Below are 57,671 nucleotides of genomic sequence, written 5' to 3' on the forward strand. Positions count from 1 at the left end.
CCGTTTTCGGATCGCTGATGATGATATGGTCACGTCCCGCCGCCTGAATCACACCGCGGAAAATCTTTGAATTCCATTCTTTGCTGTTTTCAAATGTCATATAAATCGTCGCCGTTTTGCCCCGGTTCAACCGCAGAATATTTTCAATGTATGACTCTTCAATCGGCAGCATGCCGGGAACGTTTTGTGACGATGATGGACCTGACGGAATCTGAAAGCTGCCGCCGCCCTGCTGCTGCGGCTGGCCGGGGAACCCCCCGCCGAAGCTCTGCTGGCCTTGCTGCATCGGCATTTGCTGCTGCATCGGCATCATTTGTGATCCTTGGCCCTGAGGCTGCGGATAAGGATTAGGCCCGAGCTGCGGCTGGTATCCTTGCATATCCATTCCCATTCCCATCCCCATCCCCTGCATTTGCTGATATTGATTCTTTTTCGGTTTCATATTGTTCCTCCTTTGATGAAAACCTCTTGATGCTGAAACCTCCTGACAAGTATCAGACAGCCGACAGAGCGGCTGCTGTTTTTATCTATTCCACCATATGAGCCCAAAGAAAGATTTATGCGAAAAAAGAAAATACGCTCCAATGAGTCCGGGCATCAGAGCCGGCTTTTTTTGTGCGCGCAATGCTGACTTTTCACATAATAGTCTGTATTCCTAGCGCATCTTCCGCATAAGGAACATATGATAGCGGTAGTTTCAGGTGCGAAAAGGGGGTGACGAGTTGCCTAAAGTGTCAGTGATCATGACGAGCTATAACAAAAGTGACTATGTGGCCCGCTCTATTAAAAGTATTCTGTCTCAGACGTTTACGGACTTTGAGCTGTTCATTATGGATGACAACTCAAATGAAGCGACATTGGCGGAAATACGTCCTTTTCTCACGGATGACCGCATCCGGTTTTATCAAAGCGATGTATCGGGCATCAAAGAAAGAACGGAAAAAACACGCTACGCCGCCTTGATTAATCAGGCAATAGAAATGGCGGAGGGCGAGTACGTGACGTATGCGACCGACGACAACACGTATGTGCCGGAACGGCTTGAGAAAATGGTGAAAGAGCTTGATGAAGACCCGGAAAAAGCCGTCGTGTATTCAAGTTCCAAAACCTATCATTTGAATCAGCGGAAAGAGACGGTGAAGGAGACGGCCAGGCCCGCCGAACGGATCGTGTGGAACGCGCCGTGCGCCATTGACCATTGTTCGGTCATGCACCGGTTTTCCGTGCTGGAACAGGTCAAATCGGCATTCGGTTCCTATTGGGATGAAAGCCCGGCGTTTTACCGGATCGGTGACGCCCGTTTCTTCTGGAGAGTGAATCATTTTTATCCGTTTTACCCGATTTCTGAGGAGCTTGATATCAATTATATTACCGATCAATCCATCCATTATCAGCTTTTCGCGGCGGAGAAAAACGAGTTTGTGAACAGCCTTCCGCAGCAGACCACGTGCCGGGAGCTGAGGGAATCATTAAAAAAGCTTGGAAAGGGGTGAGGGCTTGTCGGCATACTTAGCGAACTATTGGGTGCTGTACCGGCAGTATATTGACCTTTTTCAGTCACTTCGCTACAAAGACATCCCGCTCGCATTGATCAGTAATTTTTATCAATATATCAGTCCGGCGCTTCGGGAGAGCATGGAGCAGAACCCAGAGCTTTTCGGTCCGGCTGATCAGCATATTCCTGAAGCCGGTATACAGCCATATTATGATCAAAAAAGGCAAAACATTAAGAAAACAGATGAGAAACCGGTAAACGGAAAAGTCATTCTGCATTTCGATCATCTTCGGTTCACCGAGGGAAACTACCGGCAGTTTGACCCGGCAAAAACAGCGGTACTGGCCAGATGGAGTCTGCCTGACCATTACGGGCTGCCCGTTATCTGCAAATTGGAGCTGACGGGAATGGGGCAAAAAGGGAACCCCGTCCCTTATATTGAAAAAGCCCATTCCATTTTGAAAGAGCTTCACAGCCATCCCGCTTTCGGAAACAGAGAATTTCAGGAACGTTTGTATAAAGACATTCCATTATTTATTGAAGCGATTGACGCCATTGATATTTTGTTTACGGCCGAAAAGATTTCCGCCGTTGTAGTCGGCACGACGGAGGATATTTACAGCCGTGTGCTGGCGCTGATGTCCGCGAAAAAAAACGCCGTCAGCATCTGTCTTCAGCACGGAGCGCTCATGGGAGATGAAGCGTTTCTGCCCGTGTTTACGGACTATCAGGCCGTATTCGGGGCTTATGAAGCGGAGTGGTATAAAGCAAAAGGCTGCAGGGATGAACAAATCATCATCACGGGGCATCCCCGTTTCGACGAGATTTTCTCAAGAGAGCCGATAGATCAGGACACGTTTTACCGCAAACTTTCTTTTCTCCCGTCACAGCGGACGGTGCTGATCGCCACGCAGCCGTTTTCTGATGAATTTTATACGGGCGTGCTTGAAGAGCTTGCCGGCCAAAAGAACATGCAGCTCATTATTAAACCGCATCCATGGGAAATCGGCAAAAACAAGCTGGATGCTTACAATCAGGTGCTGCGGAAATATAAAGCAGGCAAAATCATCAAAAAAGAGATGGAGCTGTATGATATTCTCCCGTATGTTGACGCTGCGGTGACACAGACATCAACGGTCGGTCTTGAAGCGATGCTGTTTCAAAAGCCCGTGCTGATCGGAAAATCAGCGGGAACCCGCAGATACCCTTATTATCACTCACTTGGAGAATTTGCCTTTGAGGACCCGCAGGCACTTGCTCAGGAATTGATCCGGATATGCGAAAGCCCCGCAGGATATCAAAAAGCGGAACAGGCGCGCCGTGCTTTTGTCGCCGCGAACTACCCGGTTCAGGATTCGCTTGCCGCTTTATGCCAAGTGCTTCAGGAAAAAACCGGAGTCAGCTTTAGACGGGTTGACCCTTCATAAAAAAGATAGGAGCGCAAAGAAAATGGTGCAAAAAAGATCAGCTTTTCTTCCCTATTCATTGCCCATGATCGGGAAGGACGAAATTCAGGAGGTTATTGATACGCTTGAATCGGGCTGGCTTTCAAAGGGACCGAAAGTAGAGGCGTTTGAAAAAGCTTTTGCCGCCTGGACGGGGGCAAAGCACGCGATCGCGCTGAACTCATGTACCGCCGCTTTGTTTTTGGCCCTGAAGGCGAAAGGGATCGGTCCCGGCGACGAGGTCATCACGTCTGCCGTGACGTTCAGTTCAACAGCCAATACAATCGTGCACACAGGCGCCGTTCCGGTGTTTGTTGACATCGATCCGCTTACGCTGAATGCAGACCCTGAAAAAATTGAGGCGGCCGTCACCCCGCGGACAAAAGCGATTGTACCCGTTCATTTCGCCGGCCAGTCGTGTGATATGGATCAGATTCTGGCCATTGCCGAAAAGCATCAGTTATTTGTCTTAGAGGATGCCGCACATGCCGTGTATACCACTTACAAACAGAAAATGATCGGATCAATCGGCGATGCGACGGCATTCAGCTTCTACGCGACAAAAAACCTGGCAACCGGTGAAGGCGGCATGCTGACGACGGACGATGACGGGCTTGCCGATCAGATCAGGGTGCTCAGCCTTCACGGCATGAGCAAAGGCGCGTGGAACCGCTATTCTTCAAACGGAAGCTGGTACTACGAGGTCGAAACGCCCGGCTATAAAATGAATATGTTTGATCTTCAGGCAGCGCTTGGGCTTCATCAGCTGAAACGGATTGACAGCATGCAGCAAAGAAGAGCCGACATTGCGAGCCGCTACCAGGACGCCTTCAGACACATGAAAGGGCTGACCATCCCGCATGTCAGTGATGACGGGCGGCATGCATGGCATCTGTATGTTCTTCAAATAGAGGAGCAGGAGGCCGGGGTCAGCCGGAACGATCTGATTTCCGCTTTAAAAGACCAATATAATATCGGCACAAGTGTTCATTTTATTCCGGTTCCGTTCCATCCGTATTATCAAAAAACGTACGGGTATAAGGAAACTGACTTTCCGGCCGCGGCCGCGTATTATCACCGCACCGTGTCACTCCCTCTTTATCCGTCAATGACAGATGACGACGTTGAATACGTCATTGCAGCCGTTACGGATATCGTCAAAGGGGCTGATTAGGTGTACAGACTGAGGGAAAATCTTGCGCAGGACATGATTCATACCTTCCTGCATCAGAAGGGCATCCAGCCGGAAGCCTATGAATCGTCGCTCTGTTTATTGGAAGAAAACAGCCTTCAAGGCGTGATTTTATATGAAAACTCTTCGTGGGAAAGTCAATTGTTCCGAAAAAATATCATCAATGTGAAGCTTGCAGCCGCAAACAGCGCCGGACAGCTCAAAAGGCTGTTTCAGGAATTTTACGCGGCAAGGCGGGCGGCAGGCACTGATTTTATATTTATTAAAATACCGGCTGAAGATATCGGCGCGATGCAGGTCGTTCAGCAGCTTCCGAACGCTTATTTTGTAGGGAGTCTGCTCAAGCTCGTCAGTCCGGTGCGTGTATATAACAGCACGCCGCCGTTTGAGATTACAGAAGCCGGACCCGGCGACACGGAAGCGATCAGCCGGCTGGCCCGCGACGCATTTACAAAAAGCAGGTATTACCAAGACCCCCATCTCAGCTATGAAAGTGCAAACCGCCTGTTTGAAGAGTGGGCGCGGAATAATGCGGAAGGCAGAGCTTCGTTACAATTCGCCGCCACATATAAGGGAGAGACTGTGGGCTTTGTTCAGGGGCTGTCTAAAGGCGATGAATTCGTCCTTGATCTGATGGCGGTAAAGCCGGGATTTGAAGGAAAGGGAGCGGGATTCCATTTAGCGGCGCACGTGATTGAACAATCATTGCGCTTTCAGCATAAGACTGTATCAGCGGGAACGCAGCTCCACAATGTAAGAGCCATCCGCCTGTATGAAAGAATGGGATTTAAAGCGGATGCGTCCTATTACTACTATCATGTGTGGCCCGGGAAGGAGGCGGACTGATGGCATCATGCCAAATCGGAACGAAGTCAATCGGCGAAGGTTCGCCCGTATTCATCATCGCCGAAGCCGGAATTAATCATGACGGAAAACTGAGCCAGGCGTTTGAATTGATAGATGCGGCCAGTGAGGCCGGCGCGGACGCGGTCAAGTTCCAAATGTTTCAGGCTGACAAAATGTATCAGAAAGACCCCGGCTTGTACAAAACCGCTGCGGGAAAAAACGTCTCTATTTTTTCTTTGGTGCAATCAATGGAAATGCCCGCCGAGTGGATCGAACCGCTGCTTGAATATTGTAAGAAAAAAGGCGTGCTGTTTTTAAGCACGGTATGTGACGAAGGCTCTGCCGACTTACTGTATGCGACTTCCCCTTCAGCCTTTAAAATCGCCTCCTACGAGCTGAACCATCTGCCGTTATTGAAATATGTCGCGGGGCTGAAGACACCGATTATTTTTTCCACCGCTGGCGCTGATATTTCAGATATTCAGGAGGCTTATCAAACCATTACCGGCGAGGGGAACACAGAAATTGCGATCATGCATTGTGTGGCGAAATATCCCGCGCCGCCTGAATACAGCAATCTGAGCGTCATTCCCATGCTTGCCGCCGCATTCCCGGATGCTGTGATCGGTTTCTCCGATCACAGCGCCCATCCGTATGATGTGCCGTGCGCGGCTGTCAGGCTCGGAGCGAAACTGATTGAAAAGCATTTTACGATCGATAAAAACCTGCCCGGTGCTGATCACTCCTTCGCCCTCAATCCGGATGAATTAAAAGAAATGGTTGCGGCGATCCGCTCAGTTGAAGCGGAGCTGCGGCAGGGGCATCACGCTCCGGTGCCGGAAGTGCTGTCGGGAAGTTCCCATAAAACGACGACACCGATTGAAGGGGATATCAGAAGGTTCGCTTACAGAGGCATTTTTTCAACAGCGCCGATTCAAAAAGGCGAATGTTTTACGGCGGAAAACCTTGCCGTCCTTCGTCCCGGCCAAAAACCGCAGGGGCTCCACCCGAGATATTTTGAGCTTTTAACTGACGGCGCGCGTGCGGTCAGGGATATCCCCGCCGACACGGGCATCACTTGGGATGACCTTTTGACGAAAGGCAGCCCATATGATGACTGACATTTTGTTTATCATTCAGGCGCGGATGGGAAGCGGGCGTCTTCCCGGTAAAGTGCTGAAACCGATCGGCGGGTATACGATCCTCGATATGATTGTCAAAAGGGTTCGGCAAAGCGCGTATTATGATCAATCGCGGGATAATCTGATCGTCGCCTCGTCTGACAGCAAGACCGACGACATTCTGTCTGCGCACTGCATCAGCAAGAACTACCGTGTGCACCGCGGCAGCGAGCAGCGCGTGCTTGACCGGTTTGCACAAGTCATCGAACAAGTTAAACCGGACATCGCAGTCAGACTGACGGGGGATAACCCGTTTGTCGACCCTTCGCTGCTTGATTTTCTGATTCAATCGCATTTAGATCAGCACGCAGACTACACGTATATTTGCGGTACACCGCTCGGCATCGGCGGCGAGGCGGTAAACGCGCGACTTTTAACGGAGATCAATGCCGACAAAACGCTGGCGGACAAATACCAGGAGCATGTCACGCTTTTAATAAGAGAATCTCCTGAGAAGTACCGGCTTCTCTTTCCTGAGCCTCCGCAGGAACTCCGGGCTCCTCACTTGCGGATGACCGTCGATACCGAAGAGGACTACAGGCTGGCCCGCGAGCTGTACGTAAAAGCGGGCTCGCGTCCTGATATTCCGGCAAAAGAATTGATCCATCTGCTGAATCGTGATCCGGAGCTCAGGGCCATTAATCAAATGATCCGGCAAAAAGAGGCTGATTAGCATGCGGATTTTGATTTTCGCGGACGGGGGCCGTGACATCGGCATGGGGCACGCGGTGCGGATGAAGCTGCTTGCCGGTGCCATTAAGAACAATTGCTCAATAACGTTTTACGCAAATAAAGAGGCTTCTTCTTATCTGTCATCTGATCAATGGGAAGTGATCATCAAGCCTGACAAGGGACAGAAGGAATTTATTGTCCGGGAAATAAACAGGCAGGCTCCTGACCTTCTCATATTCGATCTGCTCGATATGCCGTGTGACTGGTTAGAGGAAGTCAAAAAGCATTCATCGGCACGCATCGTCTTATTTGAAGAAAAACGGGAACATGTCATTCATTTATGCGATGCCGTTATAAACGGCATTTACGGCGGGCTGAAAAGCCGGACGGTTCAAATGGGCAGCGCCGCTGTGTATGAAGGCCCGGAATATATGATTCTTCATCCGGGTTTTGAAAAAGCCAAACAGCTCTATCAGCTGAGAAAAGAATGCCGGACCATATTGGTTTCATTAGGAGGAAGCGACCCGAAGAAGCTTGTCTTTAAAGTGATGGAAGCATGCCGCCGCATCCCCGACATTCATCGAAAACGAGTGATCATCGTCATGGGCGGCGCCACGGCTCATGCTGATGACGTGCGCGCGCATCTTACACAAATGCCTTATGCCGAGATGGTAAGGCAGACAAATGACATGGCCGCGCTTCTCACGAGGGCTGATATGGCCGTCGTGTCCGGCGGGATCACTTTATATGAAACCATTTGTACAGGTGTGCCCTGCATCGTACTTTCTCAAGTGGAGCATCAAACTGAGACGGCGGAAAAATTCGCCGCACGGGGGGCCGCCGTTCATCTCGGCCTTGGTGAATGCATATCACCGGACGTTCTCGCTCGGCATATGTCTGACATGGCCGCTGATTATCCGATGCGGACCGGACTTCATCAAAACGGAAAGCCGCTGGTTGACGGCAGGGGCATCAAACGGGCGGCGGCGATTCTTTATGATTTGTGATAAAACCACACGTAAGGAAGTGTTCATGTGAAAGGTGTTATCTTAGCCGGAGGCACCGGCTCACGCCTTATGCCGCTGACAAAAGCGGTCAATAAGCATTTACTCCCTGTCGGTCCATATCCGATGATTTACTGGTCGGTCATGAAGCTGGAAGAAGCGGGGATTACAGATATCTTGCTGATTACGCAAAAAGAATATATTCCGCAATTTCATAAACTTCTCGAAACCGGAGAAGAGCTCGGCGTCTCAATCACATATCAGGTTCAGCCCGCCGCATCCGGCATATCCGACGGTTTATCATACGCAAAGCGGTTTACCGGGCGCGATCCGTTCGTTCTGCTTTTGGGAGATAATATTTTTGAAGATTCATTAAAACCTTATACGGAGCGTTTCGCAAAGCAGGGAAAAGGAGCGAAAGTGCTGTTGAAAGAAGTGGACGATCCGGAGCGCTTCGGCATCGCCGAGATTGATGAGAAAAACAAACGGATCAAGTCGATCATTGAAAAGCCGGAGCAGCCGCCGACCAGACTATGCGTCACAGGGATCTACATGTACGACGCAGAAGTGTTTTCCTATATTGAACAAATTTCCCCTTCAAAACGCGGCGAACTGGAAATTACGGATGTCAATAATTTATACATTGAACACAGTGAGCTGACGTATGATGTGTTAACGGGCTGGTGGGTGGATGCGGGTACGCATGAATCGCTCTACCTCGCCGGAAGCCTGGCGCATCAGGCATTACAGAAAGGACAGGAGCATTAATCATGCCAAAATCATATTTAATTACAGGGGGCGCCGGATTTATCGGCCTTACCTTTACAAAGATGATGCTGAAAGAAACGGACGCGCAGATTACCGTCCTGGATAATCTCACGTATGCAAGCAGGCCGCTTGAAATAGAAGCCTTGAAAAAGAACGGCCGTTTCCGTTTTATCAAAGGTGACATTTCTGAAAAAGAGGACATTGACAAAGTCTTTTCCCAAATGTATGACGCTGTCATTCATTTTGCGGCTGAATCCCATGTGGACAGAAGCATAAATCAGGCAGAGCCGTTTATCACAACAAATGTGATGGGCACATACCGACTGGCGGACGCGGTGTTACAGGGAAAAGCCGGCAGGCTGATTCACATTTCCACAGATGAGGTGTACGGAGATTTGGCGCCGGATGATCCCGCTTTTACAGAGACGACGCCGCTTTCTCCGAACAATCCGTATTCGGCCAGCAAGGCAAGCTCAGACCTGCTCGTCATGTCTTATGTGAGAACCCATAAGCTTCCTGCCATCATTACAAGGTGCAGCAACAATTACGGGCCGTACCAGCATCACGAGAAAATGATTCCGACCATTATCAGGCATGCCGTAAACGGCACGCCGGTTCCGCTGTACGGCGACGGGATGCAGATCAGAGACTGGCTGTTTGCCGAAGATCATTGCCGCGCCATTAAGCTCGTGCTGGAAAAAGGAACACTCGGTGACATTTACAATATCGGCGGAGGAAATGAACGGACGAATAAAGAGCTTGCGTCATTTATCATGAAGGAGCTCGGTGTCGAGGAACGGTTTGCTCATGTCGAAGACAGAAAAGGGCATGACCGCCGTTACGCCATCAATGCTTCAAAGCTGAAAAATGAGCTGGGATGGCGGCAGGACGTCACATTTGAAGAAGGAATGAGAAGAACCATTCGCTGGTATACAGACAGCCAAGACTAATCGGAAAGAAGGGGATCCGATTGACGAAGGTATTAGTAACCGGAGCGGCCGGCCAGCTGGGGCGGGAGTTATGCCGTCAGCTGAAGCGGGAAGGGTATGAAGTGATCGCCTTGACAAAAGCGATGATGAACATATCCGACCAGCGTTCGGTGCGGCACTCGTTCAGCCATTACAAGCCGGATATCGTCGTCAATACGGCGGCATACACCTCCGTTGACAAATGTGAAACGGAGCTCGACAAAGCGTATTTAATAAACGGAATCGGCGCTTATTATGCCGCGCTTGAGGCTGAAAACACCGGCGCGAAATTCATTCACATCAGCACCGATTACGTCTTCAGCGGCAAAGGAACACGGCCATACCAGACCGATGATCCCGCAGATCCGGGCACGATTTATGGAAAAAGCAAAAAACTCGGCGAAGAACTGATCCGGTTAACGGGAAAAAACCACACCATTATCAGAACATCGTGGGTGTACGGCAGCGGCGGGCACAACTTTGTCAATACGATGCTGAAACTTGCGGATACACATGATCAGGTGCGTGTCGTTAACGATCAAGTCGGAGCGCCGACGTACACAAAAGATTTAGCCGAAACAGTGATCGGTCTGTTTGACAGGCCGCCGGGCTTATACCATGCCGCAAACAGCGGAGTGTGCAGCTGGTATGAATTTGCCAAGGCTATTTTTGAAGAAAGCGGCAGAACCGCCGCCGTGCTGCCCGTCACGACGGAGGAATACGGAAATGAGACGCCGCGCCCCGCTTACTCGGTGTTGAGTCTTGAGTCGATTGAACGGCAGGGGCTCGGGATGAGGCATTGGCGGGAAGCGCTGCATGATTATTTACAAAGGGAGGGACAGTGCAAGTGATCGAAGGCGTAAAAATCAAAAAGCTGATCAAACACAGCGATGACCGGGGTTTTTTCTCAGAACTCGTCCGTGACGATGAACATCTCTTAGAGCGTTTCGGGCAGGCTTCCTGGTCCAAAAGCTATCCCGGCGTCATTAAAGCATTTCACTATCATGAGAAACAGGATGACCTATGGTTTTTTCCGACGGGCCACGCCCAGGTCGTGCTGCATGACCTTCGCGAAGAGTCGGCAACCAAGGGAGAAACGGATGTCTACTACATGGGAGAAGACAATCCGATGCTCCTTCTCATTCCCAAAGGCGTCGCACACGGGTACAGAGTGCTGGGTGAAACCCCGCTGACCATTATTTATTTCACGACAATGTCCTACAATCCGGATCAGCCTGACGAAAAAAGAATTCCGTGGAATGATGACACCATCGGATTTGACTGGCAGACGGCTCACCGATAGCGCACAAGACGAAGACAGCGGATGTCTTCGTTTTTGTGTTTTTATTGACTTTGATATGAGTGGAGCCAGTGAATAAGATACGACCGCCCACTATATCATGATTGCTGGCCTGAAGAGCAATTTCATCAAAAATGTCTTGGAAGATGGCGGTCAGTTAGGGACCTGAAATTTAAGAGATCCTCCCTTTCTTCTCCTACGGACATCATGCATCCTAAAAAAATAAAAAATGATTTATAGAATGGGGATAGGATTTAATTAGAAAAATCTTAAGAAAAAAGTAATATTTGCTTAAGAGAAAAGAGAACTTTCCTTTATATAGTAGGAGTATATATGGAAAGGGGAAAGCGAATGACATACATCTTAAAAACGAGTCAGCTTACAAAAACATTTAAAGGAAAAGAAGTTGTTTCCGGGGTTAATATGCACGTGAAAAAAGGGGAGATTTATGGATTCTTGGGTCCCAATGGTGCAGGTAAAACAACCATTATGAAAATGATTACAAATTTAATCAAGCCAACAAGTGGGGAAATAGAAATTTTCGGTGAGAAATTAACAGATACGTCATTTGAAGTTTTAAAAAGAATGGGCACCATTATTGAATATCCCATTTTCTATGACAACCTCACTGCTAAAGAAAATTTAGATTTCCATTGTGAATATATGGGCTATTACGATAAAAAACCCATTGACCACGCCATCGAGCTTGTAAAGTTACATAATATTGATAATAAAAAAGTGAAAGAGTTTTCTTTAGGAATGAAACAAAGGTTAGGAATAGCCAGAGCTATTTCTACAAGACCAGAACTTCTCATTTTAGACGAGCCGATTAATGGCCTGGATCCAATAGGTATAAAAGAGTTGAGGGATCTCTTTAAATTACTTTGCAGAGAATATGGAATTACATTATTAGTCTCCAGTCACATTTTAGCCGAAATGGAACAAATGTCAGATACTGTTGGTATCATACAGAATGGCAAGTTAATAAAAGAAGTTTCTATGAAGAGTATAAACGGAAAACAAACAGAGTATATAGAGGTAAAAGTCCAAAATATAAAAAAAGCGTTATATATTTTAGAGCAAAATCTGGGGATAAGAAATTTTAAAATGATTGATCAACAATTAATTCGTATCTATGAAACAGCAGTTACACAACAAGAAATCTCTAAAGCACTTATTCTGAATGACATTGGTATAGAAAGTATAAATAAAAAACACAGTTCTTTAGAAGAATACTTCTTAAATTCTATGAATGGGGAGGGAATACACATTAGATAGATTGCCCGTCTGTGTTATGCACCTATTTGCATTGTCTTAAATTCTTCTGCTGGAGGCTATTAGCATGTTAAAACTTATGAAATTAGAGTACAAAAAACATCACTTATCACAGTATTTTAAATGGGTGGCACTTTGGATATTCATCATCTTTGCCTTAGCGGCTTTTATGGGATGGGAATCTAAAAATGAAAATGAACTTATGTTTCGTGATTATGCAGATTTTATATCTCTAACTAATATTTTAATTAGAATTGTGTTTATTAGTTTTTCTGCTGTGATTTTATCCCGTTTAGTTATTGATGAATATAAAAATAAAACAATACAATTGCTGTTTACTTATCCTTTACAAAGAAAAAAATTAATGCAAGCTAAACTATCTATTGTCTTCCTATTCTGCTTTGTAAGTATTGTTATTGCTACGTTTGTTATTAACTTGTTAATTCTCTTCGTGAGTCCGCACTTATATTTATTCGAGAAGCCTGTTGAAATGAGTGAAGTTATTTCCGCTATGCCATCGACTCTTCTCACCGCTTTTATGATGGGAGGAGTGAGTCTGATTCCTTTATTTTTCGGCATGAGAAAAAAATCAACTTCTGCTACAATCACTTGGGCTGTCATAATCGGGGTCCTTATCAATGCAACAGTTTCCGACGGAGGAGAAACAGTCAGTTTAAGCCAATTTATTATCATTCCAATTATACTTTGTTTATTTGGTTTTTTAGTGGGTTATCTTTCTTACCGTAAGGTGGATCAGAAAGATTTATTGTAGATAAAAGGAGAAATTCTACAATGAAGAAAATTATAGCATCTTGTGCAGTGTTAATCGTAATCGGCGGAATTGTTTTAAGCCTTTATAAGACAGATACAAAAAACTTTAAAAAGAACGTGTCCTACAATGTTGAAAAAATTGATACTTTAAAAGTATATACTGACTCATGGGATGTGAAGTTTAAAAAGAGTAATTCAAATAAGGCAACAATATCTGCTGAGGGGAAGAAGAAAGATAAGGCTCCAGTTACATTTCAAGAAAATGGGAGGGGTTTGGTCGTTACTCAAAAAGAACAAAAGAATGGCGGCTTTTTGGATGGATTTACTTTTGGGAAGCAGGGCGGCACAATCTATATTAATGTTCCCGAGTCAGGTATGAACAATATTGAAATAACCAATAAAGATGGGACTATACATTTAAGTGAAATTTCAGCTGAAAATATTGTCGTTGAAAATCATTCCGGTGAGGAAAAAATCAATAATGTTTCGGCTGATAATGGAAAATTTGCATCCAGGGATGGATCGTTAAGTATGGAAAATAGTTCTTTTGAGGAATTAAATATAACATCAGCAAGCGGCGATACCGAGATGAAGGAAATAGATAGTTCCAATGTAAAGATTACCTCTAAAGATGGGACGGTTTCAATCAAGGACATAACAGAGGGAAAATCTTTATCAGTAAATACGAAATCAGGAGATATAGGTGTATCTTATAAAAAAGCGCCAACTTCACTTGCTGTTTTTGCTCAGAGTAATTCTGATGTAACGTTTGATCTAGATGGGCTTAATAAGAGCCATGATGGCGTAAAACTGAAAAAAGGTGAAATTGGCGCGGGAAGTAATAAAGTAAGTCTATCTAGTGAAGATGGTTCGATAAAGGTGAGATAAAAAGAGAAAAACACAAGACAACAATTCCCCCTATTGAAGAATGGTTGTCTTATTTGTTTGTATTTAAAATGTTTTGGAATATTTATCTCCTTTTGTATAAAAAATAATTATAATGAGATTAATTATCTGTATAATGATTGAAATAAACAGTGAATTAAGAATATCAGTTTTATATTTAAGGAGCGGAAAGCTTGGGTTACAAAATATTAATTGTAGAAGACGACCAATTCATAAGCGATATGGTAAGCGAAAGCTTAACGAAAGAAGGGTTTGAAGTAACAGCAGCTTTTAATGGTGAAGAAGCTTTAGACATATTGAACACCCAAAAGTTTGAGGTTATATTGTTGGATTTAATGCTTCCGAAGATAGATGGGATGGAATGTTTAAGAATGATTCGTTCCAAAAGTATGGTTCCCGTTCTTATCATGTCTGCAAAAGATGAAGATGTAGATAAGGCACTTGGTCTCGGCCTCGGGGCTGATGATTATATTTCTAAACCTTTTTCTATGCTGGAGGTAATAGCCAGAATTAAAGCAACCATTAGAAGAGAAAGACACTATAAGAGCTCCCTGTCTTCAAAGGAAGAAAAAATCATTAAAATAGGTGATTTAAGTGTTGACCTGCATGGCTTTTCTGTTAAAAAATTCAATGAAAAGATTAATCTCACGGCAAAAGAATTTAATATTTTAAAACTCTTTATTTCTAATCCTTCACAAGTATATACTAAGTCTCAACTTTATAAATCCGTATGGGAAGATGAGTATCATGGAGATGAGAATGTAATTAATGTTCATATTAGACGGCTTAGAGAGAAAATTGAGGACGATCCATCTCATCCAATGTACATAAAAACTTTGTGGGGAATCGGTTATAAGTTGGGAGATTTTTAAATTGTTTTATATGTTGGTTATTTTATTCATATGCTCTGCAGCAGTAAATATATTTCTTTTCCGAAGCCGATTAAATCTAAGGACTGAGATTAAATATATAAGAAATAAACTTCGAAAAGTTGTTAATGAAGAGACAGGCGAAAGATTATTGCTTAACACGGAAGATAAATATATAAAATCCTTGTTAATTCAAATAAACCGTCTTTTAGACCATAATCAAAAGATCAAAGGGAACTGCAATAGTATTGAACTGTCCATGCGAAAAATGTTATCAAATATTTCACACGATTTAAAGACGCCTTTAACAGTTATACTAGGTTATATTGAAATTATAAATAACGATAAAAGTCTGACTTCGGAAAAGGTTATGAGTTTACTAAAAACAGTTAATTTAAAAACGGTCGAGGTATTAGCGTTAATAAACCGTTTTTTTGAACTTGTAAAATTAGAGTCAGGAGATAAAAAATTAAATTCTTCACGAATTGACATATGTGAAGTCAGCCGAAAAATAATTTTGGATTACTACGAAATTTTAATTAGCAAAGAATTTGAAGTAGTGATTGATATACCCGATGATTCTGTCTTTGTTAGCGGAGATGAAGATGCAATTGAGAGGGTTCTGAATAATTTAATTACGAATGCAATTCAATATGGTTCCGATGGTAAGATGGTGGGTTTAAAGATCAGAATAACTGATAATGATGTTTTTGTAGAAATATCAGATAAAGGAAAAGGAATAAAAGAAATGCATAAAGACCGTGTCTTTGAACGAATGTACACATTGGAGGACTCGAGAAATACCAATTATCAGGGAAGCGGATTGGGGCTGACGATTACTAAGAGATTAGTAGAGCAAATGGGAGGAGGTATATCTCTAAATAGTGTCCCCTTCAAAGAAACAACGTTTTCTGTACGTTTAAGACGTATTAAATTTTAATAAAAGCAGTAAGGTTTCTTCTGTATACGTCTTCAAATCCCCTTTCTCTTTAATCTGAGAGGCTGACAACAGTCTCTTTTTTTTTATAAGCAAAAACCTGGCATGAATCTTGCATATAAAAAGGGGCGTAACGACAATGTGAAAGGGATTGATGGGTTTTGGTGTAAAAGCGCTTACATTTTGTTCTGCCGGTAATTGAAGCTTACACGTAAAATACGATGAGGTGATAAAACATGTCAGCCAACCCGATTTCTAAAAGCAATCAGAAAGATGAAGAAAAAGAAGTTCTTAATTTGTTCTTGTCAACACAATCGATCATAAAAGAGGCCCTGCGAAAACTGGGATACCCTGACAATATGTATGAACTGATGAAAGAGCCGATGCGGCTTTTAACCGTCCGCATCCCTGTCAAAATGGACAATGGCTCAGTACAGGTTTTCACGGGCTACCGCTCACAGCATAATGACGCAGTCGGCCCGACAAAAGGGGGCGTGCGGTTTCATCCGGAAGTCAGTGAAGAAGAGGTTAAGGCGCTTTCCATCTGGATGACTTTAAAATGCGGCATCACAAATCTTCCTTACGGGGGCGGAAAAGGCGGCATCATCTGTGATCCGCGGACGATGTCATTCGGAGAGCTGGAACGGCTGAGCCGCGGATATGTGCGTGCGATCAGCCAGATCGTCGGTCCGACAAAGGATATTCCGGCTCCCGACGTATATACCAACTCGCAAATTATGGCATGGATGATGGACGAATACAGCCGCCTGAGAGAATTTGATTCACCGGGATTCATTACGGGCAAACCGATTGTTCTCGGCGGTTCACAGGGGCGGGAAACGGCGACCGCGCAAGGCGTCACGATTTGTATTGAGGAAGCCGTTAAGAAAAAAGGGATTCCATTGGAAAATGCGCGGATCATCATTCAGGGGTTCGGAAATGCGGGGAGCTTTCTCGCTAAATTTATGCATGACGCCGGCGCCAAGGTGATCGGCATCTCAGACGCCCACGGCGCTTTGTATGACCCTGACGGCCTTGACATTGATTACTTGCTGGATAAGCGGGACAGCTTCGGCACGGTGACGAATCTCTTCTCGGATGTCATAACGAACAGGGAGCTGCTGGAAAAGGACTGTGATATTCTCGTGCCCGCCGCAATCTCCAATCAGATTACGGCTGAAAACGCCCATCACATTAAAGCCTCAATCATTGTGGAGGCGGCAAACGGCCCGACAACGATAGATGCCACGAAAATTCTGAATGAAAGAGGCGTGCTTCTCGTGCCGGATATTTTGGCAAGCGCCGGCGGCGTGACGGTGTCTTATTTTGAATGGGTGCAAAATAATCAAGGCTTTTACTGGTCTGAGGAGGAAGTCGCCGGAAAACTGCGCAGCGTCATGGTGAATTCGTTTGAATCCATTTATCAGACAGCGCATACCCACAAAGTCGATATGCGTTTGGCCGCCTATATGACGGGCATCAGAAAATCGGCTGAAGCGGCCCGGTTCCGCGGCTGGGTATAAGTGTTATCCGCAAAGAGATTTTGCATCAGTTATATAGCAGATCGCAAAATTTCTTTGCATTTTCAGATTACAGCTGACAGATTCGGACAAGCTTCGTCCGCTTTTGGCAGAAGATTTTCTTATTTTTATCACAAATTGCTATGCTGGTATGCTTCTTGCATCATCATAAAGCGTGAGCACACATTACAAAATACGGGGAGGAATTCTAATGACAGTTTCATACGCACACGAACCATTTACAAATTTTCAGGAAGAGACAAATAAACAATCGTTTCAGGAAGCGCTGGCTTATGTGAATTCACAGCTCGGCAAGCATTATCCGCTTATCATCAACGGTGAAGCGATCGAAACGGATAAAAAGATCATTTCCGTCAATCCGGCAGATAAAAAAGAAGTGATCGGTTCTGTATCGGCCGCCGGAAAAGAACTTGCGGAAAAGGCCATGCAGGCTGCGCTGCAGGCATTTCAAACATGGAAAAAAGTACGGCCGGAACACCGCGCGAATGTGCTGTTTAAAGCGGCGGCGATCATCCGCAGAAGAAAGCACGAATTCTCCGCGTATCTAGTGAAAGAAGCGGGAAAACCGTGGAAGGAAGCGGATGCGGATACGGCGGAAGCGATCGACTTTTTAGAGTATTACGCCCGTCAGATGCTGAAACTGAAAGACGGTTCCCCTGTAAAGAGCCGTGACGGAGAATATAATCAGTATCACTATGAGCCGCTTGGGGTGGGAATCGTCATTTCTCCATTCAACTTCCCGCTTGCGATCATGGCGGGAACGGCGGCGGCAGCCATCGTAACAGGCAACACGATACTGCTGAAACCGGCGGATGCGGCGCCTGTCGTGGCGGCGAAATTCGTTGAAGTGATGAAAGAAGCGGGCCTGCCGGACGGCGTGCTTCAATTCATACCGGGCGACGGAGGAGAAATCGGCGACTATCTGGTTGAGCATCCGAAGACGAGATTTGTGTCGTTTACAGGTTCCCGCGCGGTTGGATGCCGTATTTATGAACGCGCCGCAAAAGTACAGCCGGGCCAAAAGTGGCTGAAACGGGTCATTGCCGAAATGGGAGGGAAAGATACGGTGCTTGTAGACAGAGATGCTGATCTTGACCTTGCCGCTTCCTCAATCGTGTATTCCGCCTTCGGATTCTCAGGCCAAAAATGTTCAGCCGGTTCCCGTGCGGTCATCCATCAGGACGTCTATGATGAAGTTGTTGAAAAAGCCGTCGCTTTAACAAAATCACTCACCGTCGGAAGTCCGGAAGATTTTGATACATACATGGGGCCAGTTATCCACGAAGCATCTTATAATAAAGTCATGAATTATATCGAAATCGGCAAAACAGAAGGAAAACTCCTGACGGGAGGCGAAGGTGATGATTCAAAAGGATACTTTATTCAGCCGACCATTTTTGCGGATGTTGATGAAAACGCCCGCCTGATGCAGGAGGAAATTTTCGGGCCGGTCGTCGCGATCTCAAAAGCCCGTGATTTCGACCATATGCTTGAGATTGCCAATAATACCGATTACGGACTGACGGGCGCTCTGTTATCGAAAACCCGTGCGCACATTGAACGCGCCCGCGAAGATTTTCACGTCGGGAATCTATACTTCAACCGCGGATGTACGGGAGCGATTGTCGGATACCAGCCGTTCGGCGGCTTCAATATGTCAGGAACCGATTCAAAAGCCGGAGGACCTGACTATCTGATTCTTCATATGCAGGCAAAAACAACGTCTGAAGCCTATTAATCTTTCGGAAATAGCGCGATGAAAAAGAGAGTCGCGCTATTTTCTCTATATGAGGGTAAGGAGGATGGAATATGTATCAGCAGCTCAGCAAAATGCTTCCGGAGGAGAAAATAGAAGCCATTACGAAATCACTGGTGGCGTTAAACAGCATCAACGGCACATTGGGAGAAGGAAAAAAAGCCGACTATATCAAAGATATGATCAAGAGCTTTCCCTACTTTCAGGAGAATCCGTCACATGTGTGGGAGCAGGCGATTCCTGAGGACCCTTACGGCCGCAAAAATATTTTCGCATTTATTGAGGGAAACGGCGAAAGCCTGAATACGGTCATTTATCACGCTCATCTTGATACGGTCGGCATCGAGGATTTCGGCCCTTTAAAAGATATCGCTTTTGATTCCGACCGTCTCGCGGAATATTTCTCAAACTATGAATTTGATCGGGATGTGCAGCGGGACGCCCGCTCAGGCGAGTGGATGTTCGGAAGGGGTTCGGTTGATATGCAGAGCGGTATTGCCGTTCATCTCGCCAATCTGCTTCACTTTTCTGAACGGCGCGATCAGCTGCCGGGCCATATTCTGTTCATGGCAAATCCGGATGAAGAAAGCCAGCATTCCGGCATTTTAACCAGCATTTCTGAATTAAAACGGATGAAACAAGAAAAGCAGCTTCGTTATTTAGCAGCGATTAATAACGATTTTATCACGCCGCTGTATGAGGGTGACACGACAAGGTACATCTACACGGGCGCGGCAGGGAAGCTTTTGCCTTGCTTTGCGATTTACGGGCGGGAGGTGCATGTCGGTGATACGCTGTCCGGCATCGATCCGAATTTGATCGCGTCAGAAATCACCAGAAGAATTCACAACAATATTCATATGGCGGAAAACATTGAAGGGGAGCTTGTGCTTCCGCCGACCTGCCTGTACCAGCGTGACAATAAGGAAGCGTATAACGTGCAGACCGCCGTCAGCAGCTATGTCTATTTTAATTATTTTATTTACGAGAAAACCGCCAAAGAAGTCATGGATCAGCTGACCGCCGTGACTGACGAAGCCTGCAAAGAGACAGAACGAAAATTATCTGATTATTACGACGAATACTGTGAGAGAACGAGCCTGCCGAAAAAAGAGATGTCATGGAACGTTCAAGTGTACAGTCTGGAAGATTACCTGAAAAGGCTGAGAAGCCGCGGGATAGACCCTGCACAGTGTATCGAGCAGGCATTTAAAACATATGAACATCTTGAACTGCGGATGAGATGCTTTAAAGCCGTCGAGGAACTGCAAAAACTCGATCCTGAGCAGGGAGCCAAGGTCATTATTTTCTATGCGCCGCCTTACCTTCCGCACAATTATCTGAAAGAAGAGAGCTCACGGGACCGGCTTTTGCAGCATGTCATTCAAGAAGCGGTCGATAAAACAGCGGCATCAACCGGAGAAACATTCGTCTTTAAAAAGTTTTTCCCTTATTTAGCGGACGGAAGCTTTTTATCGCTGCATGAAACAGACGAGGAGGTCTCCGCCTTTACCGATAATTTTCCGGGCTGGGATGTCATCGGGACGATTCCTTTTAAAGAAATCAGGGAATTGAATATTCCGTCGGTCAATATAGGGGTATACGGAAAGGACGGCCATAAATGGACGGAACGCGTGTACAAGCCGTACACATTCCATGTGCTGCCGGAGCTCATTCAGCAGACGACAATGCACCTTTTGCACAGCTACCGATTAGACATACGCACAAATGGCTGACATAACGGAATAAGGAGGATGTATATGCAGGGAGATACCAATCAAACTGAATTGCAGCGCACGATGAAGGGCCGGCATTTGTTTATGATCGCCCTCGGCGGCGTGATCGGGACGGGGCTTTTTCTGGGCTCCGGTTTTACGATCAGTGAAGCGGGACCGATCGGCGCGATATTGGCTTATGTGATCGGCGGATTTTTAATGTATCTGGTGATGCTTTGTTTGGGGGAGCTCGCGGTCGCCATGCCGGTCGCAGGATCATTTCAAGCGTATGCCGCAAAGTTTCTCGGGCCGTCGACGGGTTTTACGATCGGATGGATGTACGCATTCAGCTGGGCCAATACAGTGGGGCTTGAACTGACGTCGGCGGGGATTTTAATGCAGCGGTGGTTTCCGGCCGTTCCGATTTGGGTGTGGTGCCTTGTATTCGGCGTCGTCATTTTTTCCATTAACGCGCTGTCTGCGCGGAGTTTTGCGGAAATGGAATTTTGGTTTTCCAGCATTAAGGTCATGGCCATTGTATTGTTTATTATTCTCGGCTGCGCTGCGGTATTCGGCTTTGTCGGTTTTAACGGCGGGCAGACGGCTCCGTATCTGTCAAACTTTACGACGGACAAAGGGCTTTTCCCGAACGGTGCCCAAGCCGTGCTGTTTACCCTTGTCATGGTGAATTTTTCATTCCAGGGCACCGAGCTGGTCGGAATCGCCTCGGGAGAAAGCGAAAATCCGGAAAAGACGCTTCCCCGCTCAATCCGAAACGTCATATGGCGGACGCTGTTTTTCTTCGTGCTGGCGATGTTTGTTCTAGTGTCCATTTTGCCGTACCAAACGGCAGGCGTCATCGAAAGCCCGTTTGTGGCTGTGCTGGATAAAATCGGCGTTCCCTATGCGGCTGATATCATGAACTTTGTCATTCTGACCGCCATGCTGTCGGTGGCGAATTCCGGGCTGTACGCTTCGTCCAGAATGATGTGGTCCCTATCAAAAACTAAGATGGGCCCCGCTTCCTTAACGAAACTGACGAAAAAAGGCGTGCCTCTGAAAGCTCTTTCCATCACCATCGCTATCTCCGGTTTATCCCTGCTGACAAGTGTATTCGCGGCTGAAACGGTGTATGTGTGGCTCATTTCCATCTCCGGTATGATTACCGTCGTCGCGTGGATGTCAATCTGCGCTTCACAATTCGTTTTCCGGAGACGCTTTCTCGCTGAAGGAGGAAATCTGAAAGACCTGGCATTTAAAACGCCGCTTTATCCGATCGTGCCGATTCTCGGATTTTCGGTTTACGGGCTTATCTTAATCAGTCTCATCTTTATCCCCGACCAGCGTATCGGTCTGTACTGCGGCGTCCCGCTGATGATCATCTGTTACGCGTATTATCACTTCGGTATTAAAAAACGCCTGAAGCGTGAGCAGGCTTCTTCGGAAAAAGGCGCTGCCGGATAAGAAAAAAAGCCCTCCGCAAAAAGCGGCGGGCTTTACTTTGTTTTTCGTTTGGCCGACAGCACATAGGATAGAACGGCAAAGAACTCAAAACCGAAAATGCTGACGGCCATCGGCCAGGCATTTTCTTCTCCGGCAATACCGACCAGGGGAGCGGCAGCCGCACCGCCGATAAAGGGCAGGAGTCCGAGAAGAGCCGCAGCGCTTCCCGCGCCTTTCTCCTGTTTCTGCATAGCCAGAGAAAACCCCGTCGTCGTGACGATCCCGACAGAAGAAACAATGATGAATAAAGAAATGCAGACCGCCGTCAGGCCTAAACCAAACGCAAGTGATAAAAGCAAAGCGATGCTTCCGATGACGGCGATCAAAAGCCCAGAGACAAACAGCTTCCGTTCATCATGTGTTTTGGCCATCCGTCCGGTGATTTGGGTTGCGCATATGATTCCCGCACCGTTTACGGCGAACAGCAGGCTGAACATTTGCGCCGATACGCCGTAGATGTTTTGCAGTACAAACGGCGATCCGGCAATATATGCGAACATGCCGGTCATCACAAATGCCTGGCTGAGCGCAAATCCCATAAACATCCGGTCGCCAAGCAGGCCGCGAAACGTCATCAGCGTCTCCCGGAGTCCGCCGCTTGTCCGCTTTTCCGGCGGGAGTGATTCAGGCAACGCCGTAAGCACGGCGGCAGAAATGATACAGCCGATCGCCGCCAGCACGACAAATACGATTTTCCAGCCGGCGAACTGAAGGATAAATCCCCCTGTAATCGGCGCTAAAATTGGCGCCGCCCCATTGACGAGCATCAGTAATGAGAAAAAAGCCGTCAATTCTTTTCCGGAATACATATCGCGCGCGGACGCCCGTGCGATGACGATTCCGGCCGCCCCGGTGAATCCTTGAATAAACCTCATGACAATTAAAAACGAAACAGAAGGGCTGAAGGCGCATAATAAAGAAGACAGCGTATAAAGCAGCAATGACAGAATGAGCGGCTTCCGGCGCCCGATCATATCACTGAGCGGCCCGACAACGATCTGCCCGACCGCCAGCCCCAAAAGACAAAACGTCAGGCTCAGCTGTGCAAGTGACGCTGTCGTATGAAGATCGGCCGCCACTTCAGGCAAAGCGGGAAGATACATATCGAGCGAAAGCGGCCCGAATGAAGCGAGCGTCCCGAGAATCAGTACCATGCCGAGGCCTGCGCGGGCGGCCTTTGAATCAGCGTTATTCATTCCATGACCCCCACCTTAACAAATGATTCTATCACTATAGCATAACCGGACGGCGTATTTTATATCATTTATTGAATACAAACTAAATATTTTATTTAAAATCTGAATGTAAATAAAAAATTGGAATTAGTTTTCATGTGAAATGTAAAATGAAATATAAGGATGCTAAACTATAAAACAACAAAAGGTAGAAAAGTTTTACGGAAGAGGTGTTCAAAGAGCATGAACAGCAAACAAACCGATCACATCGAAACGAAACGCCGATTTCCGATCTGTCTCGCGCTTGCTTTGACATTAGGCGTATTTGCCGCCGGTTCTGAAGAGCTGGTGATTTCTCCGCTGCTTCCGGATTTAGCGCGGGCTTTCAGCTCGGATGTCAGTGTGCTGGCGCTTTCCATCAGTATTTACGGATTGATGATTTTTATCGGCGCGCCGCTTCTCGTTCCGCTGGGAGATAAATATTCCCGGGAGCTCAGCCTGATGACGGGGCTGCTTATATTTACGGCCGGCACGGTGATCTGCGCGCTGGCGCACAATCTCTTTTTCTTCTTTCTGGGCAGGGCGCTTTCCGGGCTTGCGGCGGGTGCGTTTGTGCCGACAGCTTATGCGGTAGTCGGCGACCGTGTGCCTTATGCGTACCGCGGCAAGGTGATGGGTCTGATCGTGTCAAGCTGGTCGCTCGCTTTGATTTTCGGCGTTCCGATCGGCTCTTTTATCGGCGGTGTTTTGAATTGGCGGTGGACGTTTTGGATTTTCGCCCTCATGTCTGTCCTCGTTGCTTCGCTCATTTTCATTGAGGCGCGCCGCAGCACGGCGGATGGGGATAAAACAGAAGAGGAAAACGGCCGGCAGGCAGGCACTTTCCGGGATGCGCTGAAGGTGCCCCGTGTCCCTGTATACCTCACGATCACTTTTTGCAACATGATCGGTTTTTACGGCATGTATTCCTTTCTCGGCACATATCTTCACCGCGTGCTGCCGGGGGGGAATACAGCTTCAGGGCTGCTGATCATGGTGTACGGAGTCGGTTTTTCCATGAGCGTGTTCACCGGAAAAATCGCAGATAAGGCGGGGAAAATGCGCTCTTTGATCGCGGCATTGGCCGTGATCAGCATATGGCTTTCCTGTCTCGCCTATGCGCCGTCATCAATGCCGTTTTTGGTCATCGGGTTATTCGTCTGGGGATTGATGCAAAGCCTGACGGTGACCTTGCTCAGCACCATTTTAAGTGATTGCTCACAGAGCCGCCGGGGCAAAATCATGGCATTTTACAGCCTGGCGTCCAATTTGGCCGTCACCTTGGGTTCTGCTGTCATGGGTCCGGTCTATGTCGGATACGGATATGCAGCTGTTGGATTTATCTGTGCGGCCGTCACCCTCATCGGCTTTGTCCTCAGCGTTTTCGCATACAGAAGGTATGGGAAATATGAGCATCAGGCCGACCAATCATTGTATCGGTAAAATAAAGTTTCTATAATTTTGTAAATGTTAATTTTTAGCACCCTATTTCATAGGGTGTTTTCTAATATATAGGAATAATTATCAATATTTTCAAATAATATTGACAGCTTGAACATCTATGGATAATATTTACTTAAAATTTAACAGATTGGTTGGTGCTCATGATTATATTGGATAATAGCATTCAAACGAAAAGCAAGGCTTATTCAATATCTAAACTGATTACGATCAACACGCTCGGTCCTGAAGGGACAAGCAGTGAGTACGCAGCAAAAAACTTTATCACCAATTTTACCCTTCTCCAAGGGGTGAACAGTAAATTATCACTGCATGATACATTTGAATCGTGCATTGAAAAAACGCTTCAAAGTCCGCTGGAATACACAATTGTGCCTCACGCGTATGACGGCATTAAGCACTTCTACATGAGACCGGATCTGCAGCTTCTGCAAATTTTCAGGTGCGACACCCCGATGTACGGCCTGGCTGTCCGGCCCGGTTTTGAATATACGGATGACATGCTTGATCAGACTGTCATCGTATCCCACCCGTCTCCTATCAATTTGATTAAGTATTTTACCCGTAAAGATGTCACGTTTGATCTGGTGAACTCAACGAGCGCAGCCGCGAAAAGAGTGAAGGACGGTTTGTCCGACATCGCGCTGACAAATGAGCTGGCCAGACAAAAGTACGGCCTTCACTTTGTCAAAACATTTAAAAGCATTCCCATGAGCTGGTCATTATTCGGAAAAGGAGAGATTCATGATGAAAACTGAACAAGATTTGCAGGAACTTTATTTCCCGACGCCTAAATTAATAGAATGGGATAACGGAGTAAGACAATATTCGTCCGTCAGAGGAGATACGGAAGTTCTGCTTTCTTACGTTCCGCCGCATACAAACGTGGAACCGCATCAGCATAAGGAAGTCCAAATCGGCCTTGTCGTTTCCGGCGAGCTGTCCATGACTGTCGGAGATGTCACAAGAAAGATGACAGCGCTGGAATCAGCCTATATCGCGCCTCCTAATGTGCCTCACGGCGCAAGAAATGAGACGGATCAAGAAGTGATCGCCATTGATATTAAACGCCTGAAAGCCGGTGAAACCTACACAAGCCCTGAAGATTATTTTTTGAATATTTTTAAAACGAGAGACTTATTGCCCGGTATGGAAGTCACGTTCTTCGTGGAAGACTGGGTGGAAATCATGCTTGCCAACATTCCGGGCAACGGGGGAGAAATGCCGTTCCATAAACACCGCAATGAACAGATCGGCATCTGCATCGGCGGCGGCTATGATATGACCATTGAAGACTGCAAAGTGGATATGACATTCGGCACAGCTTATTTCTGCGATCCGAGAGAAGATCACGGCGCCATCAACAGATTTGAAAAAGATTCAAAATCAGTCAATATCTTTTTCCCTCCGCGCTATAACAGAGCAAAAGCGAAAAAATTAGAGGCGGAAGAGTCATGAACCTGACGGATAAAACCGTCCTCATCACAGGGGGCGCATCAGGCATCGGTTATGCCGCGGTTCAGGCGTTTCTGAATCAGCAGGCGAATGTGGTCGTCGCGGATATTGATGAGGCGCAGGGAGAAGCGATGATCAGGAAAGAAAACAATGACAGGCTGCATTTTGTGCAGACGGATATTACAGATGAGCCGGCATGTCAAAACGCCATCCAGTCAGCGGCGGACAAGTTCGGCGGATTGGACGTGTTAATCAATAACGCCGGCATCGAAATTGTCGCCCCGATTCATGAGATGGAGCTGAGCGATTGGAACAAGGTGCTCAACGTCAATCTGACGGGCATGTTTCTTATGAGCAAGCACGCGCTCAAGTATATGCTCAAAAGCGGCAAGGGCAATATCATTAACACGTGCTCCGTCGGAGGAGTCGTTGCATGGCCCGACATTCCCGCATATAACGCCTCTAAAGGCGGCGTATTGCAGCTGACGCGTTCGATGGCTGTCGATTACGCCAAACACAACATCCGCGTCAATTGCGTGTGCCCGGGAATCATTGACACACCTTTGAATGAAAAGTCGTTCCTTGAAAACAACGAAGGCACGCTTGAAGAAATCAAAAAAGAAAAAGCGAAAGTCAATCCGCTGCTGAGACTCGGCAAGCCTGAAGAAATAGCGAACGTCATGCTGTTTCTCGCGTCGGATTTATCAAGCTATATGACCGGAAGCGCGATCACCGCAGACGGTGGATACACCGCACAATAGAGAAGGAGTGTTTACATATGGAGAGAAAAACAGTATTGGTTATCGCTGACCTTGGGGGATGCCCGCCGCATATGTTTTACAAAAGCGCAGCCGAAAAATACAACCTCGTCAGCTTTATTCCAAGGCCTTTTGCAATTACAGCCTCTCATGCGGCATTAATTGAAAAATACTCGGTCGCGGTCATAAAAGATAAAGACTATTTTAAGAGTCTGGCTGATTTTGAGCATCCCGATTCGATTTACTGGGCTCATGAAGATCATGACAAACCTGAGGAAGAAGTAGTCGAAGAAATCGTCAAGGTGGCCGGCATGTTCGCGGTTGACGCCATTACGACCAACAATGAACTGTTTATCGCTCCGATGGCAAAAGCGTGTGAACGTCTCGGCCTGCGGGGAGCGGGCGTACAGGCCGCTGAAAATGCCAGAGATAAAAACAAAATGAGAGCCGCTTTCAACCGGGCCGGCGTCAAGTCTATCAAAAACAAACGGGTGACGACGCTGGAAGATTTCCGCGCCGCGCTTCAGGAAATCGGAACGCCGCTCATTCTGAAGCCTACATATCTGGCGAGTTCCATCGGCGTGACGCTCATCAAAGAGGTGGAAACGGCCGAAGCCGAATTTAACAGAGTCAATGAATACCTGAAGTCGATCAACGTACCGAAAGCGGTCACGTTTGAAGCGCCGTTTATTGCGGAAGAGTTTTTACAGGGCGAGTATGACGACTGGTACGAAACAAGCGGTTATTCCGACTATATCAGCATAGAAGGCATCATGGCCGACGGAGAATACTTCCCTGTCGCGATTCATGATAAAACACCGCAAATCGGATTCACGGAGACATCGCATATTACGCCGTCCATCCTGGATGATGACGCGAAGCGGAAAATCGTCGAAGCAGCCAAAAAGGCGAATGAAGGACTCGGCCTCGAAAACTGCGCAACACATACAGAGATTAAATTAATGAAAAACCGGGAAGCCGGACTGATTGAATCAGCGGCACGATTTGCGGGCTGGAACATGATTCCGAATATTAAAAAGGTCTTCGGCGTCGATATGGCGCAGCTGTTATTGGATGTTCTCTGTTTCGGAAAAGAAGCCGATCTGCCGAAAGGATTATTGGAGCAGGAGCCATGCTATGTCGCCGACTGCCACTTGTATCCTCAGCATTTCAAAGAAAACGGCCAGCTGCCTGAGACGGCTGTCGATTTCGTCATTGAAAGCATTGACATTCCCGACGGCGTCTTAAAGGGAGACACCGAAATCGTTTCTTTCTCGGCGGCCGAGGCGGGTACATCTGTGGATCTGCGGCTGTTCGAAGCGTTCAACAGCATTGCGGCGTTCGAGCTGAAAGGAAGCAATTCGGGTGACGTGGCCGAATCAATCAAACAAATTCAGCAGCAGGCGAAGCTGACTGCAAAGTATGCGTTACCGGTATGAAACAGCTGAAACCGAACTCTAAGTATTTGCTTTTCGGGCAGGCGCTTTCGTTTATGGGAGACTATTGCGTTCTCCCGGCTCTGCTCATTTTGTCTACATACTATCACGACTACTGGGTGACGTCCGGCGTCATCGCGGTCCGCAGTATTCCGATGGTGTTTCAGCCGTTTTTAGGCGTGCTCGTGGACCGGCTCGACAGGGTGAAAATCATGCTGTGGACAGATGTGATCAGAGGCGTCATCTTTTTGGGGCTGACATTTCTCCCGAAAGGCGAATATCCGCTGCTTTTTCTGGCGCTGCTATTTGTTTCTTACGGAAGCGGCGTGTTTTTTAACCCGGCACGTCTCGCGGTCATGTCGTCTTTAGAAGCGGATATTAAAAATATCAACACTTTGTTTGCAAAAGCCACGACGATTTCGATTATTGTCGGCGCTGCAGCCGGCGGACTTTTTCTGTTAGGCGGTTCTGTGGAGCTTGCCGTCGCCTTTAACGGAGTGACCTATCTTGTCTCCGCGTTTTTCATCAGCCGCATTAAGCTTCAATACGTGCCGATTCAGTCAGAAAACGTAAGGGAAGCTTTTCAGTCGTTTAAAGAAGGCCTGAAGGAAATCAAAACAAATGCTTTTGTGTTAAACGCCATGTTCACGATGATTACGATGGCGCTTTTGTGGGGTGTCGTCTACAGCTATTTCCCGATTGTCAGCCGCTTTTTAGGCGACGGGGAAATCGGCAATTTCATCCTGACGTTCTGTATCGGCTTCGGCGGCTTTATCGGCGCCGCTCTTGTCAGCAAATGGGGCTTTAACAACAATAAAGGGCTGATGTATTTTACAGTGTTATCGATCGTCTCGCTTGCGCTGTTTTTGTTTACCCCGATTTTCGCCGTGTCAGTCATTGCCGCCATTCTTTTCTTTATCGCAATGGAATACGGTGAGGTGCTGGCGAAGGTCAAAGTTCAGGAGAACGCGGCGAACCAGATTCAGGGCCGGATTTTTTCGGTGGCGGAGGCCTCCATCGGATTGTGCATCGCCGTCGGTTCCATGCTGATCAACATTGTAGACGCGGCAGTCATCATGGCGTTTATCGTCCTTTTGGTCAGCGGGCTGTTTCTGCATACAAAACTGGTCAATAAATCCTTTTCAGAACGGAATAACGAATCAGAGCAAATTCATTTATAAGGAGCCTTTCAGATGGAAATCATACCGTCCGACGTCATCAAGACACTTCCGAAACAGGAATTTTCGCTCGTTTTTCAAAAGGTAAAAGAGATGGAGAAAACGGGAGCCCAGATCATTAATCTCGGGCAGGGGAATCCCGATCTCCCCACACCGCCGCATATCGTTGAAACATTGCGGGAGGCTGCGCTGAATCCTTCGTATCACGGATACGGCCCGTTCAGAGGCTATCCGTTTCTGAAAGAAGCCATCGCGGAATTTTATGAGAGAGAGTACGGGGTATCGGTCAATCCGGAGACAGAAGTCGCGCTGTTCGGCGGAGGGAAAGCTGGTTTGTACGTTTTGACGCAATGCCTGCTGAATCCCGGCGATATCGCCTTAGTCCCGAACCCCGGCTACCCTGAGTATTTATCGGGCATTACAATGGCCAGAGCGGAGCTGCATGAGATGCCGCTTCATCCGGAAAACGGCTATCTGCCGGATTTTGAGCGGATTGATCCCGCCGTCCTGAAAAAAGCCAAGCTGATGTTTTTGAATTACCCGAATAACCCGACGGGCGCGACTGCGGATCAGGCGTTTTATGAAAAAGCGGCAGCGTTTGCAAAAAAACATGACATCCACCTTATTCACGATTTTGCATACGGCGCGTTCGAATTTGATCAGAACCCGGCCAGCTTTCTTCAGGCGAAAGAAGCGAAAACGGTCGGCGCGGAGCTTTATTCATTTTCGAAAACCTTCAATATGGCAGGCTGGAGAATGGCATTTGCCGTGGGGAATGAGAAAATCATTCAGGCGGTCAATGAGTTTCAGGATCACGTCTTCGTCGGCATGTTCGGCGGCCTTCAGCAGGCGGCAGCGGCGGCGCTGTCAGGAAATCCTGAGCATACCGAGCGTCTGAAGCGCACATATAAAGAACGGATTGACTTTTTCACGGCGTTATGTGAAAAAGAATTAGGCTGGAGCATTGAAAAACCGAAAGGGACTTTTTATGTATGGGCTGAAATTCCGAATGAATTCGAGTCTTCACACCAGTTTTCGGACTATCTGCTGGAGCATGCCCATGTTGTCGTGACGCCCGGCGAGATTTTCGGCAGCGGCGGAAAGCGTTATGTCAGAATATCAATGGTGGCCAAGCAGGGCGATTTGAGGGAATTCGTGCTGCGGATTCAAAAGCTCGGTTTGTCCTTTCCTTCATTACAAGAAACATCCCGCTGAGAGCGGGATGTTTTTATTATATGCTTTTCATGCTGCCGCCGTCGGCTGATACTTGCTGTCCGGTAATATAGGAGGCTTCTTCAGAGGCAAGAAAGGCAGCCAGCGCCGCGGTTTCTTCCGCAGTTCCGACACGCTTCATCGGGACGCCTGAGGCAATCCGTTCTTCCGCTTCCGCTTTAGAAATGCCGTTTTGCTTCATGACATTCTTCACGAATTGGTGATAACGGTCTGTGGCGATAAACCCGGGATTCAGACAGTTGACAGTAATGTGAAAAGGCGCAAGCTGAATGGCGATGTTTTTGCTGGCATTAATTAAAGCGGCGTTCATCATGCTGTTGGTAAACATATTGGCGCCGGGTTCTTTCCATAGGTTTCCGACGATATTAATGATTCTGCCGAATTCGTGCTGTTTCATGATTGCTGCGGCCGTTTTCATAGAGTCGATATAGGCGATCGTTTTATTCGTAAAGGTATTTGTCATATCCTCTATATCGCAGTTTTCAAAGGTATCCGGCGAGCCGCCCGGAATGTTGTTGATCAATACATCAAGCCGTCCGCATCGTGATCTGATCTCTTCAAAAATGCCGGCTCTTGTCTTCTGGTCCGACATATCCCCGGCCAGAACGGTGACGCCCGCATCCGGATGTTTGGCGAGGATCTCTTCTTTTACCGATTCGATATTTTCGGGAACTCGTGAATTAATGACGGTATGAAAGCCATTGTCCGCCAGTTTCAGAGCGATCGCTTTGCCGATCCCCTGACTGGCTCCCATAATAAACGCGGTTCGTTTTGACAACTGTCTGCACCCCTTTACCAAAATGGAATCTCCTTTACATCGTAAAAAAAAATGATAAAAATAGCAAATTTTATTTAAATTCTGACAAAGGAAAAACCCGCCGGACAGGCGGGTGGTTGTTACACGTGCAAAAACTTCGGAAGCGTGTCAAGAGACAAGCGGTTTCCGACAAAAAATGAACCGAATTCGCCGTAGCGCGCGCTGACTTCATCAAAGCGCATTTCGTAAACAAGTTTTTTGAACTGAAGCACATCATCGCTGAAGAGCGTGACGCCCCATTCGTAATCGTCAAAACCGACAGATCCCGTGATAATCTGTTTGACTTTGCCGGCATAGCTCCGTCCGATCAAGCCGTGGCTTCTCATCAGGTTTCTGCGTTCATCCATAGAAAGCATGTACCAGTTGTCATTGCCGCTTCTTCTTTTATCCATCGGATAGAAGCAGACGTATTTCGCTTCCGGCAGCTCAGGATACAGGCGGGCGCGGACATGCGGATTTTCATACGGATCGCCTTCTCCGCTTGCGAGGTAGTTGCTCAGCTCAACCACGGACACGTAAGAATAAGCCGGGATTGTAAATTCAGCAAGCTTTGATTTGTTAAATTCAAGCTCGATTTCGTTCAGCTCTTCCATTGTCGGGCGAAGAATCATCAGCATAAAATCAGCTTTCTGTCCGACGATGCTGTAGATGGTTTGAGAGCCTTTGCCTTCTTTTTGGGCGACGCCCCATTTTTCAAGCAGTCCCGTAAATTCGTGAATAATCGACAGGCGCTCATCGCTGGATAACATCTTCCATGACGTCCAGTCCATTGTGCGGAAATCGTGAAGCGCGTACCAGCCGTCAAGCGTTTGGGCGGCTTCGTTCGTTTTTTGCTGCTCACTCATGTATCTTCACTCCTATATCTTTTCATTACATTGATGCCTTCACTATATCACAGTTTAACCGTTTCGGCTGTGGAGAAACCTTGAATAATCCGAAGCCTTGTGTCAGAAACTATGCCGTGAACAAACGGTCAATTAAATTAGTTAGAAAAATAAGATTTCTTTTTGAAAGCGCTATAATAGAAGTTGGTTATTTGAATTTAGCTGGAAGAAGAGTATGCTGTAAAAGTAAGCGTTTTTTGTCAACATAGAGGAGGGTATTTCGTGGCAGATTTATTTACAAAAGTACAAGAAAAAGTCGCAGGAAAAGATGTGAAAATCGTATTTCCTGAAGGGTTGGACGAACGTATCCTGGTTGCGGTCAACAACTTGGCGGGCAACAAGGTATTAAAGCCGATCGTAGTCGGCAATAAAGAAGACATTCAAGCAAAAGCGAAAGAATTAAATCTTACGCTTGACGGCGTGGACATTTTTGACCCGCATACATATGAAGGCATGGAAGAACTCGTTCAGGCTTTCGTAGAACGCCGCAAAGGCAAAGCGACGGAAGAACAGGCCCGCAAAGCTTTGCTGGACGAAAACTATTTCGGCACGATGCTTGTGTACAAAGGTCTCGCAGACGGACTTGTCAGCGGAGCTGCACATTCTACTGCTGATACGGTGCGCCCTGCACTGCAAATCATCAAAACAAAAGAAGGCGTGAAAAAAACATCAGGCGTCTTCATCATGGCCCGCGGTGACGAGCAGTATGTGTTCGCTGATTGCGCGATCAACATTGCTCCTGACAGCCAGGACCTTGCCGAAATCGCCATTGAAAGCGCCAATACGGCTCAAATGTTTGACATTGACCCGCGCGTTGCCATGCTCAGCTTCTCTACAAAAGGATCGGCGAAATCAGACGAGACGGACAAAGTGGCTGAAGCGGTGAAAATTGCGAAGGAAAAAGCGCCTGAGCTTACGCTTGACGGCGAATTCCAATTCGACGCTGCATTTGTGCCGTCTGTCGCGGAGAAAAAAGCGCCGGACTCCGACATTAAAGGAGACGCGAATGTATTTGTATTCCCAAGCCTTGAAGCAGGAAACATCGGCTACAAAATCGCTCAGCGCTTAGGCGGCTTTGAAGCGGTCGGACCGATTCTGCAAGGATTAAATATGCCTGTAAACGATCTTTCCAGAGGATGTAATGCGGAAGACGTCTACAATCTTGCGTTAATTACGGCTGCTCAAGCGCTGTAATCCGCAAAAGCCGGCCTTTACGAGGGCCGGCATTTTTTTATAGAAAGAACGTCACTGCGGCCCAGCCGAACAGGGACAAACAGAGAGAACCGATCAAGCCTGCTGCGAGCGCCCGCCAGCCGTTATGACGAAACGCCGATATATGGACTTTCAAACCGAGACCCGCCATCGCCATGCCGATTAAAACATAAGACACTTGAACAAGAAACGCGGAAAACGAGGCTGAAATAACGCCTGATGTATGGATGGCGCTCATTCCGAGAAATCCGAAGATAAACCAAGGGATGGGGAGCGAAGCGGCAGAAGCCGTCTTTGACTTTCCGCTGCGGCGCGCCCGCATTCCGAGCATGAATGCGGCCGGGACGAGCAGCGCGACCCGGGTCAGTTTGACGATCACCGCCATCTCGACGGCTGCTTTTCCTCCGGCGCTGCCGGCCGCCGCCGCATGCGCCACCTCGTGAAGCGTTGCCCCGCAAAAGGCTCCGTAAGCCGCAGGAGAAAAGCCCAATCCATGATAAGCAAGAGAATATACAACAGTAAAAACGGTTCCTAATAACGAAACGGCGGCCGCGCTGATGGCGGCTGCATTTTCATTTGATCTGATCTGCGGCGCGATCGCGGCAATGGCAGCCGCCCCGCAGATCGCTGTGCCGCAGGCTGTCAGCGTGCTGAGTGTCTGATCTATACGGAACAGCCGGGACAGTCCGTATACAACGGCACCCGCAAACATCATACAGCAGACGGCAATTGCAAATACGTGCCAGCCCGCATGATAGATATCCGCCAGATTCAGTCTCATGCCAAGCAGGATGATGCCTGCTTTCAGCAAGTATTTGCTTGAGAACGCGATCCCCGGCTCTAATGCCGCCCGCTGTCCGAATACGGCGCGCCAGAGCATGCCGATCAGCATTGCAAGGACAAGCATTCCGAGCATTTGCAAAAACGGCAGGCGGCTGACATAGAAAGCCGCAAACGCAATTCCTGCGGTAACTGAAACACCTTTTACCATCTTCATCTCAGTCACTTCCCACTATCTTGATAACTCCACTTTACTGCGGTCTTAATCATTAGTAAAATATATTTATATGATCTAAACGATTAGGAAAAATAATGATTAGGGGCGATGCTTTTTGTATTATGGGGAACTGAAAACATTCATTGCCGTCGTGGAAGAAAAAAACTTTACAAAGGCGGCGCAGAAGCTGATGATTTCTCAGCCGAGCGTCAGCCTTCACATTAAAAACCTGGAGAAAGAATTTCAAACCGCCTTGCTGAACCGCTCTCCGAAGCACTTTACGACTACGCCGACGGGGGACATTCTCTATCAGCGCGCCAAGCAGATGGTCTTTTTGTACGAACAGGCGAAATCCGAAATTTACGCCCATCATCATTATGTCAAAGGGAAGCTCAAAATCGCCGCGAGCTTTACCATCGGCGAATATATTCTGCCGCCGCTTCTCGCAAAGCTTCATAACGAGTATCCCGAGCTGAACCTGGACGTCATGATCGGAAACACGGAGGAGGTCAGCGAAGCGGTTCGGATGCTTCAAGCCGATATCGGATTAATTGAAGGGCATACGGGGAAAAACGAGCTCGACATTCAGCCGTTTATGGAGGATGAATTGTGCATTGCCGCACCGAACGGACACCCGCTCGCCGGCAGAAAAAACATCCCGGCTGCTGAATTGCAAAATCAAGCGTGGGTGACGAGGGAGAAGGGTTCGGGAACGAGGGAATATTTAGACCACGTCCTTCAATCAAACGGACTGCGGCCGAAATCCATGATGACGATCAGCAGCAACCAGGGCGTCAAGGAAGCCGTGATCAGCGGAATGGGTCTTTCCGTACTGTCAAAAAGCGTGCTGCAAAAGGATCTGCTTCACGGCAGCATTTCCGTGCTTGAGATAAAAGGATTCTCCTTAAAACGGAAACTGTCTATCATCCAATCTTCCATTATGGAGAACACAAAAAACAAAGAAATCTTCATCGCTCTTTTGAAAAGCCAATTTCAATCATCACAAGCGGAGTGATATAATAAATGCATGGAAAGCCTATGACGAAAGGGATTTAATATAGATGGGAAAGCAACCGATTGATTTACTGATGCAGCCGAGCTGGAGAATCATTGACCAATCCAGCCTCGGCCCTTATTTTGATGCGAAGCAGTCATTCGCAATGGATGATACGCTGTGCGCCTCCGTAGGCAAAGGGGAATCGCCTGCGACGGCACGCTCTTGGGTGCACCACCGGACGATCGTGCTCGGCATTCAGGACACGCGCCTGCCGTTTTTAGAGGACGGCGTGAAATTGCTGGAGGACGAAGGCTACCGTGTCATTGTCCGCAATTCCGGAGGCCTCGCCGTCGTACTGGACGAAGGCGTATTGAATATCTCCCTTATTTTTGAAGACGAGAAAAAAGGCATCGACATCGACAGAGGCTACGAGGCGATGACAGAGCTGGTGCGGCGGATGCTGCGTCCGCACCATGCCGAAATTGAAGCATATGAAATTAAAGGATCGTACTGTCCGGGCAGCTATGATCTCAGCATCGGCGGACGAAAATTCGCGGGAATCTCACAAAGACGCCTGCGGGGCGGAACCGCGGTTCAGATTTACCTTTGCGCCGATAAAAGCGGAAGCGAACGCGCCGATCTGATCAGACGTTTCTATCAAGCCGCTTTAAAAGACAAAAGCAACGATACAAAAGGCGTATATCCCGATATCCGGCCCGAAACGATGGCTTCATTAAGCGAATTGCTGCAAACGGACATTACCGTGCAAGACTTAATGCTGGCGCTTTTGACTGAACTGAAGGAACTCAGCGGACGCCTGTATGCAGCCGGATTATCGCCGGAAGAGGAAATGGTATTTGAAAAAAATCTGACCCGAATGCTGGAACGGAATGAGAAGGTGTTCGGCACGCAGGAAAGCTTGGACTAAGTCCGGGCTTTTTTGTTTTTGGTAATTATATACTATTTAGTTATAGTGAAAAAGAATCGTTATATCAAAACTAGTTTACATTATATACCTTATTTGATTAATATATTTATGTAGGTTCCAAATAATTCTATAAACTGAAGGAGATGGAGATATGAACTTTAAAAAAATAAAAGAAGAAAAAAGAATCACGATCCCGACACATTTGTTAGCCGGAGATGCGGAACAATCAGGCAATTCTTTCGCTTGGAGCGGCTGGGTGCTTGTAGTGCCGAGCCAAGAAGACAATCAAAACCCGAATTTGAATTTCTCTGATTTAGCCGCTCAAAAGTAGGATAATCACTGTTTGGAGCCTACACATCTGAGACGAGGCGGTGAGAGTGTGACACAAGAGTATATAAGAGAAATTAAGCGGGGAGCACTGTCATGGATTGTTAAAAATATCCATTATTTTGATATGAATCATAAAGTAGCGAATGATTTCAGGTGGCGCCTTAAAACATTTATAGAACTCATTTTTCTTACCAATTACCTGATCAGAAATCAGGCAGATGATAAGGAAGTTGCTGTTTTAACGGAGTTTATTACAGAAAGGCTCCGTAATGATCAGCTTGAAGAATTTATTCATTTTGATCCGGACGGTCTCGCCGGATTGGCTATTGCGGGTGAATTTCTTACCTTGACTGATCACCCGTCACGGGCTTCGGTGATATGGGAGCTGGAAAAATTCACGGCAGCGCGTTTTGATTGCAGCCTTGCTAAAGTTCCCTTTCGGAAAATGGATCTGAAGTACAGTCTGCAAAGAGCAGGCGTAACCTCAGAAATAACGGATTTTTCTGACTTATATCACTACACAGCAGCTGGTCAGGATATCCCAAATACATATATGACGGATCATGATGCGTACAGCATCACTCATACGATTTTTTATATAACAGACATGGGATGTTCTTCGCTTACGGATAAAGAGTATCATCTGCCGTCCTTAAAAGAAAAGGTCCTGAAATTTCTCGGGATCTATATCTGTCTTGAGAATTTAGATATTACCAGTGAATTATTAATGTGCAGCTCTTTTTTACATATCAACATGGATAAGGACAACCATAAACCGCTCTATGAAGCAGCCTGGAATAAAATCTATCAGGGCCGAATGAAAGAGGGGAATGTTCCGAGCATCACCTATCAACATAAACCCGGTTTGAAAGGTGAACAGCGAAGAGAAGATGTGTTCAAACATTGCTACCATACAACACTTGTCGCCGCTGGTGCCGCGCATGCCTGTCTTAGAGCAGAAAGGAACGATTAACTTGAATAGATTAGCTGAAGAGACAGATCAATTTTTATTATCTTTTGCTGAACAATCGCTTCCGGATCAAAAGAGCATTCAGCTGTTTGCCGGCTTCTGCAAGTACTACAGGAAGACGAGCCATTCTTCCGCTGTAAAAGAACATACTGAAAGGATTGCCTCCGCTTTCGTTGATAAGTCATGCTGGGAAGATCTGTTTCACTGTAACACGGCCATTGTCAATGAGTTGATTCATATCTATTTAACGGCAAAAGCTTATAAAAAGAAGCAGGGAATGGATTCGGATGATCAGGTCATACGTCACGGATTGCAAAACGGCTATCTTATAAAAAAAGAATGGCCTTATTTTAAATACGCCGAATTCGTCGGTTTGCTGAGCGAGCTGGGAATGTCAACTGACCATGAAAAAGTGCGCTTTTACAAGAATTCGATGTTTCAGCCTTTGCTCCATGACGCATGGAAAAGAACAGCTGAAAACGAGCTGGAGTTTGTCGAGTACTGTCTTCTTCATTTGAATGAGGGAGAGCATCTGCTTCATCCCGGCTTGAAGGCGTCCATTCAAAAATGGCTTGTGTTTTGTCTCGGCAGCCGAAAAATGAAACAGCTGTGCAATATGTTATTTATCCAATCGTGTATCGATCCATTTTTTTATGGCTGTCAAGCGGCTCTTCATCATATAAATAACGAGAATCCATCCATTCATTGTGCTCCGGCTCTTCTGCCGGCGATTGAGATTCTGAATCTGGAGTGTGGAACATGCAGATAGTCAAGGAACATTTTAATATAAAAAAAACAGAAGAATGGCTGCTGGGTTTTTGGAAGAACATTCAGCTGCAGCCGGAAGAAATGGAAGCAGATGATCTCATGCACCTGTTTTGCGGTTTAGCGGCATGTCATCACTTTGAAAAAAGAAAGGATACAGAAGAAGTCATTCTATTCTTAGATCGTTATTTTGGAGAAAAAACGCACGAATGCCATCCGGTCCTGTTCGCGTATGCGTATCATGTGTACCGCAGGATAGATGCCGCAAAAAGCATCTTTTTTCATAACGGACTTGAACAAATGGTCCGCGGTTTACAAGAGGAACTGAAATCAGAGCCGTCCTCTATGATCCTCATGGTGTTAGGAGCTTATTTTGGGGCGGTGACTCCGGAAGAACTGATCGTGTTCTTAGAAACCGGGATGAAACGTGAGGCCGATTTGCTCATGGCACCGGGCGGCATGCAGGAAGAACAGGCGGATGCCCTTTATGCCGTCACTTATTTGCAAATGAAAGAATTGCAGCCTTTTCTCACGGAATGGTACAAAACATCAGACTTTGCTTTTTCAGGTTTAATGTTAGCCGAGTGCAGAAAGTATCACATTGACGCCGTTGCAAAATACACAGCCATTATGAAATTTCTCCAATTCGATGAGGCGCTTTTTATACGGGAAGGGCGGGAATTTCTACGCTTTCAGCAGCGAAGCAGCGGGAGCTTCGGTTATTTGAATCCATTAGCGATGGACCAAGGGGCGGTCAGCGGCAAATTGCTGGACCGTCAATATTTCCTGCCGTCCGCTCATTATGCCGCCGCCTCTCTGTCTATGCTGTAATGTCTCTCTTTTGAAAGACGGAAAAAGAAATCAATAAACAAATAAGAAAGTAGATCGCTATAACCGTCATGGAATAGGGGATGTTTAACGTTGAAATCGCATCACCCGCACTTTTATTTACATAAGCAACGAGATTTAAATGCGGAAAGAGCGTAAATTTATACCACGTAAATTGGGCAAGCAAATCAGTTCCGCCCAATATACTGCCGGCAAACAGCAGTAAAATCGATAAGCAAAGGGAGAGCGCCTGGCTTTTGCACAATACTGACAAAGTGAACGCAATGGTGACAATGCTTATAATTGATATGAAACGCAAAAGCAGAATGATTCCGGATGCTTTGATTGAACTGATGGTATACAGACTGTCATTTAAATGAGTATAGACGAGCGGATATGAAGCATTGGAAAAACCGAATAACACGCCGCCGATCAGCAAACAGCTCACACAGTAAAATAAGTAAATCATACCGGTAAACAGAAGGGAGGCCAGAAATTTCGATGTTAAAATCCGCCATCTTCGGTTCGGGCTTGTAGCGATAAACTTAATCGTTCCAAGGGCAAACTCTTTAGAAACAATCCCGCTGACGGTTAAAATCGCGGTTAAGCTTACGAAAATCTCAAGCCCGTTTGAAGTAACCGTGCCGAAAAACCTCCAGCCGTTCCATTCATAGGGGTTGATGTTATGCTCCAAATAATAGTCTTTATTCTTAACATCAGCAGAATAATAAACGCCTGTCGTTTCAGCGGGTTTATCAATTTCTTCCTGTTTTTTTTCGGCGAGAAGCCGTTCTTTCCAATTGTTATCCGAGGAAGCATCTAACTCATGATTCATAATAAGGCCGGCCAGCAAAACGATGAGAAACAGGAAAAAAAGAGATAAAAGTGTGCCTTTTTTTCGGGTTATTTTTATGAATTCGTTCTGCGCCAGATGAAATATGCTCATACCGCGTCCTCCTGATCTGTAATCATCATGTATTTCTCTTCCAATGATAAAGTTCTTGCAGAAACGCGGGAAATCAGAATCTCTTTCTCTGCCAAAGATTTAATGACATACGGGATGGTATCTTCTTCCGCTTCCAATTCAATGATGCGGCTGTCTTTTTGCTGTACTTGAAGAATACCGTCCTGCTCTAATATTTCTTTCGCCCTTGCCGGATGATCGACCGTGACGGTAAACAGTTTTTTCTGACCAAGGTCATGTCTGTTCTTCATGTCTTCAATTCCTAAAATCCGTCCCTTTTTAATATAGGCAACCCTATCGCAAATCTCCTCCATTTCCGACAATAAATGGCTTGATAATAAAATGGAAACCCCTTGCTTCGCTAAATCGGAAAGAATGGTGCGCAATTCTTTCATTCCTTTAGGATCGAGGCCGTTCATCGGTTCATCCAGAATTAATAATCCGGGATTGTGAAGAAGAGAATAAGCGAGCCCCAAGCGCTGTTTCATGCCTAATGAGAAATGTTTCACTTTTTTGCGGGCAGCCTGCTCTAGTCCGACTTTTGCAAGGGTATTCATAAGGTCATCCGTTCGCAGCGAGGTGCTGCGCAGTTTAGTAAAATATTTTAGGTTTTGCAAAGCGGTCATATTCGGATACATATCCGGGCCTTCAATGATAACCCCGATATGTCTCATAAAATATTCAAAGTCGCTGTCCGGTCTGCCTCTGAATGAAATGGCTCCTTCTGTTTTTTTAATAAGCTGTACGATCATTCTGAAAATAGTGGTTTTTCCTGAGCCGTTCGGCCCTAAAAGGCCGAAAATCTCGCCTTTTCTCACATCGAAAGAAATTGACTGTACAATAGGGGTATGATTGATTGTTTTAGAGACATCTTTTAATATCAGGGCTGGTTCAGTCATGATATTTGCACACCTTCCTTATGATTTAGGGTAAAAGCCGTCAAAACCGAAGAACATGCTTCCGATCAGGCCGGCAGCGATTAAAATGAGAGCAATGCTATACCACATTTTTCGATTCAATGGTTTCCCTCCTTACAACGCTGACATTCCATTTGAAATAGCGCAAAAAGATGCGGAATATCAGTTTCGAAAGATCAAATCCGGCCATAAACACCGCCATACCCGCTCCAAGAACCATACATCCGTTAAAAATGGCTGTTACAATCGGCACTTTTACGAGGAGAAAGAATGATCCGGTCATCAGCATCAGGCCGATCGCCATCAAACTTAACACCGCAACAGAGGCAAAAAGAAACGGTGTCAGCATAAACATGAAGTTGAACATGCCCATCCCCAGCATCAGGCCGAATGCTTTGAAAAAGGAGCGCCATGTTTTCTGCTCCTCGGCATCACTAATGAAAATATCCGCTTTTAAGGCGCGCGCAAGTGTTTTGGGGTTTCCTAAATTGTCGGCGATTTGTTCATCGCTTTTTCCTTCAGCGCCGCCCATTTGGAATATTTCGCCGATATCGGCGAGTATCTCTTTTTGCTCAAGTTCCGGCAGATCTTTTATTTCCCGCCGGAGATGTTTTAAATATTGGTCTTTACACATTCATTTTCCCTCCTTAATGATGCTGTTCACTTTTTCGGACAGGTCAAGCCATTCCGATTTTAATGTTTGATGATATAAGGCGCCTTCTTCTGTTACTTTGTAATATTTGCGTGATGGGCCTTGATCGGAAGCTGCTGTATACGTTTTTAAATAGTTGTTTTTTGTAAGTCTTCGTAATATGGGGTAGATGGTGCCCTCCGATACAGGGAACGTTTCACTTATGATCTTGATTAATTCATAACCATATAAATCTTCATAAAGAAGCAGGGACAACACACAAAGTTCCAACGCTCCTTTTCGTAATTGGCTACTCATTTACTATCATTCCCATCATATCTAATAATTGTATTCTCTATACAGTGTATTGCACAGTAGCTAATCGATCAATAATTCCCAAGAACCATTTGGGATGAGGAATTGAATCTTTATGCTTATGTGCGGGCGGGGACCGAGATGCGCAGCCCTTGCGGGAAGAAGGCCTCCTGAACAATGTTTACATTAATATAGATCAGGATGCGCGTCATTGACAAATGGCAAAAACCCCTTTTTCCATGACAAGGAAAGGGGTTTTTCCGTTATTCGGCCATTTTCTCTAAATTACCGTTCCGGTCCATTTTAAAGGACGGAGAGGCATGTTCGTCGTCTTCAAATAAAACTAGTTTTCTGGCTCTGTTCATAATTTTCACCAAGGTTTCGTAGTCTTCCTGAATGGTTTTTTGATCTTTTTCAAGCTTTTCGACGGCCGCTTCCAGCTGCTCGGTTTTAGACTGAAGTTCTTGGTTTTCCCGTTTTAAACGGTCATTTTCCATTTGCAGGGCGGAAGTTTGCTTTCCGCTGCCTTCATAGCTCTTCAGAAATTGAATGACGTCTGCCATTGTGAGCTCCGCCTTTTGGCTCGGCTGCTGAGGCGCCAGCAAATGTGATAAACTAGCTAACTCTTCCTTGAAGCTTTCATCGACATAAGGCATATGTTCGCCGGACATGACGGCTTGCCGATCCTCTTTTGGCGCTTCCGTTTGAACCGTCTCTTCGGCTGCGGTTTCCTGCATGATGTCCGCATCCGGTGCAGGCGGCTGATATAATAGTTTCTTCTTGGCCGGCTGGCCGTTTCCGAGCGCGCGCATCCGCTGTTTCCGCTGTTTTTTGGCAAGCTGAAGCGCTTTTTCGTATTGATGGCGCACGACGGCATTCCACCTGAATCCGCACGCTGCCGACGTTCTGTTTAATTTATCGCCTACCTCTTCAAAGGCGTTCAGCTGCGTGCTTCCTTCCCGGACGTGCCGGAGCACGGTTTCCGCAAGCAGCAGGTCATTTTCCTCCGACCAGGCGTCCTGTCTTTGTTTTGTCAATGTTCTCAACCCCCAATATCTTTGATGGTATTAGAATGTCCAGATTGGAAAATATTTATACAAATTGGCTGAAAGAATGAGAGATACGCAGAGCCTTGCAGGATAAGATGAATCCTTGTACAATGAGATGTGATGTGATTTTTTTCGTTTTTAAAATTAAGTTTTAACATAGAGGAACATTGAATGAAGGGAAGCGTACATCATGGCTAATGAATTCCGAGTGTGTGATGATTGCCAGGCCACCAATATTAAGACTTTGCTGCCGCGTTTGAAAGAAGCTGACCCGGATGCAAAAGTGGAGGTCGGATGTCAGTCATATTGCGGGCCCGGACGCAAAAAATCGTTTGCTTTCGTAAACAACCGCCCGCTGTCGGCGCCGACTGAGGACGAGCTGATTGAGAAAGTGAAAAAGAAGATCAAAAAGTAAATGTGTATTTTTACGACAGCCTCGCCCGATGGGTCAGGCTTTTTTGCTTCAAAAAATCAATGTCGGAAAACTGGAACAAAACGCCGGACAAATTCAAGGATGTTTTCAAATTACAGAGCCGATATAATAGAATCACGGCTAAAAAAAAGAGGGAATGACGATGGCGTATCCAAACGGAAAATTATCAGAAGAAAAAGTGTTTAAAGATCCCGTTCACCGCTATGTTCATGTGCGGGACAAGCTGATCTGGGATTTGATCGGCACCCGTGAATTTCAGCGGCTGCGCCGGATCAAACAGCTCGGTACGACGTATTTGACGTTTCACGGCGCGGAACACAGCCGTTTTAACCATTCTCTCGGCGTCTATGAGATAGTCAGACGAATGGTTGATGATGTTTTTAAAGGGCGTCCTGAATGGGATGACAATGAACGCGAACTCTGTCTCAGCGCCGCGCTTTTGCACGATTTGGGACATGGGCCGTTTTCGCATTCCTTTGAAAAGGTTTTTCATCTGGATCATGAAGACTATACGAGGGAAATCATTCTCGGCGACACCGAGGTGAATCAGGTTCTCAGAAAGGCGGGACCGGGATTTCCGCAGGATGTTGCCGAAGTCATTGCCAAAACATACAAAAACAAACAGGTGGTCAGCCTGATTTCGAGCCAGATTGACGCCGACAGGATGGATTACCTTCAACGGGACGCATACTATACGGGCGTCAGCTACGGACATTTTGATATGGAACGGATTTTAAGGGTGATGCGTCCGCGAGAGGATCAGATCGTCATTAAGCAAAGCGGCATGCACGCTGTCGAAGACTATATTATGAGCCGCTATCAAATGTACTGGCAGGTGTATTTTCATCCCGTGACGAGAAGCGCTGAAGTCATATTGACGAAAATTCTCCACCGTGCGAAGCAGCTCCATGAAGAAGGGTATATCTTCACTCATGCTCCCGTTCATTTTTATTCCATTTTTGAAGGGAAGCTGACGCTTGCGGATTATCTGAAGCTTGATGAAGCCATCATTTTATATTATTTCCAGGCTTGGGAAGAAGAAGAGGACCCGATTCTGTCCGACTTGTGCCGCCGCTTCATTAACCGCCAGCTGTTTCAATATGCCGAATTTAACCCCAATGAGGAAATGTCGGCTTATTTTGAACTGACCGCTCTGTTTAAAGAGGCGGGAATTGATCCCAATTACTATTTAGTGGTCGATTCTTCATCGGATCTGCCGTATGATTTTTACCGGCCGGGTGAAGAGGAGGAGCGTCTGCCGATTCACCTGTTAACGCAGAAGGGCCAGATCAAAGAGCTGTCCAGGCAGTCCGCCATTGTCGAATCCATTTCGGGCAAACGCCGGACGGACCATAAGCTCTACTATCCGATGGACCTCATTTGTGACGATTCAGAAAACCCTGAAGCAAAATTAAAAATCCGGCAGCTGCTGGGACTGACATAGAAGGATTTTGGTAAAGAAGGAAAAGGAGATGTCGGGAATTTGTTGAAAGAACATGCAAAACTGATGAAGGTGTTCTCGGATTCTGGAGAAATCATCGGGCGGAAAAAGCTGCAGAAAATCATTTATATCGCGAAGAAAATGCAGTATCCTTTCTACGAAAAATATGATTTTCATTTTTACGGCCCGTATTCCGAAGAACTGACGCTTCGAATTGAAGAGCTGTGCAATCTTGGGTTTCTGGATGAGGTGAAGGAAAAAAAGGGCGGCTACTTTCAATACCGGTACTCGCTGACGGAGACGGGAGCCGAGTTTTTACATCATGCGGAGCTTACGATGCCGGATATGAAGAAGTACATCGACAGCGTCAACAGCCGCTCATCGCGGTTTCTGGAGCTGGTGTCTACGATTTTGTATTTTGACGGCCTTGAAGCTGAGGAAAAGAAAGAGAAAGTGTTTACGATAAAAAGCAAACAGAAATATACGGATGAAGAATATGATGAGGCGCTTCACTACATAGAAGAGCTGAAACACATTTCTTAAAGGCGATGGCTTTCGTCTTTTTTGATGAAAAAACCAGGCCGCGATAAAGCGGGCCTGGTTTTGTTTATTGTCTCAATTTGCTGTGCTTGTACGAATATAAAAAGTAAACGATCACGCCGATGATCAGCCAGACGGCAAAATAAAGCCACGTTTTCAGCGGCAGATTGACCATTAAAAACAAACAGCAGATAATGGCCAAAATCGGCAGTACGGGTACAAAAGGCACTTTAAATCCCCGTGGCAGATCTTTATGGGTGCGGCGCAGAATCAGCACGGACAGACTGACCATGGCAAATGTCAATAGCGCACCGATGTTTGAGAGATCTGACAGCTCTTTCAGATCAACAAAACCCGCGATGCATGCGCTGATCAGTCCGATCAGCCACGTATTAAAGATCGGCGCTCCCGATTTCTTTCCGACAATGGTAAAGACTTTCGGCAGCATTCCGTCTCTTGCCATCGCAAAAGATATACGGGTCGCCGCATAGGTATGGGCGAGAACGACGGCCATCAGTCCGATTACCGCACCGGCAGCGATAACGCCCGCCACCGCGTTTTGTCCTACAGTCTGTAACACATAAGACATGGCTTCCGGCACATTAAGCTGTGAATACGGAACCATCCCCGTCATGACGAGACAGACGATGACGTATACCAATGTACAGATCACCAGTGAACCGATAATACCGATCGGCAGGTTGCGCTGCGGTTTTTTGACTTCTTCAGCCGAAGCGGAAATCGCGTCAAACCCGAGAAACGCAAAAAAGACGGCAGAAGCCCCCGTAATGACGCCTTTGATTCCAAAAGGCATAAAAGGATGCCAATTGCCCGGCTTTACAAAAAAGCTTCCTGTGATGATAAACAGCAAAACAATTCCGATTTTTACGAGAACCATTACATTATTAAAGGTTTTGCTCTCTTTGGAGCCGCGTGACAGAACGACGGCAATTAATAGAGTAATGATGATGGCAGGAAGGTTGACGATGCCCCCCTGGCTCGGCACGTGCAGCAGACTGTCCGGCAAAGGCATGCCGATTTCGGCTAACAGATTATTAAAATAACTTGACCAGCCGCTTGCCACCGCCGACGCCGTCACCATATAAACGGATAAGAGCGTCCAGCCCATTAAATGGCCGACAATTTCTCCCATGGTGGTATAAGAGTAAATATAGGCGCTTCCGTAAACCGGGAGAACAGAAGCGATTTCGGCGTAACATAATGCTGCAAGGCTGCAGACAACGGCTGCAATGATAAAAGAAAAGATTACGGAAGGTCCGGCGTTTTTCGCGGCCGTAATGCCTGTAAGAACCATGACGCCCGTCCCGATGACGGCGCCGATGCCCAGTAATGTTAAATCAAATCCACCCATCGTTTTGGCAGTCTGCCTGTTTCTGCTTTGTTCAAGCAGCTGGGTGATGTCTTTTTTTTGTAGGATATTCCGCAACACGCATCCCTCCATCCAAAAGCAAAAGCCAAGAGGGGCTCTTTGGCTTTTACCCGTGTCACATCTTCTGTGTAATCGACAATCCTGTGTTCTGTTTCCCCGTCTGTTCCGTTTCTTTTCCAGTCATATTGTCTGCCGCATCCGATCAGATTATCCTTTCCGTCAAACGCAGTCACCCTTAATGATTTTACCTGAATCATGTCTATAAAACCAGCATTGCATAAAAGGGATGGGTGAAAAAGCAGGAGATAATAGTCTGTATAGGGCAGGATAAAAGTTGCGGGCTTTCCGGCCGAAATTTTGACTTTCCCCGCGAGGTATCAGTAAAATGTAATAAAAAACAATCAAATGATGATGGATGCATCTTGAAATGGGGAGTTTCTGCATGGAGTACGATATATTGCAAGCAAATGTACTGGATTACGCGCTCACGAAATATTTAAAGAGCACGAAAAAGCTTGATGAGGCGACAATTCCGAAGAGTATAAACAATATCAGAGGATTTATTCTCAGGATTATTTACCGGCACGGCACGTGCACGATTAAAGATATATTGCAGGAAGTCACATTATCGCCTTCAGCCACGACAACCGCTCTGAATCATTTAGAAAAAGAGGGTTTCGTGGAAAGGTCGAGAAATAACGAAGACCGACGCACGGTATGGATGACGCTTTCCGAATCGGGAAAAATGGCGGCCATGCAAATGATTGAAAACCGGCAGATGCTCATTGACGAGCTGTTCGAAGCATTGACAGAAGAAGAAAAGAATACCTTTTTCAGCCTCGTTGAAAAAGTAATGAAATAAGCCGGCCTGACATAGCAGCGCCGGCCATTATCAAGGATTACTCCGTATCGCTGATCCGTTTGCCGGCGACGGCGTAATGATCCTTTCTCATTTCATCAATCATGACAATGATCTTTTCTTCGGCTGCGCCTGTCGTTTCTTTTACGGCTTCTGTCACTTTTTCAACCAGATTCCGTTTTTGTTCATCTGTGCGGCCTTCAAGCATTTTAACGGTTACGAGCGGCATGGTGCTGATCCTCCTTTATCGTTTCCTCTCTTTGGAAGAGAGGTCACTTATAGTATACTGAATGAAGGACAATCTTGCATTTTTTAAAAAAGGGGATTTTTACATTTGGACAGATTTTTATATTATCCGCTGGAGCTTATGCCCTATGTCGTGATTACGCTGATCGTGGCATTTACGATGCATGAACTGGCGCACGCGTATGTCGCGTATCGGTTCGGAGACGATACCGCGGCGAGACAGGGCAGATTAACGCTCAATCCGATTAAACATCTTGATGTTTTCGGAACGATTCTAATTTTGGTCGCGGGTTTCGGCTGGGCCCGTCCGGTGCCGGTGAACCGCCGCGCCTTTAAAAGACCGCGGCTGGCGGGAGTGCTGGTTTCCGTCGCCGGGCCTGTAAGCAACCTGCTTCTTGCCTTTATCGGTTTCTTTTTGCTAGTGTTGATGCATGCTTACGGAATGGAGCTGCTTTCTGCATTCAGCATGGGGCTTGACCGCTTTTTCTCTATTTGGATTCAGCTGAATCTCGCGCTGTGTTTATTCAACCTGCTGCCGCTTCCTCCGCTTGACGGCTACCGGATTATTGAGGATCTCGTGCCGCCGCGGGTGCGCGCCAAAATGACTCAGTTTGAGAGCTACGGGATTATCGTGTTTCTCGTGCTGTTTGTGACACCGGTCGGCTCCTATGTCGTGTGGCCGCTGTTAAGTGAGGGGAGAGACTGGATTCTCAAGGTATTTGCCATTATATTTCAACCGCTTTTGTAGGAGGGTATTTTCATGGAAGAAAAAAAGAAGAAAACAATCGGATTTAATATTATTAAAAGTGATCCGACCGACGGACATGGCGGTTTTGGCGCCGGGGCGCTGAGCCTTGACAATATTTCTCCGGTATTTGTCGATGTGGAAGAGAAGGAAGCCTTCGTTGACATCGGCGCCATGCATGCCCGCAGTGTCGTTGAAAAAGGCATCAAATTCCTGCCGAACAAAGATGAAGTGCCGAACGGAAAACCGTACTGGCTCGTGTGGGTCACCATCGACAGAAAAGAAGAAGGCCCTTATTACGCGGGTGTGACGGCTTGTGAAATGACCGTGGACAGAAGTATCCGCAGAGGCTATAAGTCATTGCCGGAGCATGTGAATTTAATGGATAAATCAATGAAGCGCTGCATTATCGTGGACAAAATGGACGCCAGCTCAAAGCAGGTGCTTGCTGAATTTCTGCAGAAACATGACCAAGGGCTCTGGGAACGTTCATCAGATGAATTGAAAACAGGTCTGCTTCCGGAAGAAAAATAATTTGTGAACTTTTTGTGAACTTTATAAATATTTGCACTATTTTGCGATTGTACTGAGTAAACTGTTGATACAGAATCAGGACATGGAAAGTCCCGAGCCGAACCAAGACTCGGGGTTTTTCATGTTTACGCGGAGGTTTCATCATGTTCACCGTCTTTGAAATCGGGCCATGGGTCATTGAAGCAGATGCGGCGGAAACGAGAAAACAATACGAAAAATCATGGCCTGATCCTTGCGATTGCGGGAGCTGCCGGAACTTTTCCGAGGCGGTGAATCTCCTTCCCGCCGAGAAAACAAGATTGTTTACGCAGTTTGGGATTCGTCCGGCTGTCTGTCACGACTTGGGGGAGCATGGAAAGGAAAACGGCCTGCATCATTATGCGGGCAGCTATCCGATTGTCGGCAGGCTTAGGGAAGGCTGGCCGAAGTTTCATATCGAGAGGGCGGGAGATATCCGCTTTTCGTTTTCATTGCCGAGTACAACATTTTTTATACCGAAGGGTTTTCCTGACCCTATTATCCATCTCGACTTTTCACTCTTGCTCCCATGGGTGCTTGAGGAAGACGCGGATTAAAAGCCCGGCGCGCAATGCACCGGGCTCAGTCTTTTTTGCCGAGCCACTTATCCCACCACTTTTTGCGCGGAGCTTCTTTGCGGGCGGGGGCGTGTTCCTTTTCTTTTTTAGAAGGTTCCGATCCGTAGCACACATCCGCGGGCTCAGTGCCTGCGATGAAATACGTATAATGCTTTGCGGCGCAGCCGGGTCCCGAAGTGTAGCCGGAAGCGGGATCGATATAGACGCCCGTGACGCCCTTCGGCGGTTTAAGCGCTATTTCCGGTTCTCCTTCGAGCGCCTTCTCCATAAAGTCCGCCCAAATCGTCTTCGCATAGCTTTTTTCTTCTACTGAATCAATCGTGCTGCTTTTGTCATAACCTGTCCATACACCGGCGGCAAGAGCCGGGTTAAAGCCGATCATCCAGCTGTCTGCGCTTGTCGTGCCTGATTTACCGCCATAGGTTCGGGTCAGCCGGTCAGAAATGGTGCGTCCCGTGACGGAAGTATAGCCGTTTAAATCCTGATCAAACATGCCCGTCATCATGCTCGCCGTCACAAAAGCGGCTTTTTTATCAAGCGTCTGCTGATGTCCGCGCGGCTGTTCATACAAGACGTTACCGGCGGTATCCGTCACTTTTGTGATAAAGGAAGGGGTGATTTGTTTTCCCCCGTTTGCGAGCATCGCGTAGGCATTAACCATCTCAATCGGGCGCACGGGTTCAGTTCCGAGCGCCAGAGACGGAAGGGGCTTTAAATGTTCGCTGATGCCGAATTCCTTTGCCGCCGACACGAGCTTATTCATGCCGAGAAAGAGATGAGTCTTCACGGCATAAATGTTGTCTGATAACGCAAGCGCCTGAAGCAGCGTAATCGGTTTATTGGCATAGTAGCCGTTGTAATTGCTTGGAGAATAAGTATTTCCGTTGTCGTCAATCTGGAACTCTGTGGCTTCGCTTTTCATCAGCGTGACCGGTGTAAAGCCGCTTTGAATCGCTTTGTAGTACAAAAGCGGCTTGATCGTGGAAGCCGGCTGCCGTTTCGCCTGTGTCACCCGGTCAAACGGGCTTTTTTCGTAGTCACGTCCGCCGAGAAGCGCAAGCACGCGCCCTGTTGCCGGATCAATCGCGGAAAAGCCGACCTGAATGTCAGAGCCGGTACGGATCGTATGTGCCACAGTGTTTTCCGCAATCCGCTGCATGCGCTTATCAAGCGTCGTATAAACACGCAATCCGCTCGTTGCGAGCTGTTCGCGCGTCATGCCGAGCTTTTTCTCGAGTTCTTTCATCGCATCATCGTAAAAATAAGGCGCCGTTTTCGCCGCGGTTCTGTTTTTCAGCGGCTGATAGGCAAGCGGCGTTTTCTTAAGCCTTTCCGCCTTTTCTTTTGAGATCATTTTTTGGCCGATCATCAGTCGGAGAATGGTTTCCTGGCGCTGTTTGGCCTTCTTTTCGCTGACATATGGCGAATAGCCGGACGGGCCTTTCGGTATGCCCGCCAAGAGCACGGCTTCCGCATCGTTCAGATCTTTGGCGTGTTTGCCAAAATACAGGCGCGAGGCGGCTTCAATTCCATATGCGCCGTGGCCGTAATATATCGTATTTACATAACCTTCTAAAATCTCGTTTTTAGAATAGTTCTGTTCAAGGCGGATCGTGTAAAAGGCTTCATTCCATTTACGTTTCCATGTCTTATCATGCTCAAGGTAGAGATTTCTCGCGTATTGCTGGGTGATGGTGCTTGCGCCCTGAACCTTGGCCATTGCCTTTATGTCAGCCAGCGCGGCGGCGGCCATCCGCCGGTAATCAAAACCGTGGTGATTGTAAAAGTTTTGATCCTCCACCGCTATGGCGGCCTGCACCGCTATCGGATTGATATCTTTTAACCGGACCCAGTAGCGCTTTTCCCCAAAATCGGTCTCACCTAGCTTTGAGCCGTCATTTGCATAAAGAATCGTAGACTGAGGAACCCGGACGGAGGGGGCCCCCTGCCATTTCGCTGCAAGAAGAACGGATGTGAAGCAGACGCCGGCCAGCATTCCGCCGATCAGTGTCAGAAAGATGCAGGCGCGGATGATTTTGAATGTGATTCTGAGCTGTTTTCCAGATACTTTATCCACTTTTGGGAACCCCCTTTTTCATGATTCTATTATTATGTGAAAAAAGGGGGTTTTTTAAACATATCAAACCGGACACTTCTTTACTTTTTCCCCTCCATCCTCTATACTTTTTCCTTAGGTGAAAATGAGATTTTAACCGGAATAAAAGCGATACAGACGCTTACAATAAATGAAATAAGCCTTGAAAGGGAGATGACAATTGAGCGAGCTTTGGTATACGGAGAAGCAGACGAAGAATTTCGGCATTACATTAAAGGTGAAACAAACATTACATACGGAACAGACGGAATTTCAGCATCTGGAAATGGTGGAGACAGAAGAATTCGGCAACATGCTGTTCTTAGACGGAATGGTCATGACTTCTGAAAAAGATGAATTCGTCTATCATGAAATGGTTGCGCACGTCCCGTTATTTACGCACCCGAATCCGGAAAACGTCCTCGTTGTCGGCGGCGGAGACGGCGGTGTCATCAGAGAGATTCTGAAGCACCCAAGCGTAAAAAAAGCGACGCTTGTCGACATTGACGGCAAGGTTATTGAATACTCTAAAAAATTCCTTCCGTCCATTGCGGGCAAGCTTGATGATCCGCGCGTCGACGTGAGAGTCGATGACGGTTTCATGCACATCGCGAAATCAGAAAATGAGTATGACGTCATCATGGTTGATTCAACAGAACCGGTCGGACCGGCCGTCAATCTGTTCTCAAAAGGCTTCTATGCCGGAATTTCCAAGGCGTTAAAAGAAGACGGCATCTTCGTCGCGCAGACGGACAACCCGTGGTTTACACCGGAGCTGATTACAAACGTACAGCGTGACGTGAAAGAAATCTTCCCGATCACCCGTCTGTATACGGCTAATATCCCGACGTATCCGAGCGGCCTGTGGACATTTACGATCGGTTCTAAAAAGTACGATCCGCTTGAAGTGGAGGACAGCCGTTTCTTTGACATCGACACGAAATATTACACGAAAGAGCTTCACAAAGCGGCATTTGTTCTTCCGAAATTTGTGAGCGACTTAATCAAATAAAAACGTACGGCGCAGGAGCGAATCTTGCGCTTTTTTACAGGAAAGCGAGGGTTTTATCATGAGGTTTGATGAAGCATATTCAGGAAAAGTATTTATCGCAAGCCGCCCCGACTGGAAAGAGGCGGACGCCATCCTTTACGGCATGCCGATGGATTGGACGGTCAGCTACCGTCCGGGTTCGCGTTTCGGCCCGGGGAGAATCCGCGAGGTGTCTATCGGTCTTGAAGAATACAGCCCGTATCTCGACCGTGACTTGGCTGATTTGAATTTCTTTGACGCCGGCGATATTCCGCTTCCGTTCGGCAATCCGCAAAGAAGCCTTGATATGATTGAAGAATACGTGGACAGCATTTTAGAAAAAGGAAAGTTCCCGCTCGGCATGGGAGGGGAGCACCTTGTATCATGGCCTGTCATAAAAGCCATGTATAAGAAGTTTCCGGACCTTGCCATCATTCATTTTGACGCGCACACCGACCTGCGCACGGATTATGAAGGCGAACCGCTTTCCCACTCTACTCCGATCCGCAAAGCGGCCGAGCTCATCGGGCCGCAAAATGTATTTTCATTCGGCATCCGTTCCGGAATGAAGGAAGAATTTGAATGGGCGAAAGAAAACGGCATGCACATTTCTAAGTTTGAAGTGCTTGAGCCGCTGAAAAAAGTGCTGCCGCAGCTTGCGGGACGCCCTGTTTATGTCACCATCGATATCGACGTTCTTGATCCCGCTCATGCGCCGGGAACGGGCACGGTTGACGCAGGAGGCATCACGTCTAAAGAATTGCTCGCGTCCATCCATGAAATCGCGCGCTCAGAAGTCAACGTAAAAGGCGCTGACCTCGTAGAAGTCGCGCCGGTCTATGACCACTCAGAACAAACCGCAAACACGGCAAGCAAGATGATTCGTGAAATGCTGCTTGGGTTTGTGAAATAAAAGAATTTCCCCCGCTTGAAACATGCGGGGGATTTTTATATTGTATATAAACTACTTAGAAGTTAGTAAAAGCAACATAATATTTTACCATTAATCATTGATGTTATTGATAAAAATTATATAATAGGGTATTATTTAGTAAATACATCTTTAGAAAGGAAGTTAGAATGAAAACAGCAGTAGAAAATGAATTGGAATTAAAAAAGATTGAAATTTCAGTAATTAAACTGATAATTGCTGAAAAACCTAATAAAGAGATCGCTAAGTCATTAAACTACTCGCAGCGTAATGTCGAATATATCATAGCCGGTCTCTGTAAAAAGTGGAATGTGAGTACTAGAGTCGGTATTGTTTCGGAAGCATATAAAAGGAACTGTATACAGTGAACGAAATGAAAGAAAAACCCCTATTGAGGGGGTTTATTTATATATGCTAAAAAAACATTCTATACAGGAATGCCGTAAAAATAAAAACTGAGATTGTCAGGTAGTTCAAATTTGTTCTCCATTTCAGAAGAATAAACAAAAGAAATAAGTATGCAATATTGAACAAATCAAAGATAGAAAAAATCAAATGATTACTTGTGAAAAATAAACTGGTATTTGGATGTTCTGCGAAAATGTTTTTGAATGATATAAGAAAAAACTTAATTGCGACCGGGATGTTAGAAAACATAAATAGGGAATAAAAGGTTTTAATCTTAATTTGAGCGCCAAGAAAATTTATAATGAGAAATAATACAAATCCTTCAAAAATCACCCCGAACATTAAAAGAAACAGTGCGGCTATCGCAATGATATAATCTAAATGTTTTACTTGCTCAACAACTTGTATAGGGATGTTTTTGGGAATTAAACTTTTCATAAAAGGCAATAGGGAACTTAAATAAAAAGCTAACCCGATAATATAAAACAAAAACGAGGACAAAAAATTAATGTTTCGGTCCTTAAATGAAGATAATTCAATTTGCATAATCCTAAGAGACTCCTTTTATAAAGATAGGTGTAAGAAATGTTTCTAACATAGCTGCTATCATTAAACCGAGAAATATAATACCAATATATTTAAAAGTGAATTTTAAATTTATTTTGAGGAGTAATAAATCCAAAGTTAATTTCATTCCTACAGAAGCTGCAAGAAGCAATACCGGGACTTCAATTATTCCATGGGGTATAACAAGCAGTAAAAGGTTTAAATTGTCTTTGATGTTTCCTATGGCATTTCCTAAAATGAATCCATTAATAATTAAAACTGCAATCGTGCCAAGTGACAGCGTCAACGGGCCTAAAAAAACAAGCAGACTCGCTACTTTAATATTATTAAAGAAAATCTGAAAAAAATCCGGACGGATATTTCGATTTAGATTATTTACATTTAAAGCGGGATCTGTATAAAAATATGCTGTAAATAAAGCAATTAAAAATAAGATCAGACAGAGTATGTACAATTTGACTAAAACGTTCTTTTTAAACAAAGTATTTTCATCCATTCGTTTAAGGGACTGCCAGGGATATTGAATTTAATGTTTTATATTAAGCTGCTGCTGTACTTGCTGCAGCCAATTGTTCTAAAACGGCTAATGGCAAGCCTGCACCAAGAGATCCTAAAACAGTAATGATAGCCAGGACTGAACCCGTTGCAGTGATAGCACTGACAATCCAACTAGGAGCTATTATTCCAGCTCTGTTTAAAATATCGATGACATCCATGCTTAAATGATTATGTTTTATACTGAAAAGAGCGAGAACAATGATTCCTGATGCTACTAATGTAAAAATCGCTTTACTATTTTGTGTTTTTAAAAGTAGACTCATTTTTTCCTCCAATTTTTTCAATATCCCCAGCAAGTTAAATAATAAAATATATTGGAAGCTATTTGAATTGCGGATTTCCGAAAAAATATTTAAGAGGTGAAATCCGTTAAGGTATCTGCTGGCTTATTTCAGTACAAAGAAAGCCGGACCATATGTATGATCCGGCTTTCTTTGTACTGAAACATTTATACTTTTTTTTCAAGAATAATATCAAAATAATCGGCTGCCCCATAACCTGAAATAGGAGGAGCAAATATTTGAACCAGCTTCCATCCTTGCTGAGAATACTTTTCAATAATTTCTTTATAGTCTTCTTTAGGCTTTCCTTTCCATCGGTTTACTTCTACTTTTATGAACTTATATTCGTACATTGCTGTATAATCCTCCGGAAGTGTATTGGAATTGTTACCTTGTTTTTCGATTATGATAAACTTGAATCCATAAATAGAGCGCGCAGCCTATTAAAAGTATTGGAAATTGCCATCCTGTATTTCCGTTTTTAAAATAATCTATTAATGACCATATCAGTAAAGCGACAGTATAAAAACTAAATGCTATTCTGGCGGCTATACCCGATTGGTGTTTTTGCATCTCATCCATTTTCTTCATAAGAACCGCTCCCTTACTTTTTTTTGGCGTTATAGTTGAATACTTTATCTATTCCCGTATTTAATGCGTGAGCTATCGAAAAAGCCAGACTTAAAGTCGGGTCATATTTATTATTTTCAATTGCATTGATGGTTTGCCTGGTCACATTGCAGAGCTTAGCCAGATCATTTTGTGAAATATCAGCTGCTGTTCTAAGTTTTTTAATATTGTTATCCACTAAAACCCTCCTTAAATATTTTTGTTTTTATTTTAAATTTTCAAATTTATATATATTTATTTTAAATAATATATGTATATGTGTCAAATACTTTTTACACATTTGAATTTTAAGGTATACTTTTTGTTTTTGCAAATTAGTTGTTTATATAAAAAACGGCTTGCAGTTTAACCTGCAAGCCTAAAAGTAATCATCATTTAAATCATTCCGCGCTGAGCAACTTCAAATTGATGTTTCGGTGCACTTGCGATTTCGGCTGAAACAAAAACAGTGCTTATTGCCAAGCAAGTAAGTGCTAATTTATACTTCAATTTCATACAACTTCACACCTCCTTGAATCTGCTGTCTTGTTTCTTCCACCTTTAAAAAATATGCGGAAGCCTTCTCGAAATTTTCTCTTTCATGATAATATTTTGCCACATCTAAGGCAAAATCTTCAAGATCAGCATACATCGATTTATCTCTGAGAAAGTCAAAACATTCCATGATTGCTTCTTCATCAGGCTCACCGACATATAAAGATTCTAAAAATTCATACTCGGCGATATATAGGGAATCTTCTGCCTCCTCTGCATAAGATACCCCTTTGTCATGATATTGTCTGGCTATGGCCATATTTCCGATTTTATAATGTATTTGTGTGATTAAGAAATAGGCTTGCGGGAGAGAAGTGATGATGTTCCCATCTTCAAAAACAGCTATTGCCCGTTTTATGTAATCAATGGC

64 protein-coding genes (2 of these 64 cut by a window edge) are annotated in these 57,671 nt (G+C 46.0%); 44 read left to right on the top strand and 20 right to left on the bottom strand.

The genetic code is table 11. From position 1 onward, the window contains the following. Window positions 1-442, bottom strand: the 5' portion of a protein-coding gene (gene gerQ, locus ABK447_RS01490) for a spore coat protein GerQ (RefSeq protein WP_094031378.1). 104 nt of this gene lie to the left of the window's left edge; only the first 442 of its 546 coding nucleotides appear in the window; it begins with the start codon at window positions 440-442; the stop codon falls past the left edge of the window. Between the two features lie 280 nt (window positions 443-722). Between gerQ and ABK447_RS01495 the strand changes: the two genes are divergently transcribed. The 20 genes from ABK447_RS01495 to ABK447_RS01590 all read left to right on the top strand — a co-directional run bounded on the left by ABK447_RS01495 (window position 723) and on the right by ABK447_RS01590 (window position 22,105). Continuing rightward, window positions 723-1,493 carry a glycosyltransferase family 2 protein gene (locus tag ABK447_RS01495; protein WP_094031377.1) on the top strand — a complete coding sequence of 257 codons (771 nt, stop codon included), beginning with the start codon at window positions 723-725 and terminating at the stop codon, window positions 1,491-1,493. A gap of 4 nt (window positions 1,494-1,497) precedes the next feature. Beyond that, window positions 1,498-2,922 (top strand): CDP-glycerol glycerophosphotransferase family protein, encoded by a 1,425-nt coding sequence (locus ABK447_RS01500; protein ID WP_094031376.1) that lies wholly within the window; start codon window positions 1,498-1,500, stop codon window positions 2,920-2,922. A gap of 22 nt (window positions 2,923-2,944) precedes the next feature. Next, on the top strand, window positions 2,945-4,114 hold the full coding sequence (locus ABK447_RS01505) for a DegT/DnrJ/EryC1/StrS aminotransferase family protein (RefSeq protein WP_012118727.1): 1,170 nt from the start codon (window positions 2,945-2,947) through the stop codon (window positions 4,112-4,114). Then, window positions 4,115-4,978: a GNAT family N-acetyltransferase gene (locus ABK447_RS01510; RefSeq protein ID WP_032868197.1), complete on the top strand. Its 864-nt coding sequence runs from the start codon at window positions 4,115-4,117 to the stop codon at window positions 4,976-4,978. After that, on the top strand, window positions 4,978-6,099 hold the full coding sequence (locus ABK447_RS01515; protein ID WP_012118725.1) for an N-acetylneuraminate synthase family protein: 1,122 nt from the start codon (window positions 4,978-4,980) through the stop codon (window positions 6,097-6,099). Before ABK447_RS01510 ends, ABK447_RS01515 begins: the two co-directional genes overlap by 1 nt. Continuing rightward, a complete protein-coding gene (locus tag ABK447_RS01520) occupies window positions 6,092-6,832 on the top strand; it encodes a cytidylyltransferase domain-containing protein (RefSeq protein ID WP_179946979.1) in 741 nt (246 codons plus the stop codon). The genes ABK447_RS01515 and ABK447_RS01520 overlap by 8 nt, the downstream gene beginning before the upstream one ends. A 1-nt stretch (window position 6,833) precedes the next feature. Then, entirely contained in the window at window positions 6,834-7,838 is a 1,005-nt protein-coding gene (locus ABK447_RS01525; protein WP_094031374.1) for a PseG/SpsG family protein, read from the top strand. 27 nt (window positions 7,839-7,865) lie between these two features. Further along, window positions 7,866-8,603: a sugar phosphate nucleotidyltransferase gene (locus tag ABK447_RS01530; protein ID WP_012118722.1), complete on the top strand. Its 738-nt coding sequence runs from the start codon at window positions 7,866-7,868 to the stop codon at window positions 8,601-8,603. 2 nt (window positions 8,604-8,605) lie between these two features. Continuing rightward, window positions 8,606-9,553 (top strand): dTDP-glucose 4,6-dehydratase, encoded by a 948-nt coding sequence (rfbB, locus tag ABK447_RS01535; RefSeq protein WP_007407684.1) that lies wholly within the window; start codon window positions 8,606-8,608, stop codon window positions 9,551-9,553. Window positions 9,554-9,573: 20 nt separating this feature from the next. Continuing rightward, window positions 9,574-10,422 (top strand): dTDP-4-dehydrorhamnose reductase, encoded by an 849-nt coding sequence (gene rfbD / locus ABK447_RS01540; protein ID WP_015418465.1) that lies wholly within the window; start codon window positions 9,574-9,576, stop codon window positions 10,420-10,422. Beyond that, entirely contained in the window at window positions 10,419-10,874 is a 456-nt protein-coding gene (locus ABK447_RS01545) for a dTDP-4-dehydrorhamnose 3,5-epimerase family protein (protein WP_003150986.1), read from the top strand. Before rfbD ends, ABK447_RS01545 begins: the two co-directional genes overlap by 4 nt. 348 nt (window positions 10,875-11,222) lie before the next feature. Next, a complete protein-coding gene (locus ABK447_RS01550; RefSeq protein ID WP_076424918.1) occupies window positions 11,223-12,149 on the top strand; it encodes an ABC transporter ATP-binding protein in 927 nt (308 codons plus the stop codon). Between the two features lie 64 nt (window positions 12,150-12,213). After that, window positions 12,214-12,918, top strand: coding sequence for an ABC transporter permease (locus tag ABK447_RS01555; RefSeq protein ID WP_025285445.1), 705 nt, complete (start codon window positions 12,214-12,216; stop codon window positions 12,916-12,918). 20 nt (window positions 12,919-12,938) lie between these two features. Further along, complete coding sequence (locus ABK447_RS01560; protein WP_094031373.1) at window positions 12,939-13,805, top strand: DUF4097 family beta strand repeat-containing protein; 867 nt, start codon at window positions 12,939-12,941, stop codon at window positions 13,803-13,805. A gap of 191 nt (window positions 13,806-13,996) precedes the next feature. Further along, window positions 13,997-14,695, top strand: coding sequence for a response regulator transcription factor (locus ABK447_RS01565; RefSeq protein ID WP_012118715.1), 699 nt, complete (start codon window positions 13,997-13,999; stop codon window positions 14,693-14,695). A gap of 1 nt (window position 14,696) precedes the next feature. After that, window positions 14,697-15,632 carry a sensor histidine kinase KdpD gene (locus tag ABK447_RS01570; RefSeq protein WP_076424692.1) on the top strand — a complete coding sequence of 312 codons (936 nt, stop codon included), beginning with the start codon at window positions 14,697-14,699 and terminating at the stop codon, window positions 15,630-15,632. 233 nt (window positions 15,633-15,865) lie between these two features. Next, window positions 15,866-17,152: a Glu/Leu/Phe/Val dehydrogenase gene (locus tag ABK447_RS01575; protein WP_007407680.1), complete on the top strand. Its 1,287-nt coding sequence runs from the start codon at window positions 15,866-15,868 to the stop codon at window positions 17,150-17,152. A 208-nt stretch (window positions 17,153-17,360) separates the two neighbouring features. Beyond that, on the top strand, window positions 17,361-18,908 hold the full coding sequence (pruA, locus tag ABK447_RS01580) for an L-glutamate gamma-semialdehyde dehydrogenase (protein WP_015240796.1): 1,548 nt from the start codon (window positions 17,361-17,363) through the stop codon (window positions 18,906-18,908). Window positions 18,909-18,979: 71 nt separating this feature from the next. Further along, the gene (locus ABK447_RS01585) at window positions 18,980-20,662 is read left to right on the top strand and encodes a M20 family metallopeptidase (RefSeq protein ID WP_094031372.1); all 1,683 of its coding nucleotides are present in this window, start codon (window positions 18,980-18,982) and stop codon (window positions 20,660-20,662) included. A gap of 24 nt (window positions 20,663-20,686) precedes the next feature. Beyond that, window positions 20,687-22,105, top strand: coding sequence for an amino acid permease (locus tag ABK447_RS01590; RefSeq protein ID WP_039063798.1), 1,419 nt, complete (start codon window positions 20,687-20,689; stop codon window positions 22,103-22,105). Between the two features lie 32 nt (window positions 22,106-22,137). Here ABK447_RS01590 and ABK447_RS01595 read toward each other — a convergent pair whose 3' ends face one another. Continuing rightward, window positions 22,138-23,340, bottom strand: coding sequence for a multidrug effflux MFS transporter (locus ABK447_RS01595; RefSeq protein WP_094031371.1), 1,203 nt, complete (start codon window positions 23,338-23,340; stop codon window positions 22,138-22,140). Between the two features lie 222 nt (window positions 23,341-23,562). Here ABK447_RS01595 and ABK447_RS01600 point away from each other — a divergent pair, with 222 nt between their 5' ends. The 7 genes from ABK447_RS01600 (at window position 23,563) to ABK447_RS01630 (ending at window position 30,861) form a co-directional block, all read left to right on the top strand. Next, a complete protein-coding gene (locus ABK447_RS01600; protein ID WP_038464387.1) occupies window positions 23,563-24,801 on the top strand; it encodes an MFS transporter in 1,239 nt (412 codons plus the stop codon). A 161-nt stretch (window positions 24,802-24,962) separates the two neighbouring features. Beyond that, window positions 24,963-25,577 (top strand): bacilysin biosynthesis protein BacA, encoded by a 615-nt coding sequence (locus tag ABK447_RS01605; RefSeq protein WP_015418458.1) that lies wholly within the window; start codon window positions 24,963-24,965, stop codon window positions 25,575-25,577. Further along, window positions 25,567-26,277, top strand: a complete 711-nt coding sequence (locus ABK447_RS01610; RefSeq protein ID WP_038464384.1) for a cupin domain-containing protein — start codon at window positions 25,567-25,569, stop codon at window positions 26,275-26,277. The genes ABK447_RS01605 and ABK447_RS01610 overlap by 11 nt, the downstream gene beginning before the upstream one ends. Next, window positions 26,274-27,035, top strand: a complete 762-nt coding sequence (gene bacC / locus ABK447_RS01615; protein WP_020957990.1) for a dihydroanticapsin 7-dehydrogenase — start codon at window positions 26,274-26,276, stop codon at window positions 27,033-27,035. The genes ABK447_RS01610 and bacC overlap by 4 nt, the downstream gene beginning before the upstream one ends. Before the next feature lie 17 nt (window positions 27,036-27,052). Further along, complete coding sequence (locus ABK447_RS01620) at window positions 27,053-28,471, top strand: acetyl-CoA carboxylase biotin carboxylase subunit family protein (protein ID WP_038464381.1); 1,419 nt, start codon at window positions 27,053-27,055, stop codon at window positions 28,469-28,471. Beyond that, a complete protein-coding gene (locus ABK447_RS01625; protein ID WP_007407671.1) occupies window positions 28,468-29,649 on the top strand; it encodes an MFS transporter in 1,182 nt (393 codons plus the stop codon). Before ABK447_RS01620 ends, ABK447_RS01625 begins: the two co-directional genes overlap by 4 nt. A 12-nt stretch (window positions 29,650-29,661) precedes the next feature. Next, window positions 29,662-30,861, top strand: coding sequence for a pyridoxal phosphate-dependent aminotransferase (locus ABK447_RS01630; RefSeq protein ID WP_021494772.1), 1,200 nt, complete (start codon window positions 29,662-29,664; stop codon window positions 30,859-30,861). A 16-nt stretch (window positions 30,862-30,877) separates the two neighbouring features. On the opposite strand, the gene ABK447_RS01635 is transcribed toward ABK447_RS01630, so the two are convergent. Then, a complete protein-coding gene (locus ABK447_RS01635; RefSeq protein WP_100001634.1) occupies window positions 30,878-31,657 on the bottom strand; it encodes an SDR family oxidoreductase in 780 nt (259 codons plus the stop codon). Window positions 31,658-31,776: 119 nt separating this feature from the next. Continuing rightward, entirely contained in the window at window positions 31,777-32,541 is a 765-nt protein-coding gene (hemQ, locus tag ABK447_RS01640) for a hydrogen peroxide-dependent heme synthase (RefSeq protein WP_003151011.1), read from the bottom strand. Window positions 32,542-32,802: 261 nt separating this feature from the next. Here hemQ and pta point away from each other — a divergent pair, with 261 nt between their 5' ends. Continuing rightward, a complete protein-coding gene (pta, locus tag ABK447_RS01645; protein ID WP_003151012.1) occupies window positions 32,803-33,774 on the top strand; it encodes a phosphate acetyltransferase in 972 nt (323 codons plus the stop codon). Between the two features lie 37 nt (window positions 33,775-33,811). Here pta and ABK447_RS01650 read toward each other — a convergent pair whose 3' ends face one another. Continuing rightward, entirely contained in the window at window positions 33,812-34,789 is a 978-nt protein-coding gene (locus ABK447_RS01650; RefSeq protein WP_015240790.1) for a YeiH family protein, read from the bottom strand. 115 nt (window positions 34,790-34,904) lie between these two features. Between ABK447_RS01650 and ABK447_RS01655 the strand changes: the two genes are divergently transcribed. The 6 genes from ABK447_RS01655 (at window position 34,905) to ABK447_RS01680 (ending at window position 39,610) form a co-directional block, all read left to right on the top strand. Continuing rightward, entirely contained in the window at window positions 34,905-35,804 is a 900-nt protein-coding gene (locus tag ABK447_RS01655; RefSeq protein WP_007407666.1) for a LysR family transcriptional regulator, read from the top strand. A 46-nt stretch (window positions 35,805-35,850) separates the two neighbouring features. Next, a complete protein-coding gene (locus ABK447_RS01660; protein ID WP_007407665.1) occupies window positions 35,851-36,714 on the top strand; it encodes a biotin/lipoate A/B protein ligase family protein in 864 nt (287 codons plus the stop codon). A 151-nt stretch (window positions 36,715-36,865) separates the two neighbouring features. After that, a complete protein-coding gene (locus ABK447_RS01665) occupies window positions 36,866-37,045 on the top strand; it encodes a hypothetical protein (protein ID WP_003151018.1) in 180 nt (59 codons plus the stop codon). Between the two features lie 48 nt (window positions 37,046-37,093). Further along, window positions 37,094-38,017 (top strand): hypothetical protein, encoded by a 924-nt coding sequence (locus ABK447_RS01670; protein WP_100001632.1) that lies wholly within the window; start codon window positions 37,094-37,096, stop codon window positions 38,015-38,017. After that, window positions 37,986-38,783, top strand: a complete 798-nt coding sequence (locus tag ABK447_RS01675) for a hypothetical protein (RefSeq protein ID WP_020957984.1) — start codon at window positions 37,986-37,988, stop codon at window positions 38,781-38,783. Before ABK447_RS01670 ends, ABK447_RS01675 begins: the two co-directional genes overlap by 32 nt. Further along, entirely contained in the window at window positions 38,774-39,610 is an 837-nt protein-coding gene (locus ABK447_RS01680; RefSeq protein WP_020957983.1) for a hypothetical protein, read from the top strand. Before ABK447_RS01675 ends, ABK447_RS01680 begins: the two co-directional genes overlap by 10 nt. On the opposite strand, the gene ABK447_RS01685 is transcribed toward ABK447_RS01680, so the two are convergent. The 5 genes from ABK447_RS01685 to ABK447_RS01705 all read right to left on the bottom strand — a co-directional run bounded on the left by ABK447_RS01685 (window position 39,600) and on the right by ABK447_RS01705 (window position 43,471). Next, complete coding sequence (locus ABK447_RS01685) at window positions 39,600-40,553, bottom strand: ABC transporter permease (RefSeq protein ID WP_025285429.1); 954 nt, start codon at window positions 40,551-40,553, stop codon at window positions 39,600-39,602. The genes ABK447_RS01680 and ABK447_RS01685 overlap by 11 nt on opposite strands. After that, on the bottom strand, window positions 40,550-41,470 hold the full coding sequence (locus ABK447_RS01690) for an ATP-binding cassette domain-containing protein (RefSeq protein ID WP_020957981.1): 921 nt from the start codon (window positions 41,468-41,470) through the stop codon (window positions 40,550-40,552). Before ABK447_RS01690 ends, ABK447_RS01685 begins: the two co-directional genes overlap by 4 nt. Window positions 41,471-41,567: 97 nt before the next feature. Then, entirely contained in the window at window positions 41,568-42,122 is a 555-nt protein-coding gene (locus tag ABK447_RS01695; RefSeq protein ID WP_007407658.1) for an HAAS domain-containing protein, read from the bottom strand. Next, window positions 42,123-42,437: a PadR family transcriptional regulator gene (locus tag ABK447_RS01700; RefSeq protein ID WP_020957979.1), complete on the bottom strand. Its 315-nt coding sequence runs from the start codon at window positions 42,435-42,437 to the stop codon at window positions 42,123-42,125. 260 nt (window positions 42,438-42,697) lie between these two features. Then, window positions 42,698-43,471, bottom strand: coding sequence for an RsfA family transcriptional regulator (locus ABK447_RS01705; RefSeq protein WP_007407656.1), 774 nt, complete (start codon window positions 43,469-43,471; stop codon window positions 42,698-42,700). Window positions 43,472-43,673: 202 nt separating this feature from the next. Between ABK447_RS01705 and ABK447_RS01710 the strand changes: the two genes are divergently transcribed. The 3 genes from ABK447_RS01710 to ABK447_RS01720 all read left to right on the top strand — a co-directional run bounded on the left by ABK447_RS01710 (window position 43,674) and on the right by ABK447_RS01720 (window position 45,900). Next, the gene (locus tag ABK447_RS01710; protein ID WP_003151034.1) at window positions 43,674-43,898 is read left to right on the top strand and encodes a DUF1450 domain-containing protein; all 225 of its coding nucleotides are present in this window, start codon (window positions 43,674-43,676) and stop codon (window positions 43,896-43,898) included. 160 nt (window positions 43,899-44,058) lie between these two features. Further along, window positions 44,059-45,360 (top strand): HD domain-containing protein, encoded by a 1,302-nt coding sequence (locus ABK447_RS01715; RefSeq protein WP_007407654.1) that lies wholly within the window; start codon window positions 44,059-44,061, stop codon window positions 45,358-45,360. A gap of 39 nt (window positions 45,361-45,399) precedes the next feature. Further along, window positions 45,400-45,900: a YwgA family protein gene (locus ABK447_RS01720; protein WP_039063796.1), complete on the top strand. Its 501-nt coding sequence runs from the start codon at window positions 45,400-45,402 to the stop codon at window positions 45,898-45,900. Window positions 45,901-45,964: 64 nt separating this feature from the next. Here ABK447_RS01720 and ABK447_RS01725 read toward each other — a convergent pair whose 3' ends face one another. Further along, a complete protein-coding gene (locus ABK447_RS01725; RefSeq protein ID WP_015240784.1) occupies window positions 45,965-47,344 on the bottom strand; it encodes an amino acid permease in 1,380 nt (459 codons plus the stop codon). Window positions 47,345-47,729: 385 nt separating this feature from the next. Between ABK447_RS01725 and ABK447_RS01730 the strand changes: the two genes are divergently transcribed. Continuing rightward, a complete protein-coding gene (locus ABK447_RS01730; RefSeq protein ID WP_020957978.1) occupies window positions 47,730-48,149 on the top strand; it encodes a MarR family winged helix-turn-helix transcriptional regulator in 420 nt (139 codons plus the stop codon). 37 nt (window positions 48,150-48,186) lie between these two features. Here ABK447_RS01730 and ABK447_RS01735 read toward each other — a convergent pair whose 3' ends face one another. Continuing rightward, complete coding sequence (locus tag ABK447_RS01735; protein ID WP_020957977.1) at window positions 48,187-48,375, bottom strand: 2-hydroxymuconate tautomerase; 189 nt, start codon at window positions 48,373-48,375, stop codon at window positions 48,187-48,189. Between the two features lie 105 nt (window positions 48,376-48,480). On the opposite strand from ABK447_RS01735, the gene ABK447_RS01740 reads away from it, so the two are divergent. From ABK447_RS01740 to ABK447_RS01750, 3 genes are all read left to right on the top strand, one after another. Next, on the top strand, window positions 48,481-49,140 hold the full coding sequence (locus tag ABK447_RS01740) for a site-2 protease family protein (RefSeq protein WP_003151043.1): 660 nt from the start codon (window positions 48,481-48,483) through the stop codon (window positions 49,138-49,140). Window positions 49,141-49,152: 12 nt separating this feature from the next. Beyond that, the gene (locus ABK447_RS01745; protein WP_007407649.1) at window positions 49,153-49,671 is read left to right on the top strand and encodes a YwhD family protein; all 519 of its coding nucleotides are present in this window, start codon (window positions 49,153-49,155) and stop codon (window positions 49,669-49,671) included. A 143-nt stretch (window positions 49,672-49,814) separates the two neighbouring features. Continuing rightward, on the top strand, window positions 49,815-50,246 hold the full coding sequence (locus ABK447_RS01750; protein WP_007407648.1) for a hypothetical protein: 432 nt from the start codon (window positions 49,815-49,817) through the stop codon (window positions 50,244-50,246). A gap of 25 nt (window positions 50,247-50,271) precedes the next feature. Here ABK447_RS01750 and ABK447_RS01755 read toward each other — a convergent pair whose 3' ends face one another. Beyond that, a complete protein-coding gene (locus ABK447_RS01755) occupies window positions 50,272-52,344 on the bottom strand; it encodes a transglycosylase domain-containing protein (RefSeq protein ID WP_039063795.1) in 2,073 nt (690 codons plus the stop codon). 199 nt (window positions 52,345-52,543) lie between these two features. On the opposite strand from ABK447_RS01755, the gene speE reads away from it, so the two are divergent. The 3 genes from speE to ABK447_RS01770 all read left to right on the top strand — a co-directional run bounded on the left by speE (window position 52,544) and on the right by ABK447_RS01770 (window position 54,691). Beyond that, window positions 52,544-53,374, top strand: a complete 831-nt coding sequence (gene speE / locus ABK447_RS01760; RefSeq protein WP_003151052.1) for a spermidine synthase — start codon at window positions 52,544-52,546, stop codon at window positions 53,372-53,374. Window positions 53,375-53,432: 58 nt separating this feature from the next. Continuing rightward, window positions 53,433-54,305 (top strand): agmatinase, encoded by an 873-nt coding sequence (gene speB, locus ABK447_RS01765; protein WP_007614448.1) that lies wholly within the window; start codon window positions 53,433-53,435, stop codon window positions 54,303-54,305. Window positions 54,306-54,472: 167 nt separating this feature from the next. Beyond that, complete coding sequence (locus ABK447_RS01770; protein ID WP_003151056.1) at window positions 54,473-54,691, top strand: LuxR C-terminal-related transcriptional regulator; 219 nt, start codon at window positions 54,473-54,475, stop codon at window positions 54,689-54,691. Between the two features lie 590 nt (window positions 54,692-55,281). On the opposite strand, the gene ABK447_RS01775 is transcribed toward ABK447_RS01770, so the two are convergent. The 7 genes from ABK447_RS01775 to ABK447_RS01805 form a co-directional block, all read right to left on the bottom strand. Next, window positions 55,282-55,794, bottom strand: a complete 513-nt coding sequence (locus tag ABK447_RS01775) for a stage II sporulation protein M (protein ID WP_094031368.1) — start codon at window positions 55,792-55,794, stop codon at window positions 55,282-55,284. Between the two features lie 43 nt (window positions 55,795-55,837). Next, window positions 55,838-56,119: a hypothetical protein gene (locus ABK447_RS01780; protein ID WP_007407643.1), complete on the bottom strand. Its 282-nt coding sequence runs from the start codon at window positions 56,117-56,119 to the stop codon at window positions 55,838-55,840. Between the two features lie 185 nt (window positions 56,120-56,304). Next, window positions 56,305-56,490 carry a DUF4177 domain-containing protein gene (locus ABK447_RS01785; protein WP_007407642.1) on the bottom strand — a complete coding sequence of 62 codons (186 nt, stop codon included), beginning with the start codon at window positions 56,488-56,490 and terminating at the stop codon, window positions 56,305-56,307. 34 nt (window positions 56,491-56,524) lie between these two features. Then, on the bottom strand, window positions 56,525-56,728 hold the full coding sequence (locus tag ABK447_RS01790) for a hypothetical protein (protein WP_007407641.1): 204 nt from the start codon (window positions 56,726-56,728) through the stop codon (window positions 56,525-56,527). Window positions 56,729-56,741: 13 nt separating this feature from the next. Further along, window positions 56,742-56,945, bottom strand: coding sequence for a helix-turn-helix transcriptional regulator (locus ABK447_RS01795; RefSeq protein ID WP_007407640.1), 204 nt, complete (start codon window positions 56,943-56,945; stop codon window positions 56,742-56,744). Window positions 56,946-57,142: 197 nt separating this feature from the next. Next, window positions 57,143-57,262, bottom strand: a complete 120-nt coding sequence (locus tag ABK447_RS01800; RefSeq protein ID WP_007407639.1) for a PhrC/PhrF family phosphatase-inhibitory pheromone — start codon at window positions 57,260-57,262, stop codon at window positions 57,143-57,145. Then, window positions 57,246-57,671, bottom strand: the 3' end of a protein-coding gene (locus ABK447_RS01805; protein WP_007407638.1) for a tetratricopeptide repeat protein. It continues 720 nt past the right edge of the window; the window shows 426 of its 1,146 coding nt (coding positions 721-1,146); its start codon lies beyond the right edge, outside the window; its stop codon occupies window positions 57,246-57,248. Before ABK447_RS01805 ends, ABK447_RS01800 begins: the two co-directional genes overlap by 17 nt.

This window comes from Bacillus sp. hwrm1 (genome assembly GCF_040207805.1).
Classification (GTDB): Bacteria; Bacillota; Bacilli; order Bacillales; family Bacillaceae; genus Bacillus; species Bacillus velezensis.

Coding starts and splice junctions, on each gene's coding strand:
- ABK447_RS01505 (WP_012118727.1), top strand. CDS start 2,945: ATGGTGCAAAAAAGATCAGCTTTTCTTCCCTATTCATTGCCCATGATC.
- ABK447_RS01515 (WP_012118725.1), top strand. CDS start 4,978: ATGGCATCATGCCAAATCGGAACGAAGTCAATCGGCGAAGGTTCGCCC.
- ABK447_RS01520 (WP_179946979.1), top strand. CDS start 6,092: ATGACTGACATTTTGTTTATCATTCAGGCGCGGATGGGAAGCGGGCGT.
- ABK447_RS01525 (WP_094031374.1), top strand. CDS start 6,834: ATGCGGATTTTGATTTTCGCGGACGGGGGCCGTGACATCGGCATGGGG.
- rfbB (WP_007407684.1), top strand. CDS start 8,606: ATGCCAAAATCATATTTAATTACAGGGGGCGCCGGATTTATCGGCCTT.
- ABK447_RS01550 (WP_076424918.1), top strand. CDS start 11,223: ATGACATACATCTTAAAAACGAGTCAGCTTACAAAAACATTTAAAGGA.
- ABK447_RS01555 (WP_025285445.1), top strand. CDS start 12,214: ATGTTAAAACTTATGAAATTAGAGTACAAAAAACATCACTTATCACAG.
- ABK447_RS01560 (WP_094031373.1), top strand. CDS start 12,939: ATGAAGAAAATTATAGCATCTTGTGCAGTGTTAATCGTAATCGGCGGA.
- ABK447_RS01575 (WP_007407680.1), top strand. CDS start 15,866: ATGTCAGCCAACCCGATTTCTAAAAGCAATCAGAAAGATGAAGAAAAA.
- pruA (WP_015240796.1), top strand. CDS start 17,361: ATGACAGTTTCATACGCACACGAACCATTTACAAATTTTCAGGAAGAG.
- ABK447_RS01585 (WP_094031372.1), top strand. CDS start 18,980: ATGTATCAGCAGCTCAGCAAAATGCTTCCGGAGGAGAAAATAGAAGCC.
- ABK447_RS01590 (WP_039063798.1), top strand. CDS start 20,687: ATGCAGGGAGATACCAATCAAACTGAATTGCAGCGCACGATGAAGGGC.
- ABK447_RS01595 (WP_094031371.1), bottom strand. CDS start 23,340: ATGAATAACGCTGATTCAAAGGCCGCCCGCGCAGGCCTCGGCATGGTA.
- ABK447_RS01600 (WP_038464387.1), top strand. CDS start 23,563: ATGAACAGCAAACAAACCGATCACATCGAAACGAAACGCCGATTTCCG.
- ABK447_RS01605 (WP_015418458.1), top strand. CDS start 24,963: ATGATTATATTGGATAATAGCATTCAAACGAAAAGCAAGGCTTATTCA.
- ABK447_RS01610 (WP_038464384.1), top strand. CDS start 25,567: ATGAAAACTGAACAAGATTTGCAGGAACTTTATTTCCCGACGCCTAAA.
- bacC (WP_020957990.1), top strand. CDS start 26,274: ATGAACCTGACGGATAAAACCGTCCTCATCACAGGGGGCGCATCAGGC.
- ABK447_RS01620 (WP_038464381.1), top strand. CDS start 27,053: ATGGAGAGAAAAACAGTATTGGTTATCGCTGACCTTGGGGGATGCCCG.
- ABK447_RS01625 (WP_007407671.1), top strand. CDS start 28,468: ATGAAACAGCTGAAACCGAACTCTAAGTATTTGCTTTTCGGGCAGGCG.
- ABK447_RS01630 (WP_021494772.1), top strand. CDS start 29,662: ATGGAAATCATACCGTCCGACGTCATCAAGACACTTCCGAAACAGGAA.
- hemQ (WP_003151011.1), bottom strand. CDS start 32,541: ATGAGTGAGCAGCAAAAAACGAACGAAGCCGCCCAAACGCTTGACGGC.
- ABK447_RS01650 (WP_015240790.1), bottom strand. CDS start 34,789: ATGAAGATGGTAAAAGGTGTTTCAGTTACCGCAGGAATTGCGTTTGCG.
- ABK447_RS01660 (WP_007407665.1), top strand. CDS start 35,851: ATGGGAAAGCAACCGATTGATTTACTGATGCAGCCGAGCTGGAGAATC.
- ABK447_RS01665 (WP_003151018.1), top strand. CDS start 36,866: ATGAACTTTAAAAAAATAAAAGAAGAAAAAAGAATCACGATCCCGACA.
- ABK447_RS01675 (WP_020957984.1), top strand. CDS start 37,986: ATGCCTGTCTTAGAGCAGAAAGGAACGATTAACTTGAATAGATTAGCT.
- ABK447_RS01680 (WP_020957983.1), top strand. CDS start 38,774: ATGCAGATAGTCAAGGAACATTTTAATATAAAAAAAACAGAAGAATGG.
- ABK447_RS01685 (WP_025285429.1), bottom strand. CDS start 40,553: ATGAGCATATTTCATCTGGCGCAGAACGAATTCATAAAAATAACCCGA.
- ABK447_RS01690 (WP_020957981.1), bottom strand. CDS start 41,470: ATGACTGAACCAGCCCTGATATTAAAAGATGTCTCTAAAACAATCAAT.
- ABK447_RS01695 (WP_007407658.1), bottom strand. CDS start 42,122: ATGTGTAAAGACCAATATTTAAAACATCTCCGGCGGGAAATAAAAGAT.
- ABK447_RS01700 (WP_020957979.1), bottom strand. CDS start 42,437: ATGAGTAGCCAATTACGAAAAGGAGCGTTGGAACTTTGTGTGTTGTCC.
- ABK447_RS01710 (WP_003151034.1), top strand. CDS start 43,674: ATGGCTAATGAATTCCGAGTGTGTGATGATTGCCAGGCCACCAATATT.
- ABK447_RS01715 (WP_007407654.1), top strand. CDS start 44,059: ATGGCGTATCCAAACGGAAAATTATCAGAAGAAAAAGTGTTTAAAGAT.
- ABK447_RS01730 (WP_020957978.1), top strand. CDS start 47,730: ATGGAGTACGATATATTGCAAGCAAATGTACTGGATTACGCGCTCACG.
- ABK447_RS01735 (WP_020957977.1), bottom strand. CDS start 48,375: ATGCCGCTCGTAACCGTTAAAATGCTTGAAGGCCGCACAGATGAACAA.
- ABK447_RS01745 (WP_007407649.1), top strand. CDS start 49,153: ATGGAAGAAAAAAAGAAGAAAACAATCGGATTTAATATTATTAAAAGT.
- ABK447_RS01750 (WP_007407648.1), top strand. CDS start 49,815: ATGTTCACCGTCTTTGAAATCGGGCCATGGGTCATTGAAGCAGATGCG.
- speB (WP_007614448.1), top strand. CDS start 53,433: ATGAGGTTTGATGAAGCATATTCAGGAAAAGTATTTATCGCAAGCCGC.
- ABK447_RS01770 (WP_003151056.1), top strand. CDS start 54,473: ATGAAAACAGCAGTAGAAAATGAATTGGAATTAAAAAAGATTGAAATT.
- ABK447_RS01775 (WP_094031368.1), bottom strand. CDS start 55,794: ATGGATGAAAATACTTTGTTTAAAAAGAACGTTTTAGTCAAATTGTAC.
- ABK447_RS01780 (WP_007407643.1), bottom strand. CDS start 56,119: ATGAGTCTACTTTTAAAAACACAAAATAGTAAAGCGATTTTTACATTA.
- ABK447_RS01785 (WP_007407642.1), bottom strand. CDS start 56,490: ATGTACGAATATAAGTTCATAAAAGTAGAAGTAAACCGATGGAAAGGA.
- ABK447_RS01790 (WP_007407641.1), bottom strand. CDS start 56,728: ATGAAGAAAATGGATGAGATGCAAAAACACCAATCGGGTATAGCCGCC.
- ABK447_RS01800 (WP_007407639.1), bottom strand. CDS start 57,262: ATGAAATTGAAGTATAAATTAGCACTTACTTGCTTGGCAATAAGCACT.